50 protein-coding genes (1 of these 50 running past the window's edge) are annotated in these 56,827 nt (G+C 70.7%); 21 read left to right on the top strand and 29 right to left on the bottom strand.

Annotated elements, in window-relative coordinates:
* A protein-coding gene (locus QSK15_RS10825) for a Gfo/Idh/MocA family oxidoreductase (protein WP_285794032.1) crosses the window boundary here: on the top strand, positions 1–530 show its 3' end. The gene continues 532 nt to the left of window position 1, outside the view; the window shows 530 of its 1,062 coding nt (coding positions 533–1,062); its start codon lies beyond the left edge, outside the window; the stop codon is at positions 528–530.
* Positions 531–752: 222 nt separating this feature from the next.
* Positions 753–1,307, top strand: coding sequence for a DUF1062 domain-containing protein (locus QSK15_RS10820; RefSeq protein WP_285794031.1), 555 nt, complete (start codon positions 753–755; stop codon positions 1,305–1,307).
* 41 nt (positions 1,308–1,348) lie between these two features.
* Here the strand turns inward: QSK15_RS10820 and QSK15_RS10815 are convergent, their stop codons facing one another.
* The 4 genes from QSK15_RS10815 to QSK15_RS10800 all read right to left on the bottom strand — a co-directional run bounded on the left by QSK15_RS10815 (position 1,349) and on the right by QSK15_RS10800 (position 3,766).
* The gene (locus QSK15_RS10815; RefSeq protein WP_285794030.1) at positions 1,349–1,507 is read right to left on the bottom strand and encodes a hypothetical protein; all 159 of its coding nucleotides are present in this window, start codon (positions 1,505–1,507) and stop codon (positions 1,349–1,351) included.
* 141 nt (positions 1,508–1,648) lie between these two features.
* Positions 1,649–1,882: a winged helix-turn-helix domain-containing protein gene (locus QSK15_RS10810; protein WP_279518370.1), complete on the bottom strand. Its 234-nt coding sequence runs from the start codon at positions 1,880–1,882 to the stop codon at positions 1,649–1,651.
* Between the two features lie 288 nt (positions 1,883–2,170).
* Positions 2,171–2,392 carry a hypothetical protein gene (locus QSK15_RS10805; protein ID WP_030335934.1) on the bottom strand — a complete coding sequence of 74 codons (222 nt, stop codon included), beginning with the start codon at positions 2,390–2,392 and terminating at the stop codon, positions 2,171–2,173.
* Positions 2,393–2,677: 285 nt separating this feature from the next.
* A complete protein-coding gene (locus tag QSK15_RS10800) occupies positions 2,678–3,766 on the bottom strand; it encodes a PIN domain-containing protein (protein WP_285794029.1) in 1,089 nt (362 codons plus the stop codon).
* Between the two features lie 220 nt (positions 3,767–3,986).
* Between QSK15_RS10800 and QSK15_RS10795 the strand changes: the two genes are divergently transcribed.
* Positions 3,987–6,023, top strand: a complete 2,037-nt coding sequence (locus tag QSK15_RS10795; RefSeq protein ID WP_285794028.1) for a glycosyl hydrolase family 28-related protein — start codon at positions 3,987–3,989, stop codon at positions 6,021–6,023.
* Positions 6,024–6,080: 57 nt separating this feature from the next.
* Here the strand turns inward: QSK15_RS10795 and QSK15_RS10790 are convergent, their stop codons facing one another.
* From QSK15_RS10790 to QSK15_RS10775, 4 genes are all read right to left on the bottom strand, one after another.
* The gene (locus tag QSK15_RS10790) at positions 6,081–6,716 is read right to left on the bottom strand and encodes a CG0192-related protein (protein WP_285794027.1); all 636 of its coding nucleotides are present in this window, start codon (positions 6,714–6,716) and stop codon (positions 6,081–6,083) included.
* Positions 6,717–6,729: 13 nt separating this feature from the next.
* Entirely contained in the window at positions 6,730–7,821 is a 1,092-nt protein-coding gene (locus QSK15_RS10785; protein ID WP_285794026.1) for an SRPBCC domain-containing protein, read from the bottom strand.
* 67 nt (positions 7,822–7,888) lie between these two features.
* Positions 7,889–8,938 (bottom strand): NAD(P)H-dependent flavin oxidoreductase, encoded by a 1,050-nt coding sequence (locus QSK15_RS10780; RefSeq protein WP_285794025.1) that lies wholly within the window; start codon positions 8,936–8,938, stop codon positions 7,889–7,891.
* Positions 8,939–8,967: 29 nt separating this feature from the next.
* On the bottom strand, positions 8,968–10,068 hold the full coding sequence (locus QSK15_RS10775; RefSeq protein ID WP_285794024.1) for an SdiA-regulated/phytase-like domain-containing protein: 1,101 nt from the start codon (positions 10,066–10,068) through the stop codon (positions 8,968–8,970).
* A gap of 141 nt (positions 10,069–10,209) precedes the next feature.
* Here QSK15_RS10775 and QSK15_RS10770 point away from each other — a divergent pair, with 141 nt between their 5' ends.
* The gene (locus QSK15_RS10770; RefSeq protein WP_285794023.1) at positions 10,210–10,392 is read left to right on the top strand and encodes a hypothetical protein; all 183 of its coding nucleotides are present in this window, start codon (positions 10,210–10,212) and stop codon (positions 10,390–10,392) included.
* Positions 10,393–10,527: 135 nt separating this feature from the next.
* Positions 10,528–10,800: a hypothetical protein gene (locus QSK15_RS10765; protein WP_285794022.1), complete on the top strand. Its 273-nt coding sequence runs from the start codon at positions 10,528–10,530 to the stop codon at positions 10,798–10,800.
* A gap of 269 nt (positions 10,801–11,069) precedes the next feature.
* Here QSK15_RS10765 and QSK15_RS10760 read toward each other — a convergent pair whose 3' ends face one another.
* On the bottom strand, positions 11,070–12,338 hold the full coding sequence (locus QSK15_RS10760) for an Nramp family divalent metal transporter (protein ID WP_285794021.1): 1,269 nt from the start codon (positions 12,336–12,338) through the stop codon (positions 11,070–11,072).
* 225 nt (positions 12,339–12,563) lie between these two features.
* Here QSK15_RS10760 and QSK15_RS10755 point away from each other — a divergent pair, with 225 nt between their 5' ends.
* From QSK15_RS10755 to QSK15_RS10745, 3 genes are read left to right on the top strand one after another with little or no spacing between them, the layout of a single operon-like run.
* Positions 12,564–12,971 carry a GntR family transcriptional regulator gene (locus QSK15_RS10755; protein ID WP_030335957.1) on the top strand — a complete coding sequence of 136 codons (408 nt, stop codon included), beginning with the start codon at positions 12,564–12,566 and terminating at the stop codon, positions 12,969–12,971.
* Positions 12,972–12,991: 20 nt separating this feature from the next.
* A complete protein-coding gene (locus tag QSK15_RS10750) occupies positions 12,992–13,882 on the top strand; it encodes an ABC transporter ATP-binding protein (protein WP_285794020.1) in 891 nt (296 codons plus the stop codon).
* Positions 13,879–14,868 carry an ABC transporter permease gene (locus QSK15_RS10745; RefSeq protein WP_285794019.1) on the top strand — a complete coding sequence of 330 codons (990 nt, stop codon included), beginning with the start codon at positions 13,879–13,881 and terminating at the stop codon, positions 14,866–14,868. The genes QSK15_RS10750 and QSK15_RS10745 overlap by 4 nt, the downstream gene beginning before the upstream one ends.
* A 266-nt stretch (positions 14,869–15,134) precedes the next feature.
* Here the strand turns inward: QSK15_RS10745 and QSK15_RS10740 are convergent, their stop codons facing one another.
* The 7 genes from QSK15_RS10740 to QSK15_RS10710 all read right to left on the bottom strand — a co-directional run bounded on the left by QSK15_RS10740 (position 15,135) and on the right by QSK15_RS10710 (position 24,150).
* Positions 15,135–15,965 carry an ABC transporter permease gene (locus tag QSK15_RS10740; RefSeq protein ID WP_285794018.1) on the bottom strand — a complete coding sequence of 277 codons (831 nt, stop codon included), beginning with the start codon at positions 15,963–15,965 and terminating at the stop codon, positions 15,135–15,137.
* Positions 15,962–16,930 (bottom strand): ATP-binding cassette domain-containing protein, encoded by a 969-nt coding sequence (locus QSK15_RS10735; protein ID WP_285794017.1) that lies wholly within the window; start codon positions 16,928–16,930, stop codon positions 15,962–15,964. The genes QSK15_RS10740 and QSK15_RS10735 overlap by 4 nt, the downstream gene beginning before the upstream one ends.
* 140 nt (positions 16,931–17,070) lie before the next feature.
* The gene (locus QSK15_RS10730) at positions 17,071–18,333 is read right to left on the bottom strand and encodes an ROK family transcriptional regulator (protein WP_502889537.1); all 1,263 of its coding nucleotides are present in this window, start codon (positions 18,331–18,333) and stop codon (positions 17,071–17,073) included.
* A gap of 106 nt (positions 18,334–18,439) precedes the next feature.
* Complete coding sequence (locus tag QSK15_RS10725; protein WP_285794016.1) at positions 18,440–19,543, bottom strand: substrate-binding domain-containing protein; 1,104 nt, start codon at positions 19,541–19,543, stop codon at positions 18,440–18,442.
* A 51-nt stretch (positions 19,544–19,594) separates the two neighbouring features.
* A complete protein-coding gene (gene mmsB, locus QSK15_RS10720) occupies positions 19,595–20,893 on the bottom strand; it encodes a multiple monosaccharide ABC transporter permease (RefSeq protein ID WP_285794015.1) in 1,299 nt (432 codons plus the stop codon).
* The gene (gene mmsA / locus QSK15_RS10715) at positions 20,890–22,437 is read right to left on the bottom strand and encodes a multiple monosaccharide ABC transporter ATP-binding protein (protein ID WP_285794014.1); all 1,548 of its coding nucleotides are present in this window, start codon (positions 22,435–22,437) and stop codon (positions 20,890–20,892) included. The genes mmsB (QSK15_RS10720) and mmsA (QSK15_RS10715) overlap by 4 nt, the downstream gene beginning before the upstream one ends.
* 534 nt (positions 22,438–22,971) lie before the next feature.
* Positions 22,972–24,150 carry a glutathione-independent formaldehyde dehydrogenase gene (locus QSK15_RS10710; protein ID WP_285794013.1) on the bottom strand — a complete coding sequence of 393 codons (1,179 nt, stop codon included), beginning with the start codon at positions 24,148–24,150 and terminating at the stop codon, positions 22,972–22,974.
* 138 nt (positions 24,151–24,288) lie between these two features.
* Here QSK15_RS10710 and QSK15_RS10705 point away from each other — a divergent pair, with 138 nt between their 5' ends.
* Complete coding sequence (locus tag QSK15_RS10705; protein ID WP_285794012.1) at positions 24,289–24,873, top strand: TetR/AcrR family transcriptional regulator; 585 nt, start codon at positions 24,289–24,291, stop codon at positions 24,871–24,873.
* Entirely contained in the window at positions 24,870–25,703 is an 834-nt protein-coding gene (locus QSK15_RS10700) for an alpha/beta fold hydrolase (RefSeq protein WP_285794011.1), read from the top strand. The genes QSK15_RS10705 and QSK15_RS10700 overlap by 4 nt, the downstream gene beginning before the upstream one ends.
* Before the next feature lie 86 nt (positions 25,704–25,789).
* On the opposite strand, the gene QSK15_RS10695 is transcribed toward QSK15_RS10700, so the two are convergent.
* Positions 25,790–26,506: an SDR family NAD(P)-dependent oxidoreductase gene (locus QSK15_RS10695; protein ID WP_285794010.1), complete on the bottom strand. Its 717-nt coding sequence runs from the start codon at positions 26,504–26,506 to the stop codon at positions 25,790–25,792.
* Between the two features lie 68 nt (positions 26,507–26,574).
* Between QSK15_RS10695 and QSK15_RS10690 the strand changes: the two genes are divergently transcribed.
* The 3 genes from QSK15_RS10690 to QSK15_RS10680 all read left to right on the top strand — a co-directional run bounded on the left by QSK15_RS10690 (position 26,575) and on the right by QSK15_RS10680 (position 30,487).
* The gene (locus QSK15_RS10690) at positions 26,575–27,195 is read left to right on the top strand and encodes a TetR/AcrR family transcriptional regulator (protein ID WP_285794009.1); all 621 of its coding nucleotides are present in this window, start codon (positions 26,575–26,577) and stop codon (positions 27,193–27,195) included.
* Positions 27,196–27,309: 114 nt separating this feature from the next.
* Positions 27,310–29,037: an ABC transporter ATP-binding protein/permease gene (locus tag QSK15_RS10685; protein ID WP_285794008.1), complete on the top strand. Its 1,728-nt coding sequence runs from the start codon at positions 27,310–27,312 to the stop codon at positions 29,035–29,037.
* Positions 29,030–30,487 (top strand): aminotransferase class V-fold PLP-dependent enzyme, encoded by a 1,458-nt coding sequence (locus QSK15_RS10680; RefSeq protein WP_285794007.1) that lies wholly within the window; start codon positions 29,030–29,032, stop codon positions 30,485–30,487. The genes QSK15_RS10685 and QSK15_RS10680 overlap by 8 nt, the downstream gene beginning before the upstream one ends.
* Before the next feature lie 13 nt (positions 30,488–30,500).
* On the opposite strand, the gene QSK15_RS10675 is transcribed toward QSK15_RS10680, so the two are convergent.
* Positions 30,501–30,899: a hypothetical protein gene (locus QSK15_RS10675; protein ID WP_285794006.1), complete on the bottom strand. Its 399-nt coding sequence runs from the start codon at positions 30,897–30,899 to the stop codon at positions 30,501–30,503.
* A 379-nt stretch (positions 30,900–31,278) separates the two neighbouring features.
* Here QSK15_RS10675 and QSK15_RS10670 point away from each other — a divergent pair, with 379 nt between their 5' ends.
* The 4 genes from QSK15_RS10670 (at position 31,279) to QSK15_RS10655 (ending at position 35,454) form a co-directional block, all read left to right on the top strand.
* Positions 31,279–32,535: a family 16 glycosylhydrolase gene (locus tag QSK15_RS10670; RefSeq protein ID WP_285794005.1), complete on the top strand. Its 1,257-nt coding sequence runs from the start codon at positions 31,279–31,281 to the stop codon at positions 32,533–32,535.
* Between the two features lie 160 nt (positions 32,536–32,695).
* Positions 32,696–33,718 carry a DUF4331 family protein gene (locus QSK15_RS10665; RefSeq protein ID WP_285794004.1) on the top strand — a complete coding sequence of 341 codons (1,023 nt, stop codon included), beginning with the start codon at positions 32,696–32,698 and terminating at the stop codon, positions 33,716–33,718.
* A gap of 190 nt (positions 33,719–33,908) precedes the next feature.
* The gene (locus tag QSK15_RS10660) at positions 33,909–34,454 is read left to right on the top strand and encodes a hypothetical protein (protein WP_285794003.1); all 546 of its coding nucleotides are present in this window, start codon (positions 33,909–33,911) and stop codon (positions 34,452–34,454) included.
* 16 nt (positions 34,455–34,470) lie between these two features.
* Complete coding sequence (locus tag QSK15_RS10655) at positions 34,471–35,454, top strand: COG1361 family protein (RefSeq protein ID WP_285794002.1); 984 nt, start codon at positions 34,471–34,473, stop codon at positions 35,452–35,454.
* A gap of 100 nt (positions 35,455–35,554) precedes the next feature.
* On the opposite strand, the gene QSK15_RS10650 is transcribed toward QSK15_RS10655, so the two are convergent.
* From QSK15_RS10650 to QSK15_RS10640, 3 genes are all read right to left on the bottom strand, one after another.
* Positions 35,555–38,563 (bottom strand): fibronectin type III domain-containing protein, encoded by a 3,009-nt coding sequence (locus tag QSK15_RS10650; RefSeq protein ID WP_285794001.1) that lies wholly within the window; start codon positions 38,561–38,563, stop codon positions 35,555–35,557.
* A gap of 173 nt (positions 38,564–38,736) precedes the next feature.
* Positions 38,737–38,967 carry a DUF2188 domain-containing protein gene (locus tag QSK15_RS10645; RefSeq protein ID WP_285794000.1) on the bottom strand — a complete coding sequence of 77 codons (231 nt, stop codon included), beginning with the start codon at positions 38,965–38,967 and terminating at the stop codon, positions 38,737–38,739.
* A 72-nt stretch (positions 38,968–39,039) separates the two neighbouring features.
* On the bottom strand, positions 39,040–39,687 hold the full coding sequence (locus QSK15_RS10640; RefSeq protein ID WP_377620627.1) for a M23 family metallopeptidase: 648 nt from the start codon (positions 39,685–39,687) through the stop codon (positions 39,040–39,042).
* A gap of 120 nt (positions 39,688–39,807) precedes the next feature.
* On the opposite strand from QSK15_RS10640, the gene QSK15_RS10635 reads away from it, so the two are divergent.
* From QSK15_RS10635 to QSK15_RS10625, 3 genes are read left to right on the top strand one after another with little or no spacing between them, the layout of a single operon-like run.
* Positions 39,808–42,213 carry a PEP/pyruvate-binding domain-containing protein gene (locus QSK15_RS10635; protein WP_285793998.1) on the top strand — a complete coding sequence of 802 codons (2,406 nt, stop codon included), beginning with the start codon at positions 39,808–39,810 and terminating at the stop codon, positions 42,211–42,213.
* A gap of 29 nt (positions 42,214–42,242) precedes the next feature.
* Positions 42,243–42,908, top strand: a complete 666-nt coding sequence (locus tag QSK15_RS10630) for a hypothetical protein (protein WP_285793997.1) — start codon at positions 42,243–42,245, stop codon at positions 42,906–42,908.
* 52 nt (positions 42,909–42,960) lie between these two features.
* The gene (locus tag QSK15_RS10625) at positions 42,961–43,542 is read left to right on the top strand and encodes a TetR family transcriptional regulator (RefSeq protein ID WP_285793996.1); all 582 of its coding nucleotides are present in this window, start codon (positions 42,961–42,963) and stop codon (positions 43,540–43,542) included.
* Between the two features lie 23 nt (positions 43,543–43,565).
* Here the strand turns inward: QSK15_RS10625 and QSK15_RS10620 are convergent, their stop codons facing one another.
* The 4 genes from QSK15_RS10620 to QSK15_RS10605 form a co-directional block, all read right to left on the bottom strand.
* The gene (locus tag QSK15_RS10620; RefSeq protein WP_285793995.1) at positions 43,566–44,861 is read right to left on the bottom strand and encodes an N-acetylmuramoyl-L-alanine amidase; all 1,296 of its coding nucleotides are present in this window, start codon (positions 44,859–44,861) and stop codon (positions 43,566–43,568) included.
* 132 nt (positions 44,862–44,993) lie between these two features.
* A complete protein-coding gene (locus tag QSK15_RS10615) occupies positions 44,994–46,160 on the bottom strand; it encodes a peptidoglycan DD-metalloendopeptidase family protein (protein ID WP_285793994.1) in 1,167 nt (388 codons plus the stop codon).
* Positions 46,161–46,514: 354 nt separating this feature from the next.
* Positions 46,515–47,498 carry a TolB family protein gene (locus tag QSK15_RS10610; protein ID WP_285793993.1) on the bottom strand — a complete coding sequence of 328 codons (984 nt, stop codon included), beginning with the start codon at positions 47,496–47,498 and terminating at the stop codon, positions 46,515–46,517.
* Entirely contained in the window at positions 47,495–48,811 is a 1,317-nt protein-coding gene (locus tag QSK15_RS10605; RefSeq protein ID WP_502889535.1) for an MFS transporter, read from the bottom strand. Before QSK15_RS10605 ends, QSK15_RS10610 begins: the two co-directional genes overlap by 4 nt.
* A gap of 214 nt (positions 48,812–49,025) precedes the next feature.
* On the opposite strand from QSK15_RS10605, the gene QSK15_RS10600 reads away from it, so the two are divergent.
* Positions 49,026–50,405 (top strand): CBM96 family carbohydrate-binding protein, encoded by a 1,380-nt coding sequence (locus QSK15_RS10600; protein WP_285793991.1) that lies wholly within the window; start codon positions 49,026–49,028, stop codon positions 50,403–50,405.
* Between the two features lie 261 nt (positions 50,406–50,666).
* Here the strand turns inward: QSK15_RS10600 and mmsB (QSK15_RS10595) are convergent, their stop codons facing one another.
* The 4 genes from mmsB (QSK15_RS10595) to QSK15_RS10580 all read right to left on the bottom strand — a co-directional run bounded on the left by mmsB (QSK15_RS10595) (position 50,667) and on the right by QSK15_RS10580 (position 56,637).
* Entirely contained in the window at positions 50,667–51,917 is a 1,251-nt protein-coding gene (gene mmsB, locus QSK15_RS10595) for a multiple monosaccharide ABC transporter permease (RefSeq protein ID WP_285793990.1), read from the bottom strand.
* Positions 51,914–53,452: a multiple monosaccharide ABC transporter ATP-binding protein gene (gene mmsA, locus QSK15_RS10590; RefSeq protein WP_285793989.1), complete on the bottom strand. Its 1,539-nt coding sequence runs from the start codon at positions 53,450–53,452 to the stop codon at positions 51,914–51,916. Before mmsA (QSK15_RS10590) ends, mmsB (QSK15_RS10595) begins: the two co-directional genes overlap by 4 nt.
* An 83-nt stretch (positions 53,453–53,535) precedes the next feature.
* Positions 53,536–54,678, bottom strand: a complete 1,143-nt coding sequence (gene chvE / locus QSK15_RS10585; RefSeq protein WP_285793988.1) for a multiple monosaccharide ABC transporter substrate-binding protein — start codon at positions 54,676–54,678, stop codon at positions 53,536–53,538.
* Positions 54,679–54,990: 312 nt separating this feature from the next.
* Positions 54,991–56,637: a glycoside hydrolase family 27 protein gene (locus QSK15_RS10580; protein ID WP_285793987.1), complete on the bottom strand. Its 1,647-nt coding sequence runs from the start codon at positions 56,635–56,637 to the stop codon at positions 54,991–54,993.
* Positions 56,638–56,827: the final 190 nt, after the last annotated feature.

The raw sequence follows: 56,827 nt of genomic DNA, 5'->3' as shown, positions 1-56,827 counted from the left end.
GCGCCCTCTTCGACCTCGGTGCGCACCTCGTCGACCAGGCGGTGCAGCTCTTCGGCCGGGTCGACCGCGTCTACGCGGAGGTGGACCGTCGCCGCGCGGGCGCAGCCGTCGACGACGACGCCTTCGTGGCGTTGACCCACGCCAACGGGGTCCACTCGCACCTGTGGATGGGCGCGGTGACCGCTCAGCTCGGGCCGCGCCTGCGGGTGCTCGGCGACCGGGCCGGCTACACCAGCTACGGGCTGGACGTGCAGGAGGCGGCGCTGCACGACGGCGGCCGACCGGACCAGCCGGGCTGGGGCGAGGTCCCGCCGGAGCGCTACGGCCTGCTCGGTGTCGACGGTGACCTGCGGCCGGTGCCGACCGCGCCCGGCGCGTACCAGAGCTTTTACGCACAGGTTGCGGCGGCGCTGCGCGACGGCACACCGATGCCGGTGGACCCTCGGGACTCGGTCCACACGGTCGAGCTGATCGAGCTGGCGCACCGGTCGGCGGCCGAGGGCGTGGTGCTGCCGGTCCCGACCGTCTGACCGGTCCGCACGTCCCGCCATCTGGGCTGCTGAGGCGTACGCGGAAAACCGCTGGAGCGGCGCCGCCGTGCGCCGTTATCGTGCTGCGCAACCAGATCGTCTAGGCAAGGACGTGCCGTTGTACACCCTGTGAGACCTCCCGAGAGCTGATCTGTCGCGCGTCGCGCCTGTGCGCCGCGCTCCTTTTTGCTGCGGACTTCTCACTGAAACCGGTGTACCTCTGTGCTCAAAAGCTGGGCCGTCGTGCCCACCTGCCTGCCCATCATCAACCGCCGTTGCCACGGGTGCGCATCCCAACGCCTTCGGGCGAGCGGCAAGTTCCGGGTCAACGCCAACCACAAGCTCATCGATACCTGGCTGCTCGCGCTCTGCACCGAGTGCGGGGAGACGGCGAAGCTCACCGTCCTGGAACGGATGACCGTGCGCACCATCCCATCCGAACTGCTGGACCGGCTTCACGCCAACGATCCCGGCCTGACCGCCGAACTGCTTCAGGATCCGGACGTCCAGCACCGCAACCGGTTCGCCCTGGACTGGACCGGGGCCTGGCGTCTCGACACCGGCGGATCGGATCATCTGGACCTGGACCTGGACGTGATCGAGGTCGAGGTCCGCAACGCGGCGCGGATACCGGTCCGCCCGGCACGACTGATCGCTGAGGGTTCTGGTCTGCCGCGGGCCGAGATCGACCGACTCATCACCGAGGGAAAGGTGGTTTCGGCGGCCCGGTTGAGCAGCAGGCACTCCGGCGACTTCACCTTCACGCTCAAGCGCTGACCCGGCCTCGGGGCCTGTCCGGCAGGATGCCGGGCAGGCCCCTAGTCGGCGTTCTTCTCCGAGGGGGCGTCGTCCGGTGCCCGGGCGTCGTCGTCGGTCAGCGCGTCATCCGACGAGGTGGTGAGGTCGGCGAGCCGGCGCTCGGCCTCCCGGATCTCCTCGTCGAGCCTGGGGTTCTCCTCGTCGGGGCCCTGCGACATGGGCGACCTCCATCGGGCGCGACCGGCAGACCTCCGAGTACCCGACCTGCGGGCGGAGACACAGAGACCTACCGCCATTCCTTAATCAAGTGACGAGAAGTAGCTGAATCCGCCTGCCTGGACCCACTTCTCATCACTTGATCACAGAGATCCGAGGTCTTCGGCGACCCATAGACCACGGCCCTGAAGACCCACCACCAGGCCGCGTGTCTGAAGAACAATGATCGCGCGCTGGACCGTGGTCACACTGACGTCGTAAAGGTCCGATAGTTCGCTGTACGTGGGCAGACGCTCCCCTGCCGCGTACTCGCCGCTCTTGATCCGAGCGGCGAGATCCTCAGCCACCTCGCGGTATCCGCCGGTAGGTATGGGCATGTGAAGGTTCCTTCGTTCGGCACCTTCCATCGGATCACGCCGCCGACACGAGCTGGCGGCTGCCTCGAGTGCCAAGGCCGCGACAGCTGCTCGCAACTGGATTGGGCGTTGGCGCTTTTCGCAGACGTTGCTTCCGTCATGCTTCAGAAGCGGTGACTGTGAGCTGGACGTGGTCAGCGGGTGAACCGCGCAGCGATTGCGGCTGGACCAACGTACCGAGCGCCGGGCCGGTCGGCGGGCGCGCCGGGCTGGAACCCGGGAGCGTTGCCGACCCGGCCCGGTGCCGGATCAGCGCTGCTTCAGCTCGCGCCAGGATGGGTGGGTGCCGCGCCAGGCGTCGGCGAGGATGGCCGCCGAGGCCCGGCTGGGGCACTGCTGCACCCGCTCACGACCCGACGCCCCACCGATCTGGGCGCGGACCTCCCAACCCTGCCCGTCAGTACGGATGTACACGTCCCGGCGCCCGCGCGGGGTCGTGTCTCCGTTCCACCAGTGCTCCTCCACCTTCATTCGCCGACCGTATAGCAATTCCCGCGCCGAGGGTACGGCGCAGGTAGGACCGGACCGGGGCAAAGGCGACAATCCGGGCGCATTTCGGCCCAACCGTTGACGGTTCGAAACCATAACGGGCGGCGCTCCCCTCCTGAGTTGCGCATCAGGAGAACCCCACCCTGCCCCACCCCCGCAACTCCCACCACCCCGCGCTGTTGATCAAAAACTTTGCGTCACGAATCGCGCCCCGGATGACGCAAGCTTTTTGATCAACGCGGAAGGGCGGGGGTGGGAGGCGGAAGGTCAGGGGTGGGTTGTCAGGAGGTAGTCGTCGGCTTCGGGGCTCCAGCGGAGGTCCAGCACGCCGGCGGTGGCCGCGGCCTTGCAGAACTGCAGGAAGCTGCGGTAGCCGAGCTTCTTCTCGCTGAAGTCCGGGCGGGCCCGGCGTACCTGATTCTTCAGTCCGGACAGCGCCACCGGGTTGCCGCCGCTACCCAGGTCCGCCACGACGCCCCGGAGCAGGCCGAACGCCACCTCGCGGTCGCCGTGCTCGGGCAGCGAGACCTCGGGGTCACCCTTGGCCGGCCCCTCGGCCAACTCGATCACGTTGCGTTCGGCGAGGTGGCGCAGCAGCTCACCGAAGGTGCGGAAGCCGTAGTCGGACTCGCTGAAGGTCGGATCCTTGCGCAGCAGGGTGCGCTTGAGCCGGGACGCGGTGACCTCACCGTTGGCGCTGCCCTGTAGGCCGGCGACCGACTGGGCGACCTGCACGGCGAGCGTGTCCGCGTCCCGGTCGGGCTCCGCCTCCTGCGGTCGACGGTCCACCTCCTGCTCCTGCTCCGGCTCGGGCGGGCGCTGCTCCACGCCGGCCTGCCGGGTGGCGGGGCGCGCACGCCCACCCCGGGTCGGCGGGATGTCCACGCCCTCCAGCCGGTCGTAGTAGAGGAACTCGTCGCACGCCGGGGGCAGCAACCCCGAGGTGGACCCCTCGACCCCGACGCCGATGACCCGCTTGTTCAGCTCGCGCAGCTTGTGCACCAGCGGGGTGAAGTCGCTGTCACCGCTACAGATCACGAAGGTGGAGATGTAGTCGCGTTCGAACGCCAACTCGATCGCGTCGACCGCCATCTTGATGTCCGCGGCGTTCTTACGGGACGCGCCCATCCGTTGCGGGATCTCGATCAGCTCGACGTGGGAGCGGGTGAGCATCCGGCGGTCCTCGTCGAAGTAGGACCAGTCGGCGTATGCCCGTCGGACCACCACCCGGCCCCGTTCGGCCAGCGCGTCGGCGATCGGCCGGAAGTCGAAGGCCACGCCGCCGCGATGGTCACGCGCGCCCAACGCGAGGTTCTCGTAGTCGAGAAAGAGGGCGATCCGGTCTTCTTGATCCACGCGGATCAGCCTACGCCCGGTGTGAGCTGGTCGGGGCGGGCGACGCGCAACACCTCAACTCGACAACCGTCCATTTCTTGCGGCCCGATAGTCGCTTATTTTCGTTTCTCGATAGATGTCTTGCAGCGCCATGGTCGGTGCTGCATCATGACGATCAATGTCGGGCGTCGGGGGCGCCGGGCGGACCTCCACCACCACCACCCACTCAGGAGGGTCACCGATGTTTCGCAGCCTCACGCCGGCGCGGGGACGCCCCGGCCGGCCCGGCGGCACCGCCGTCGCGCTCGCGGCCGGTCTCGCCGTGCTGGTCGCCGGGCCCACCTCGGCCGCCGCCAGTCCACCCGGGGCCGCCGGCGCGCGGCCGGTGGTCACCCGGGCCGCCCTCGACCCGGCGCTGGTCGCCGGGCGCGGCGCGGACGTCGACTTCCTGGAGCAGGAAGCGGAGAACGCCCGCACCAACGGCGAGATCATCGGGCCGGACCGGGCCGCCTACACCCTGCCCGCGGAGGCCTCCGGCCGCCGGGCGGTCCGGCTCACCCCCGGGGAGTACGTGGAGTTCGTCCTGCCCAGCGCGGCGAACGGGATCACCGTGCGGTACAGCATCCCGGACGCGCCGCAGGGAGGTGGGATCACCGCACCGCTGCGGGTCGCGGTGAACGGCAAGCACCTGCGCACCATGACGTTGACCTCGCAGTACTCGTGGCTCTACAACCAGTACCCCTTCACCAACGACCCGCAGGCCGGTCTGCTGCACCCGGACTGGTGGATCACCGAGTGCCAGTGCGTACCGGCGGCCACCACGCCGTACCCGAGCATCAGCACACCGTTCCGGCCCACCCACTTCTACGACGAGCAGCGACTCCTGCTCGGGCGTACGTACCGGGCCGGCGACAAGATCCGGCTCACCGCGCCGCCCGGCAGCGCCGCCGCCTGGACGGTCATCGACCTGCTCGATTCCGAACTGGTCGCTCCGCCGCGTGTCCGGCTGCTCGCGGCGAACGTGCTCGCCTTCGGCGCCGACCCGACCGGCCGGCGGGACTCCGCCGACGCACTGGACCGGGCCATCGCCTTCGCCCGGCGCGCCCACCTCACCGTGTACATCCCGCCGGGCACCTACCAGGTCAACCGGCACGTCGTCGTCGACGACGTGACCATCGAGGGCGCCGGCAACTGGCACACCATCATCAAGGGCCGCGAGGTCGCCCTGCCGGCCCCCGCGCCGGACGGCTCGGTGCACACCGGAGTCGGGTTCTACGGTCGGGACGCCGCCGACGGCGGCAGCCGCAACGTGCACCTCTCGGGCTTCGCCATCGAGGGCGACGTGCGGGAGCGCATCGACACCGATCAGGTCAACGCGATCGGCGGGGCGATGAGCGACTCCACCATCGACGGGCTCTACCTGCACCACACCAAGGTGGGCATCTGGTTCGACGGCCCGATGCGCAACGTCCGGGTCACCAACACCATCATCGTCGACCAGATCGCCGACGCTCTCAACTTCCACACCGGGGTGACCGACTCCCTGGTCGCGCACAACTTCGTCCGCAACACCGGCGACGACGGCCTGGCGATGTGGTCGGAGAAGACGGCCAACGCGCGGAACACGTTCGACCACAACACCGTGCAGTCACCGACCCTGGCCAACGGCATCGCCATCTACGGCGGCACCGACACCACCGTCTCGCACAACCTCGTCGCCGACCCGGTACGTGAGGGCAGCGGCCTGCACGCCGGGTCCCGCTTCGGCGCGGAGCCGTTCACCGGGCACCTGCGGTTCACCGACAACACCACCGCCCGCGCCGGCACGTACGAGCTGAACTGGAACATCGGCCTGGGGGCGATCTGGCTCTTCGCCCTGGACCGCAGCATCGAGGCGCGCATCGAGGTGACCGGCGACGCGTACCTGGACAACACGTACAACGCGATCATGCTGGTCAGCGACTGGCCGGTGAAGGACCTCTACTCGATCTCCGACGTGCGGTTCCGGGACGTCCGGGTCGACGGCACCGGCACCTCGGTGGTCAGCGCCCGCACAGCCGGTTCCGCCTCGTTCGCCAACGTGGACGCCCGCAACGTCGGCGCGGTCGGCGTCAACAACTGCGGATCGTTCCACTTCACCGCGGCCGGCTCGGAGTTCACGGTGACCGACCTCGGCGGTAACGACGGCGGGTGGCTCGCACCGTGGCTGCTGCCCAACACCATCACCTGCGACGACCGGCCACCCGTGTCGCCGCCCCCGCCTCCCGCACGGTGGTGAACGCGGTGGGCGGTCCGGCATCCGGGCCGCCCACCGCACATTCGGGACGAAGGCGGGTCAGCGCACCCGGGCGTACGCCAGTGGCACGCTGGTCGGCTGACCGTCCCAGCTGCCGCTCAGCGTGGCACCGGTTGCCCCGGTGGCCCCGGCACCCGGTCGCCGGACGACCACCAACTCGACGGTGTCGGTGCTGATGACCGTGCTGTCCCCGTCGACGACCCGGCGCGGGGCGCCGACCAGGGACGGGTTGTCGCCGCCGGTCTCGCTGACCTCGATCGTCATCGTCGGCTCGCGTACCTCGCGCCGGCCGTCGACCTCGAAGTACTGCTCCGCCTGGCCGGCACCGGTGAGGATCGCGTGGGCGAGCGCCGCGGCGTACACCGGGTCGGCGCAGCCGTCGTACACCCAGCGTCGGCCGAGCGCCGAGTGCTCGGTCGTGCCGACCAGCCACTGCTCGGCGCCGTCGAGAGGGGTGGCGCGGTAGGTCAGGGGGACCTGGTGGACCGGCCCGTCTGCGGCGGCGACCAGCATCGTCTCGATGCCGACCTCGCCGGCCGGGTCGTCGAAGCGGTAGGCGCCTCGGCTCACCACCTCGACGCCCTTCGGTCCGGCGAACCATTGTCGGTCAGGCAGCCAGGCCGTCAGCAGGTCCAGCTTCGTGGGGTGCAGGGTCGCCCTGTGCAGTAGTGCCATGACGGCAGCCTAGTCAGAGGCCCGCGCACTGTTGCCCGCCGATCGTGCAGCTCTCCGGCTCCCGGGCCTTCGGCCGGCTGTCGCGGACGTCGAAGCTGATCGTCTGGGATCCCCCGGCCGCCACGGCGGTTCCGGTGAAGGTGATCACCCGCTTGTCCTGTCGCCAGTTCGCGCCGTCCACGTCGTCGACTGTGGTGCCCTCGGCGAGGGTGACCACCACCGCCCAGTCCGCCACCGGAGCGGCGCCGGGATTGCCGACCACGATCTCGCCGGTGTAGCCGAACAGCCGGCTGGAGTCGGTCTGGTAGCGCGCCGTCATGGGCGTCGGTGGTGGGGGTGGCGCAGCCGACTCGGTAGTGCGCGAGGGCTTCGCCGACGGGGTCCGGCTCAGTCGGGTGGTCGGCGACGCGGTGACCCGCGTGGGACGCGCCGAGGGGGTCGCCGAGGGTGCGACGGCGCTCCGGGCGGGGGTCACCGTCGGCGACGCGCTCGGGGCCGGTACGGGCGCGGCGACCGGCTCCGGGTCGGGCGGCAACGTCACCCAGGCCGCCGTCCCCGCCAGCAGCACCGCCCCGGCCACAACGGCGACCAGCGTGCGACGACGGCGGGGATTGCGGCCGGCCCTGCCGCGTACACCGAGCACCGGCAGTTCCGCTGTCATCCCACCATCGGCGCGGCGCAGGTCGACCTGCTGGAAGGCGAGCCAGTCGAGGATGGCCGGCAGCCGTACGGTGAGCGCCTGCCGCAACTGTTGCTCACGGGGCCCATGCTGCTCGCCGGACCACGCGCCGTGCGTGCTGACCTCCCGGAGCTCCAACCGGCAGCCCTGCTTGGTGGCGGTGACCGTGCAGGTCAGCTCGCTGAGCCGGCCGGCCTCGTCGCAGGACAGCACGAGGAGGTCCGGCTCCTGCCGCTCGGTCACCTCGACCTCGACGTTGGCGCCGAAGCCGGGCAGGCCGGCGGTGTGCAGCAGCAGCCGGTCCGGCACGCCCTCGACCGTCTCGGCCTCGGCGAACCACCGTCCGAGCAACTGCCGGTCGGTCAGCGCGAGCCAGACCCGCTCCGCCGGATGGGACAGGTCGACCTGCGCACCGATCTCGATCACGGCGAGACTCTAACCGGTTGCCCGTCGGGCCTGTCCCGCCCGCCCGAGCCGGTTGCCGGCGTCCTGATCAGCCCCAGCGAGCGGACCGTGCGACCACTGTGGCCAGCGCCGCCCGGGCGTCGGCACTCACCTCGGCGACCACCTGCGCCGCCGGCAGGTCCCGGGCCAGTGGGTGGGCCTGTCCGGCCCACAGGTTGGCTACCGACGCGTCCCCGTCGCGCCGGGCGGCGGCCAGCAGTGGGCGCGTCAGGTGGAGCACCTGGGGGTAACCGCGCGGTGCCACCGCGTCGTGTTGGCGCAGGAAGTCGTTGGCCACCCCACGGGCCCGCTTACCGGTGTACGACCGGGTCAACGCGGTCGGCGTGGCACCGGCCACCGCCGCCCGGTGCATCGGCGAACTGCCCGCCTCCGGGCAGCGCAGGAAGGCCGTGCCGAGTTGCGCGGCGGCGGCGCCGGCGGCCAGCACGGCGGCCACCGCGGGGCCGTCGACGAGGCCGCCCGCGGCCACCAGCGGCCGGTCACAGCTGGCGGCGGTCAGCCGGAGCAGCGGCAGCACCCCGTAGTCGTCGTCGTCCGGCAGGCCGCCACGATGCCCGCCGGCTTCGGTGCCCTGCACCACCACGGCGTCCACACCCAGGTCGGCGGCGGCGGTCGCGGCGTCCGGGCGGGTGACAGTGGCCCATACCTCGGTGCCCCGCTCGCGCAGGGCGGTCACCGCCGCCCGGTCGGGCAGACCGAACACGAAGGACACGACCGGGACCGGGTCCGCGAGCAGCGCGGCCAGCTTTTCCGGGTACGCGTCATCGCCTCCCGTCGGCTCGCCCAGGCTCACCCCGCGCTGCCCGGCCTGCGGGGCGAGCCGTTCGGCGTACGCCTGGATGGCCGCCTCGTCGACGCCGCCGGGGTCGGGCAGGAAGACGTTGACACCGAACGGCCGGTCGGTGCGGGCGCGGACCTCGGCGACGTCGGCGACCAACCGTTCGGTGTCGATCATTCCGGCGGCGAGGAAGCCCAGTCCACCCGCCGCGGACACGGCGGCCACGAGCGCGGGAGTGGACGGGCCGCCGGCCATCGGGGCGGCGATGATCGGGTGGCGCAACGTGGACAGGACGGACATCCTCCCATCCTGCCGCAGGCCCGGGCCGCTCACTGGCGCGCGGTGTGCCTGCGGCGCAGCACGCCGGCCAGCCCGAGCAGGAGCACCAGCGTCCCCGCTCCGGCCACCAGCGGCCACGTCCGCCCACCCGCGGCGCCGACCTCCCCGGCGGCCGGACGGACCGCCGTGGGCGACACCGGGCCGACGGACTCAGTGGGGGGCGTGGCGGTGGCCGTGGTGGCAGTGGCCGGATAGCGCAGGATCGTCGGACGGCTGGCGGGTTGGCCGGCGGACTCGGAGACGGTGAGCAACGACCGGCCGTCGCGACTGTAGGTGATCGATTCGCCCTGGGGCTCGTCCGGCAGCGGGGTGATCCGTGCGGTGCCGGTGGTCAACGCGCGGACCACGTCGCCGTCGGGCACGTCGTACTCGAAGGCGTCGGCGTAGCTGCGCAGCGCCACCCGCCGTCCGTCCGGGGCGGCCGCCGCGCCGGTGACCACCCCGCGCCCCAGGAAGGAGAACGGGTTGCTGGTCGTGGTGGTCGGCAGTGTCACCTGGCCCAGCGCGGTCAACGGCGTCGCCGCGTCCGCCCGCAGCGCGGTGGTCGGCGCGTACAGGAAGACGGTGCCACTGCCGCCCTTGGTGATGATCAGCGGTCGACCGGACGCGTCGAGCAGCAGCGCCTCGGCGTCGTGCGGACGGTCCGGGTAGGTCATCCGGTGCAGCACCGGTTGCTCCGCCCCCGGCGCGAGTCGCCACACCCCGACCGTCGACCGGGACCGGTCGTTGTCGCCGATGTCGGCGACCCAGACGGTGCCGTCCCGGCCGATGGCCAGGTCCTCCGTGTCCCGGGGCCGGGACGGGAAGGAGACGGTTCGCCGCACCGCGCACCGCTGGTCGAGGAAGAAGATCCGGCGGCGCGCCTCGTCGTCGGCCCCGTCGTTGATCACCACGTACCCGTCGTCGATGGCGACCATTCCGGAGATCTCGCGGAGCCGGTTGTCCCGCACCTCGCAGACGGGCGTGCCCGCCGCGCCCGCCGAGGCGGTGCCTGGCACCAGCGCCACCGCCGGCAGCAGCACGCCGGCGAGCAACACGGTCAGCGCGCGAGCACGCCGCCCCCAGGTCAACCGTCCGCGTACCCGCATCATCCACCCTCCTCGTCGCGGCCGGGAGCGGCCACCCGACCATCCTGGCCGATCCCGGCCAGCGGCGGCGGTCATCCGGGGGACGCGCCCGGCCCCTGGCCGATGTACTGTCGCTGCGCCCGATTCTGCAGCCGGAGGATGTCCATGACCGTGCGCGATACCAGGCCGGCCGGTTCGGGCGACGGCTGCTGCACCGCCTCGGCCGCCCGGCCGGGCCAGCCGACCGCATCGCTGCTCTTCCTGGTCGGCGCGGGGTGCGTGTTGCTGGCGCTGGGGCTGGCCGCCGGCGCCCGTGGGGGCACCACCGCCGAGGCGACGGCCGACTGACCGCCGTCGGACAGGTCACGGGCCTGACGCCGCAGCCCGTTCCCAACTCTTGAGCGGCATGGCGGCCTGAGTGCGGCGCTGGTGGGTAGGCAGCGGCCCGGCGGCATGTCGACACCCGCCGGGTGGGAGGCTCCGATGAGCACGTACCGGGATGAACAGGACGGCACGATCCCTCCTCCGGAGGCGGACGCCCTTGAGCAACGACAGGACGCGTTCGACGTCGGGCCGCCGGACCGGGTGTCGGGTGAGGTGGACCCGGAGGCGGCCGAGGCCGACCTGGCCGAGCAGGGCGCCTTTCCGGCGGGCACGCTCGAGGAGGTGACGTCGCTGCCGGCCGACGCCAACCCGGCGGACGCCCTCGAACAGCGCCAGGAGATTCCGGCCCGCGACGAGGGGCGTCGCACCTGACCACGATCGCTCCCGCCGGCCCGGCCGGCTCCGGCGGCGAAGGCGGGCAACCGCCACCACGGGGCTGACCACCCACGCGGGCCTGGCCCGACATAACTTCCAATGTGTGATGCCTGTGAGTCATCAATATGGCTCACAGGCATCACGCTCGTAGGGATGTCCGGGCCCAGGCTCGTTCCGAAGAGAACTCAGGGGCCGATGCACCATCTCTGGGGGCTCAGCCGGCGACGCTGACCAGCCGGCTCAGCCGGCGACGCCTACCAGCCGGCTCAGCCGGCGACGACCTGCCAGAGGAGGAACGCGTTGAGCGCGACCACCAGCACGGCCACCAGTGACGCGGCGGCGGTGGTGAGCGGGTGATTGACGAGGTTGCCCATCAGGTCACGGCGGCGGGTGAAGGCGACCACCGGGATCAGCGCGAACGGGATGCCGAAGCTGAGGATGACCTGGGACAGCACGAGCGCCCGGGTCGGGTCGAGGCCGATGGAGAGCACGGCCAGCGCGGGCAGCAGGGTGACCAGCCGACGCAGCAGCAGCGGGATCCGGCGCCGCAGGAAGCCCTGCATGATCACTTCTCCGGCGTAGGTGCCCACGCTCGTGGAGGCGAGCCCCGAGACCAGCAGGGCGACGGCGAAGCCGAACGCGGCGGCGGTCCCGATGCTCTGACCGAGTCCGGCGTGCACCCCCTCCAGGCTGTCCGCACCGCCCGGGCCACCGCCCCGGAAGCTGGCCGCGGCGATCAGCAGCATGGCGAGGTTGACCGCGCCGGCCGCGCTCAGGGCGAGCAGGACGTCGGTGCGCTGACCACGGAACAGGATCCGACGCTCGCCGTCGTCGGCGGCGGGAATGCGGTCACGGGTGAGCGCGGAGTGCACGTAGATGACGTGCGGCATCACTGTCGCGCCGAGGATGCCGGCGGCCAGCAGGACGCTGTCCGTGCCCTGCAGGCGCGGCACCAGACCGGCCATCGCCGAGCCGGGATCGGAGCCGGAGGCGAGCAGGTTGGCGGCGAAGGCCAGCACGATCACCCCGAGCAGGACGGCGATGGCGACCTCAAAGGCGCGGTAGCCGCGTGAGCGCAGCGCGAGCACGGCGAACGCGGCAGCGCCGATGATGATCCCGCCGGGCAGCAGGGGGATGCCGAAGAGCAGGTACAGGGCCACCGCCCCACCGATCACCTCGGCCAGGTCGGTGGCCATGGCGACCAGCTCGGCCTGCACCCACATCACCCGGTTCACCGGCCGGGGCAGGCGTTCCCGGCACAGCTCGGGCAGGCTGCGCCCGGTGGCCAGACCCAGCTTCGCGGTGAGGGTCTGCACCAGCATCGCCATCAGGTTGGCCACCACCACGACCCAGACCAGCAGATAGCCGTAGCGGGCACCGGCGGCGGAGTTGGTGGCGAAGTTGCCGGGATCGACGTAGGCGACGGCGGCGACGAACGCCGGGCCGAGCAGGATCAGCCGGCCGCGTACCCGGCCCCGGGCGCGAGCGGCCTGTAGTGGAGTCGTCCTCGACGTCGTCAGTTCGTTGGTGACCATCGAACCCCTCCCCGTCCACGCGGATCGCTGCCGGTCCCTTCCCATCGGGCTGGCCCGTCGGTGCCAACCGCTGGCCTGCCGGTGCCACCTGGACCGGCGCGGCACCCGCGAGCCGACAGTGCCGCGCGGGGTGAACATGCCGGGGCGGGCTTGACAGCTCACGGGGCAACGGTGAAGCTGTCTATTAGTCCTACTGTCGTAGGACAACAGGAAGGATCATCGCGAGTGATCGAGTTCGTACTGGACAGCCGGTCGAAGGTGAACACCTACATGCAGCTCGTGCAGCAGGTGAAACAGGCGCTGCGGGTCGGCCTGCTGACGCCGGGAGACCAGTTGCCGAAGGTCCGGGACGTCGCGCAATCCCTGGCGATCAACCCGAACACGGTGCTGAAGGCGTACCGGGAGTTGGAGATCGAGGGTCTGGTCGGCGGCCGGCCCGGGGTGGGCACCTTCGTCCAACGCACGCTGGCCGGGGCGTCCCTGCCCAATCAGGCCGAGTTGCGCGACGACCTGGTCGCCTGGCTGCACCGGGCGCAGGCCGCCGGCCTCACGGCCGAGGACGTCATCGCCCTGGTGGAGACGACGCTGCGCGCCACCCTCGCCGACGACGCCCCGCAGAAGGAGCCCGCGTGAACGCAACGAGAGGACAAGGGATGGACATGGTCTTGGAAGCAGACCGGCTCGGCAAGCGGTACGGCAGCACCTGGGCGTTGCGGGACTGCTCACTGCATCTGCCGGCCGGTCGGATCGCCGCGCTGGTCGGGCCCAACGGCGCGGGCAAGAGCACGCTGTTGCACCTGGCCGTCGGGCTGCTCAAGCCCACCGAGGGCGCGGTCCGGGTGTTCGGCCGGTCTCCCTATGGCGACACGGAAGGGCTGGCCGACATCGGCTTCGTCGCCCAGGACACCCCGCTGTACCGGGACTTCACGGCGTCCGAGCTGGTCATCGCCGGCGGCAAGCTGAACAAACGGTGGGACGCGGGGTTGGCCCGTAAGCGGCTGGCCCAGCTCGGCATACCGCCGGACAAGCCGGTCGGTAAGCTCTCCGGCGGTCAACGGGCCCAGGTCGCGCTCGCCCTGGCACTGGCCAAGCAGCCGCGTCTGCTGCTGCTCGACGAACCGGTCGCCAGCCTCGACCCGCTGGCCCGACGGGAGTTCCTCCAGTCGCTGATGGGCAGCGTCGCGGAGTCGGGCACCACCGTCCTGCTCTCCTCGCACCTGCTGGCCGACCTGGAACGCGTCTGCGACTACCTGATCGTGCTCAACGCCTCCCAGGTGCAGCTCACCGGCGCGGTCGACGACCTGGTCGCCGAGCACCGGCAGCTGGTCGGTCCCCGCCACGACGGCGGCGTCATCGGGGGCGTCACCGCCGTGATCCGGGCCAGCCACACCGACCGGCAGTCCACCCTGCTGGTCCGCACCGACGGGCCCGTCACCGATCCGGCGTGGACGATCCGCGAGGTCAGCCTGGAGGACGTCGTGTTGGCCTACCTGGCCGACGGCACCACGCAGACCAGTCACAGCGAGTGGGGGGTGGCAGCATGATCTGGTTGACCTGGCGGCAACACCGCAAGCAGGCGTTCTACACAATGTTGGGGCTCGCGGCGCTGGCCGCTCTGCTGGTGCCGATCGGCCTGTCGATGCGACACACCTTCGCCGACCTCGGGCTGACGGACTGCGTCCGCCAGCTCGCGGACGCCAACGTGGCGGCCGCCACCCGCGAGACCTGCGACGCGGGCTTCCGCCGATTCGGAAACCAGTACAGCGGCCTCAACCTGGTGGCCGTGCTGCTGATCACCCTGCCGGCACTGGTCGGCCTCTTCTGGGGCGCACCACTGGTCGCCCGCGAGGTGGAGCACGGCACGCACCGGTTCGTCTGGACCCAGGGCGTCGGCCGGACCCGCTGGGCCCTGGTGAAGTTCGGGCTGGTGGGCGGGGCCGTGCTGGTCCTCGCGGCGATTTACGGGCTGGGCATGTCATGGTGGGTCGACCCGCTCACCCAGGTCGCGGACGAGGGCCGGCTCGGCATGATCGTCTTTGACCTGCAGGGCATCGTCCCGATCGGTTACACCCTCTTCGCCGTCGCGCTCGGCGTCTTCGCCGGCACCGTGTGGAAGCGGATGCTACCCGCCATGGGCATCACGCTCGCCGGGTTCATTGGCGTACGGGCGGCGGTGGAGATACTGGCCCGGCCGCACTACCAGGCCGCCCGCACCAAGACCTTCCCGATCGAGACGGAAGGGCCACCGGAGATCAACCGAGGGGACTGGATCCTCACCCAGGGCGTCCGGAACCCCGACGGGACGATGATCGCGGAGGACACCCAGATCCAGTGCCCGCCGGGCGGAAAGGGGCCGAACGGTCGGGTCTGCGGGGCCGAGTTGGGCCTCGAACCGGGCGCGTACAACTGGCAGCTCTACCAGCCGGCGGACCGGTTCTGGCTGTTCCAGGGCATCGAGACCGGCGTCTTCGTCGCCCTGGCGCTGCTCCTGCTCTATCTCGCCGTCCGCCGGATTCGCCGGATCGCCTAGCCGGTTGACGGGTGCTCGTCGGGGCGGCGGGGGCCTCGGCGATCACCCGTCAGCGGGGAAGCTCCACGGTCAGCGCCAGCCAGGACGCGAGGTCGCGCACCTCGTCGTGCACGGCGGCGGTCACCTCGGGGGTGACGGGCACGTCCTCGTAAATGGCGTGCACGGTGAGCGTGCCGCGCCGGCGACAACAGCACCGTACGCCCGCTGAAGGCCTGCCCGAGCGCGGCCGGGTCCACCCGCTCCGCGGATGCCTCGGCGGCTCGTGCTCAGCCGGCCAGCCGCCGGTACCGGGCGACCGAGAGCGGCAGGAAGACGGCCACCAGGACGAGCGGCCAGAGCACCGCCAGCCACGGGTAGTGCTGGGCCGCCCAGGAGTCACCGCCCCAACCGGGGTTGCCGAACAGCTCGCGGGTCGCGCCGACGGTCGCCGACAGCGGGTTCCACGCGGCCACCGCACCGAGCCAGGCGGGCATTGTGGACGGTGCCACGAACGCGTTGGACAGGAAGCCGAGCGGAAACTCCAGGGTCTGCACGGCCACCACGGCGGTCTGCCCACGGGTGACCAGCCCGAGGAAGATGCCGACCCAGATCAGGGCGAAGCGCAGCAGCAGGATCAGTCCCACCGCCGCCAGCGTGGCAGCGGCCCCGCCGTGCGCCCGCCACCCGATTGCCAGACCGGTCAGCAGCAGGACTGCGAGGGTGACCAGCGCGAACAGCATGTCGGCCGCCGCCCTGGCCGCCAGCGGCGCCAGCGGGGAAACAGGCATCGATCGGAGCCGGTCGGTCACGCCGCGCTCCAGGTCCTCGGCGACGGCCATCGTGGTGAGGCTGATGCCGAACACCATGGTCATCACGAACATGCCGGGCATCAGGAACTCCCGGTAGCTGCCGCCGCCGGGCACCTGCAACGCGCCACCGAACAGGTAGGCGAACATCAGCACGATCAGGATGTTGAAGCCGAGCGAGGCGACCAGTGTGCCGGGGTCGCGTCGCCACCGGGCCAGGTTGCGCCAGATCAGGGTGCCGCTGTCGGCCAGGAGTGCGGGACGGCCGGGCGTCAGATCCACCGCCGGGGCCGGGGTGCTCACCACGCTCATGCCACCACCTCGGCGGTCGGTGCCCGGTCTCCGGTGAGGTGCAGGAACACGTCGTCCAGAGTCGGTCGGCGCAGCGCGACGTCCGCCACCGGGATGTTCACGGCGTCGAGCGCCCGCAACACGTCGACGAGCACACCGGCCCGGTGACCGGCCCGGACGCTCACCATCCGCCGGTCCACGTCGACAGTCGGTTCGTCGTCGACCGCCCGGCGTACCTCGGCGACGGCGACGGCGAGGTCGGTCGGCGCCGCGACGACCACCTCGATCCGGTCGCCGCCGAGCCGGGTCTTCAGGTCGTCCGGCGTACCCTCGGCGATCACCCGGCCGGCCTCGACCACCGAGATCCGGTCGGCGAGTTGGTCGGCCTCGTCCAGGTGCTGGGTGGTGAGCAGCACTGTGGTGCCGGTTCGCACCAACTCCCGGACCGACTCCCACACCTCGTTACGCCCGCGCGGGTCCAGCCCGGTGGTGGGCTCGTCGAGGAAGAGGACCGCGGGGGCCAGGATCATGCCGGCCGCCAGGTCGAGCCGTCGGCGCATCCCTCCCGAGTACGTGCTGACCGGCTGCTCGGTGGCGTCGGCGAGACCGAAGCGTTCCAGCAGCTCGACCGCACGCTGTCGGGCCCGGCGGCGACCGAGGTGAAACAGCCGGCCGAACAGCACCAGGTTCTGCCGACCGCTGAGCGCCTCGTCGAGCGCGGGATGCTGCCCCACCAGACCGATGCGGTAGCGCACCTGGTCGGGCTGGCTCGTCACGTCGAACCCGGCGACCTCGGCACGGCCCTCGTCCAGCCGCAGCAGGGTGGACAGGATCCGTACCGAGGTGGTCTTGCCGGCGCCGTTCGGGCCGAGCAGACCGCACACCGTTCCCTGCGGCACCCGCAGGTCGAAGCCGTCCAGCGCGTACCGGTCCCGGTACCGCTTGCGCAGCCCCTGGGCCGCTATCGCGTCGCCTCTTGTCGTCACAGCGCTCCCTCACGACGTTGCCAACACCACTACCGTACAACATACGGTAGGTCGTACGGGAGTGGTGGATCGTCGGAGCCCCACCAGCACAGCGAGGGAGGTGAGAGGGGAGCCCGCCGGAGCCGGCGGGCACTTCGCGGCTAGCCGGGCTCGTTGGTCCCGACCTGGCCCGCGACGCCCACGTTCAGCGGGTCGGCCAGGAGTTTGTCGAACGCCAACTCGGCGGCACCGATCAGGACCGCGTCGCGCCCGAGGGCCGCCGCGCGCAACCGCAGGTGCTCACGGGAGGCCGGCAATGGCATGGCGGCCAGGCGGTCCCGGACCACGTCCGCCCCGGCGGTGAAGATGTCGCGCAGCGCGCCGCCGAACACCACGACGTCCGGGTTGACCACGTTGACCAGGTTCGCCACGCCGAAGCCGAGCCAGTCCGCCACCTGCTCGACCGCCGCGCGGGCGGTCGGGTCGCCGTCCGCCGCCGCCCGCAGCACCTCGGCCACCGCGGCGCGGTCGCTCGGGTCACGGCCCGCGTGGCGCAACAGCGCGGCTTCGGAGATCTCGGTTTCCCAGCAGCCGCGTGAACCGCAGCCGCAGGGCAGGCCGTTGGGGTTGACCACCATGTGGCCGACCTTGCCACTGTGACCCCGGTGCCCGACCACCAGTCGGCCACCGATGATGATGCCGGCGCTGATACCCAGGTCGCCGTGCAGGTAGATGACGTCGTCGGCGCCGACCGCGACGCCGCGCACGTGCTCGGCCAGGCCGGCGATGTCGGCCAGGTCGCCGGCCACGAAACCGGGGCCGGCGCTGAACTCCGCCCCCAGCGCGACGCCGAGCGTCTCGTCCATGCTGGCGATCCGGATCCTGCCGTCCGGGTCGCGGGTGGTGTCGGTGACCCCGGCGGCGCCGCCGACCAGCAGCGCGTCGCCCACCACGGCGCGTTCCATGTCCCGGACCAGGTCCGCGAGAGGTCCGACGGCGTCGATCGCCGACATGCCGCTGGGTCGAGGGAGTTCCCGCCGATCGAGGATCTGCCCGCCGAGGCCGACCCGGGCGGCACGCAGCCGGTCGGCGTCGATGCTCAACGCGTGGGCGTAGACCCGGTCGGAGCGGGGACTGACCACCAGTGAGGGGCGACCGGCGCGGCGGGTGATGGCCGGCGCCTCCTCGGTCACCAGGCCGCTGGTGACCAGGTCGGCCGCGAGGGCACCGATGGTGCTTCGGTTGAGCCCGAGCCGGCTGGTCAGCTCGGCGCGGGACGTCGGTCCGTGCAGGTGGACGTAGCGCAGCACAGCGCCGAGGTTCTGCCGCCGGATCTCCTCCTGGCTGGCGCCGGGGAGCGACGGCAGCGGGGATTCAGCGTTACGGCCGACGCCGGCTGGCCTGGACCGTACTGGTGCCGCCACGGTCAGACCTCCTTCCGGGTCGATGCCGGTTGGTGCGGGGTGCAGGGACGACGATGGGTCCCGGTACAGGAGACCCGGGACCCATCGGCGTTACCACCTGTCGTGATTACTTGGTGAGCGGCGCGAGCTTCGGGTCGTTGGCGTACGCCTCAGCCGCGTTCGCCTTGGTGACGGCGACCGGCGGGAGCAGGTACGTGTCGACGACCTTGCTGCCGTTGTTGTAGGACTTGGTGTCGTTCACCTGCGGGGCGTTCCCGGCCTGGAGAGCCTTGACCATGTTGATGGTCTCCTTCACCAGGTTGCGGGTGTCCTTGTTGATCGTCATGTACTGCTCGCCCTTGACGATCGACTTGACCGACTCGACCTCGGAGTCCTGACCGGTGACCACCGGGACCGGCTTGCCAGCACCCTTGACCGAGGTGATGATCGCGCGAGCCAGGGTGTCGTTCGGGGAGAGGACGCCGTCCAGCTCCTTGTTGCCGTAGGTCGAGGTCAGCAGCTGGTCCATGCGGGCCTGCGCACCCTCGGCCTTCCAGCCCTGGATGGCGGTCTGCTTGACGTCCTTCTGACCCGAGGCGACAACGACGTTGCCCTTGTCGATCTCCGGCTTGAGCACGTCCATCGCGCCGTTGAAGAAGACACCGGCGTTGTTGTCGTCCGGCGAACCGGAGAACAGCTCGATGTTGTACGGGCCGTTCGGCTTCTTGGCCTTCATGCCGTCCAGCAGGGCCTGGCCCTGGAGCTGGCCGACCTTGAAGTTGTCGAACGCGACGTAGTAGTCGAGGTCCGGCGTGTTGGTGATGAGCCGGTCGTACGCGATGACCTTGGCACCGGCGGCGTGCGCGGCGGCGACCTGGGTCGACAGCTGCGCGGCGTCGGTCGCGCCGATGACGATGACCTTCGCGCCCTTGGTGGTCATGGCGGTGATCTGGGCCTGCTGGTCGGCGACCGTGGTCGACGCGCCGGCGTACTGCACGTCAGCCTGGAAACCGGCCTCCTTGAGACCGTTGCTGAACAGGTCACCGGCGAGGACCCAGTTCTCCGAGGTCTTGGCCGGGAGGGCCACGCCGATCAGGGAGTTGGCCGCGAAGCCCTTGGCGGCCTCGCCGCCGGAGCCGGAGTCGCCGTCGCGGCCGGAGCCGCAGCCGGCCAGGGCCAGCATGGCCGCGGCGCTGATGGCCACCACCGACGTGCCGAAGAATTTACGCATGGTGAGGACTTGCCTTTCTTGATGTGAGACGGGTGGAGAGGTCGGTGGCCGTCAGCCGGACACCGCTGCCTTGGCGGGCTCGCGCTCCGCGTCCGGCGGTGAGGCGGGTGGGGCGGAGTCCTCGCGACGGAACGGTCGCATCAGGCTCCCGATGATGGAGAAGCGCCCCTGGCTCTTGTTGTAGACGTCGATCGCGACGGCCAGCAGCAGGACCAGGCCCTTGATGATCTGCACCCGGTCGGTGCCGACGCCCATCAGCTGCAGGCCGTTGTTGAGCACGGCCATCACGAGACCGCCGACGATCGAGCCGCTGATGGTGCCGATGCCACCGGAGACCGCAGCGCCACCGATGAAGACCGCCGCGATGGCGTCCAGCTCCCAGCCGTTGCCGTCCTGCGGCCCGGAGGCCGCCGAACGGGCCACGAAGATCATGCCGGCCAGGGCGGCCAGGACGGACATGTTCATCATGACGAAGAAGTTGACCCGCTTGAGCTTCACGCCGGACAGCTCGGCCGCCCGGGAGTTGCCGCCCACCGCGTAGATGTGCCGGCCACCGGCCGTGTTGCGGGTGTAGAAGGAGTACGCGATGACCAGCAGCACCAGGATGATGCCGGAGATCGGGAAGCTGGTGCCGACGCGACCGCTGGCGAAGCGCAGCGCCGCGAAGGCGATCACGCCGACCATGACGGCCATCCGCAGGATGGAGATCCACATGGGGGCCGGGTCGGCGTCCATTGCCCGACGGGTCTTGCGCGCCTGGAGTTCCCGCCACACCACGGCTACCGCCGCGGCCAGGCCCAGCAGCAACGTCGCGTTGTTGTAGCCGGTGTTCGGCCCGAACTCGGGCAGGAAGCCGGAGCCGATCTCGCGGAAGCCCTCCGGCACCGGGATCGTGTTGGCGTTACCGATGTACTGGTTGCCACCGCGGAAGAGCAGCATCCCGGCCAGAGTGACGATGAACGCCGGAACTCCGATGTACGCCACCCAGAAGCCCTGCCAGGCACCGATGACCGCGCCGATGGCGAGGCCGAACACGATGGCGGCGGGCCAGGGCAGGTCCCACTCGGTCATCGACTTGGCGACCAGGATGCCCGCGAAGGCCGCGACCGAGCCGACCGAGAGGTCGATGTGCCCGGCGACGATCACCATGAGCATGCCGATGGCCAGGATCAGAATGTACGAGTTCTGCTGGAACAGCGCGATCAGGTTGTCCGACCGCAGGGTGAGGCCGTCGGTCAGGATCTGGAACAGGACGACGATCGCCACCAGGGTGAAGATCATCCCGAACTGACGGGCGTTGGAGGTGGTACCTCCGAACAGGTTCTTCTGAAGGTCCTTGATGCGGCTCATCGGGTGGCCAACTTCTTCGTCGAGGTCATCTGCTTCATGAGGGTCTCCGGGGTGGCGTCCGCCCGGGCGATCTCACCCGTGATGGCGCCTTCGAACACGGTGTAGATGCGGTCGCAGAGCCCGATCAGCTCAGGCAGCTCCGAGGAGATGACGACGACGCCCTTCCCCTGGTCGGCGAGCCGCTGGATGATGCCGTAGATCTCGTACTTGGCGCCCACGTCGATGCCGCGGGTCGGCTCGTCGAGGATCAGCAGGTCCGGGTCGGTGAACATCCACTTCGCCAGAACGACCTTCTGCTGGTTGCCGCCGGAGAGCTTGGAGACGCTCTCGTCGACAGTCGGGGCCTTGGTCCGCAACTCCTTGCGGTACGCCTCGGCCGCCTGGTACTCCTCGACCTCGTTCAGGACGCCGTGGTGCGAGATCTTGGCCAGCTTGGCGGCCACCGTCGACGTCTTGATGTCGTCGAGCAGGTTGAGGCCGATCGCCTTGCGGTCCTCGCTGACGTACGCGAGCCCGTTGTCGATCGCGTCCGCGACCGACTTCAGCACGATCTCCTTGCCGTCTTTGATGATCGTGCCGGACTCGTACACGCCGTAGGAGCGGCCGAAGACGCTCATCGCCAGCTCCGTGCGGCCCGCGCCCATGAGTCCGGCGAAGCCGACGATCTCGCCGCGGCGCACCACGAAGCTCTCGTTCTTGCAGACCTGCCGATCGGCGGAGATCGGGTGCCGGACGTTCCAGTTGCGGACCTCGAAGAAGACGTCGCCGATCTTCGGGGTGTGGTCCGGGAACCGGCTGCTCAGCTCGCGGCCGACCATGCCGCGCACAATCCGGTCCTCGTCGACCCCGTCGGCCTTGACGTCCAGGGTCTCCACGGTCCGGCCGTCACGCAGGATGGTGATCTGGTCGGAGATCGCCTCGATCTCGTTGAGCTTGTGCGAGATCATGATCGAGGTGATGCCACGCGAGCGGAAGCCGCGCAGCAGGTCCAGCAGGTGCCGGGAGTCGGCCTCGTTCAGCGCGGCCGTCGGCTCGTCCAGGATGAGCAGCTTCACGTCCTTGGCGAACGCCTTGGCGATCTCCACGAGCTGCTGCTTGCCGACACCGATGTCCTTGACCAGGGTGTCCGGGTCTTCCTCAAGGCCGACCCGGGCCATCAGGTCCAGCGCCATCCGGTTCGCGGCCTTCCAGTCGATCGCGCCCCGCTTACGCGGTTCGTTGCCGAGGAAGATGTTCTCGGCGATCGACATGCCCGGGATGAGCGCGAGCTCCTGGTGGATGATCACGATTCCGGCGCTCTCGCTGGCCCGGATGTCGGAGAAGCGGGCCTCCGAACCCTGGTAGACGATCTGGCCGTCGTAGGTGCCGTGGGGGTAGACCCCGCTGAGAACCTTCATCAGCGTGGACTTGCCCGCACCGTTCTCACCGCAGATGGCATGGATCTCGCCGGCGCGAACCACCAGGTTGACGTCGGAGAGGGCCTTGACTCCGGGGAACTCCTTGGTGATGGAACGCATCTCAAGGAGGATCGGCACGTCGCTCATCGCTCGTACCACCTCGCCAACGTCATCGGTTGCCTCCGGAAGGTTGAACCTTCACTTGGTTTTGTTGTTGACGGCAACGTATTGCGGCCGACGGGCCATCCGCAAGGCGAGAGCCTGTTGAAAAAGTAACAATCCGGCAATATAGACGTAGCACAGTATTCGCCCGTCACAGCCACCTCAGCAGCCCCTCCGGGCACCTTCGCCTGCCGGTGGCAACGTTGTCAAATGGAGCGGGGCGGCGCTATCGACTCCTGCCACCCTCCCCAGGCCCGCCACCAGGCACGATCCCGCCACGCGCCCGAACAGGGCAGCGGGCGACGCGCGCGCCAGCATTGAATGATCGTGATTGAGCCGCGGCACCTTCGACGCCCCCAGGGCGACACGACAGGCGCCTGCCACCGGTGTGACCCACGCCTCTGCGCGCTGGCCGAATCGACGATGATCGCCTCGTCAGGCCCCCGACCAGGAAGCAGACTGTTCCTCAACGTCCCTTAAGGGCGAATCGGGGCGCTCGACCGCTGCCACGCCCGCCCGTCAGGACGGGCGCAGCACGGCCTTGATCACCCCGTCTTCCCGGCGGTCGAAGCGGCGGTACAACTCCGGGGCGTCGGCGAGGGTGCCGTGCTGGGTGACGATCATGCTGGGCCGCGCTCGACCGGCGACGACCAGGTCGCGCAGCAGTGTGGTGTACCGGCGGTCGTGGGTGCGACCGAACCGGACCGCGACCCCCTTGGCGAACAGCGCTCCCCACGGCGCGACCAGGTTCTCCTGGCCGTCAGCGCCGGGGGCGGGGTGCGGGTCCCGGTCCGGGTAGACACCGGCTACCGCGATCGCGCCGGTGGCGTTGACCAGCCGGACGGCGTCGGTGATGACCTGGTTCGGACACTCCCGGTCCGGGTGCTCCCGGTCGCGGGCCTGGAACCCGACCGCGTCGATGACCTTGTCGACCCCACCCAACTTCTCCTCGCCGAGCGGCAACCCGGCCCGGGCCCGGTCGGCGCGGATCTGCTCGACCGGGTCGCCCCGGCGGAAGTCGATGGGCACCGCACCGACCTCGCCGGCCTTGTCGAGGCGGGCGTCGACGCCGTCGACGGAGTACACCACCCGGGCGCCGCGCAGCAGTGCCGAGTAGGCGCCGAGCAGACCGATGGTGCCGGCGCCGAAGACCGCCACGGTGTCACCCGGCTCGACCTCGGCGAGGGTGGCGGCGGCGTGCCAGCCGGTGACGAACGCGTCGGCGAGCAGCACGAAGTCGTCCTCGTACGCGTCCCCCGGCTCGCCGGGCAGGGGCACGCAGTTGGCGTCGGCCCACGGCACGCGCAGCAGGTCGGCCTGCGCACCCCGGTACGGACCCATCCCCGCGTACCCGTACGCCGCGCCCGGCCCCTCGGCCCGGGCCCGCAGACACGCCGCCGAGAGCCCACGGGCACACATCACACACGTTCCGCAGAACAGGTGCGTGGGGACCACCACCCGGGTGCCCGGCCGCACGGTCTGCACCGCCGCGCCCACCTCCTGCACGACGCCCAACGGTTCGTGACCGAGCACCAGACCCGGCTCGGCGCTGGTCCGTCCGTCGTACATGTGCAGGTCGGTGCCGCACAGGGCGGTGGAGGTGATCCGCACGAGCGCGTCGGTCTGCGCCTCCAGTGTCGCGTCGGGCACCTCGCGCACCTCGACCGTGCGGACGTCGGCGTACACGACGGCTCTCATCACGGATCTCCTGTTCGGCGCTGGGCCCGGCGGTCTTCCCCCGGCTGCGTCGTTCATGCCGGGCCGGCCCCACGGGGCGCACCGCTGGTGCTATCTTAGGGTCATTAAGTTTCCGCTTAACGAGGCAAAGGTTTCGGTATGCCACGGCAGGGTCTGACCAGCGCGCGCGTCTCGGCCGCCGCTGCCGAGCTGGCGGACGCGGTCGGCCTGTCCCGGTTGACCGTCGCGGCCGTCGCCCGACATTTCGGGGTCTCCGACGCCGCCCTGTACGTCCACGTCCGCAGCCGCGACGCGCTGATCGAGCACGTCGCAGTGCGGGCGGCGGCCACGTTCGCCGACGCGCTCGCGCTCGCGGTGGCGGGGCGGGCCGGCTACCAGGCCCTCATCGGGTTCGCCGACGCCTGGCGCGCCTTCGCCGTGACGCACCCCGGGCAGTACGCGGCGACCCAGCTCCAGCTGCCGCCCGAGGTCGGCACCCGGTCGGCGGGGCACCTGCGCCTGATCGAGCTGAGCTACGCGATGCTGCGCGGATACGGGCTCGACGAACCGGCACTGACCGACGCGATGCGGTTCGTCCGCAGCACCTTCCACGGCTTCACCAGCCTCGAAACGGTCGACGGTTTCGGGCATCCCCGCAGCGTCGACGCGTCGTGGCAGTCGATCCTCGACGCGGTGCACACCACATTGAGCAACTGGCCGACCAACACCCGGGAGCAGCAGTGAACAGCCACGACCAGTCGATCGAGTCGACCGACGGGACCCGCCTGGTGGTACGACGCCTGGGCGTCGGGGACCCCGTCGTCCTGGTGCACGGCTCGGGTGGCGGGCTGCACTCCTGGGCCGCCGTCGCGGAGCACCTCGCCCACGACCACGAGGTGTGGCTGCCGGCCCGGCGCGGCTACGGTCCCAGTGACGTCCCGGCCGGCACCAAGTCCTTCCGGGACGAGACCGCCGACCTGATCGCCGTCATCGAGACCGCCCGCCAGTCCTCGGGCCGACCGGTCCATCTCGTCGGGGCCTCCTACGGAGCGACAGCGGCGCTGCACACCGCCCTGGCCGATCCGCGCCCCGTCCGCTCGCTGGCCGTCTTCGAGCCGCCGCTCTTCGCGGCCGGGGCGGAGATCGCGCCGCCGCTCGACCGGTACCGTGCCGCCTTCGAACGCGACGACGCCGCCGCAATGGCCGCGGCCCTGAACGACGTGACCCGGGTTCCGGCCGAGATCGTCGCCGCGATCGCCGCCAGCGCGGGCGACCGGGTGCCCGACCCGGTCGAGGCGCGCCGCTCGGCGGTCGGCTGGCTGCACGACCTGGAGGCTCTCGCGCAGGACAGCACGGACATCAGCCGGTGGTCCTCGATCGCCGTACCGACTCTCCTGCTGGCCGGCGCGGACACCTGGGAGCCGATGCCCACCACGATGGCCACCCTCGCGGCGACGATCCCGGCGGCCCGCTACCTTGTCTGGCAAGGTCAGTCGCACTTCGTGACGATGACGGCGCCCACCCTGGTCGCCGACGCGCTGCGGCAGTTCTTCGCCGAGGCCCCGCCGGTCTGACAACACCCGCCCGCGTGGCGGCGGCCGGTGGTGCACCGACCGCCGCCACGGATCTGCCGTCGGTTCATCCCCTCTCGGGGTCGGAGTCAGTGACCAGCGTTCTGGCCGCCGTCGACGTGCAGGATCTCGCCGGTGACGAACGGGGCGGACTCCAGGTAGAGGACGGCGTCGACCACATCGCCGGTCTCGCCCATCCGGCCGACCGGGTGCAGGCCCGCGAGCGTCTGGTGCGTCTCGACCGGATGCATCGGGGTCTTGATGATGCCGGGCGCGACAGCGTTGACCCGTACGCCGCGCGTCGCGTACTCGATGGCCAGCGACTTGGTGGCCGAGCTGAGGCCGCCCTTGGTCAGGGACGCCAGCGCCGACGGGACGTTCGAGTTGGGCTGGTCGACGAAGCTGGTGGTGATGCTGACGATGTGCCCGGAGCCGCCGGCCAGCAGGTGCGGCAGCACGCGTCGGGTGAGGTGGAAGAAGCCCGCGAGGTTGACCCCGGTGACCAGGTCGAACTCCTCGTCGGTGTAGTCGGTGAACGGCTTGGCGACGAAGACACCGGCGTTGTTCACCAGTGTGTCGATCCGCCCGAAGTGCTCCAGGGCGGCACGCACCACCCGCTGCGCGGTGTCGGCCTCGGCGATGTCACCGCGGACCGTGACGACCTGCGGGTCGTCGGACGTGCTGATCGAGCGGGAGGTCGCCACCACGCCGTACCCGAGCTTGCGGTAGGCGTCCACGAGGTCGGCGCCGATGCCCTGGGAGGCGCCGGTGATCACCACGACCTTTTGTCCCTGACTGCTGTTCATGAGGAAACCATTCCTACTAGACGACTGGTCTACTAAAAGCTAGCCGACCGGTCGTGTATCGTCGAGGCATGGGTCGGACCAGTGACGCGAAGAACAAGATCCTCAAAGCGGCGGCCGCGCTGATCGAGCAGCGTGGCTACACCGCGCTCGGTGTGGCCGAGATCTGCGCGGCAGCCGGCGTGCCGAAGGGCAGCTTCTACTACTTCTTCGAGTCCAAGCAGGTGCTCGCCCTGGCCGTCATCGACGAGCACTGGGTCACCCAGCGCCGCCAGTGGGAGCAGTTGCTCGGCAGTGACCGCGACCCGCTGCGGCGACTCCAGGACCTGTTCGAGGCCACCGAGGAGGTCCAGCGCGTCGGGCAGCAGGAAGCCGGCGTGGTCGCAGGCTGCCTGTTCGGCAACCTCGCCCTCGAGCTCAGCAACCAGGCCGAGGAGATCCGCGGCCGGCTCCAGGAGATCTTCGAGGAGCAGATCGGCCTCATCGAGCAGGTCGTCGTCGAGGCGCAGCAGCGCGGCCTGGCCGGTCCGGCGGTCGACAGCCGGGAGGCGGCCCGATCGATCGTCGCGCAGATCGAGGGGCGGGTCCTCCTCGCGAAGCTGCTCAACGACCCGACCCAGCTCGAGACGCTGTGGCGCAACTGCCTGGATCTCCTCCAGGTGCCGGCGCAGGCGCGGACCACCATCGGCTGACCGGACAACGGTCACTGACCGTCCACTCCGGGCACACACTGCGCGGCCACTCAGTAGCATCGACGAGTCACGATTTTTAGGCGGACCACTCCCCGACCGGATCGAGCACTCGCCATGACCACCGAGCAGACCACCTCTCCCCCGCGAGCCGGTGTCGGCATCGCCGCTCACGGGGTGGGCCAGAGCGTCCGAGGCGGCCGCCGGATCCTGGCCGACATCTCCCTGAGCATCGCGCCGGGCGAGCTGGTCGCGATCGTCGGCGCCAGTGGCGCCGGAAAGACCACCCTGCTGGAGATCCTCGCCGGGGTGCAGCGGCCAGCAGCGGGCACCGTGACGTACGACGGCACCGCCGCGACCGGCGCCATCGGGGTGGTGCCGCAGGACGACATCATCCACCGCGAGCTGCCAGTGGCCCGCACCCTGCGGTACGCCGCCCGACTACGCCTCCCCTCCGCCGCCGAACCGGAGGAAATCAGTGACCGGGTCGCACAGGTGCTCGCCGAGCTGCGACTCACCGACCGGGCCGGCACGCCGGTCGGCCTGCTCAGCGGCGGTGAACGCAAGCGCGCCAGCATCGCCGTCGAGTTGCTCACCCGACCCGGCGTGTTCTTCCTGGACGAACCCACCTCCGGACTGGACCCGGCGACCGCCGTGGAGCTGCTCCGGGTGCTCCGCGCGCTCGCCGACACGGGAGCCACTGTCGTGCTGAGCACTCACCAGGTCACCGACGTGGACCACTGCGACCGGGTCGTCGTACTGACCCGTCAGGGCCGGCTGGCCTTCACCGGCACCCCGGCCGCCGCCCGGGAGTTCTTCGGCCTGCGGTCCCTCGTCGAGCTACACCTCCGACTCGACGACACCCGACCCGCCGAGTGGCCCGACCGCTTCGCCGGTCAGCGCAACGCCGAACAGCCGGCCCGAAGCACCGCCGAACAGCCGGCCCGGAGCACCGCGGAACAGCCGGCCCGGAGCACCGCGGATGACGGCGTCACCGTGCCGCCGCCCCGGCGTGCCGGCCGGCTGCGCCAGTGGGCGGTCCTCACCGCGCGCAACGCGGAGATCGTCGCCCGCAACAGGCTGACGCTGGCGATCCTGCTCGGCTCGCCGCTGATGGTGCTCGGCATGTTCGCGCTGCTGTTCCGACCGGGGGCGTTCGAGCCGAGCAGACCGAGCCCGACGGTGACCGTGATGATCCTGTTCTGGATCGCGTTCGGCGGCTTCTTCTTTGGGCTGACCTACGGGCTCCTCCAGATCTGCACCGAGCTACCGATCCTGCGCCGGGAGCGGCTGGCCGGTGTCCGGCTGGCCCCGTACCTGTTGGCGAAGGTCGCGGTGCTGCTACCGCTGCTGGCCCTGGTGGACCTGGCGCTGCTCGGGGTGCTGCGCGGCATGGACCGGCTCCCGCCGGTCGGCGGCGCCGACTTCGCCGCCCTGTACGCGACCCTGCTGCTCTCCTCGGCGGCGGCGCTCGCGCTCGGCCTGCTCTGCTCGGCGGCCGTGTCCGACGCGGCCCAGGCGACGCTCATGCTGCCGATGCTCTGCTTCCCGCAGGTGCTGTTCGTCGGCGCGATCCTGCCGGTGCCGGCCATGGCCGTCGGCGGACAGTGGCTCAGCTACGCGATGTCGAACCGGTGGGCATTCGAGGGCCTGGGGCACACCGCCGGGGTGGAGCGGCTCTGGCGCGACGGCGGCTCCCCGCTCGGCCCGCCGCTGCTGGCCACGTACGGCGACAGCTTCTCCCGACCGGTGTGGGTCGACTGGCTGGTGCTCGGCGGCTTCGTGCTGCTCTTCCTGGGCGCGGCCTGGGCGGTGCTCGTCCGGAGGGACTTCCGTCGTGCGTAGTGAGCCGTTCCCGCACACCTCCCCCACCGCGCTGCCGGGATACGCCGCCACCGGCCGGATCGACGAGCTGCGCGCCACCGAGTACCGACACCTGGACGCCGACGGGCGGGTGTACCTCGACTACGCCGGAGCCGGGGTGACGGCCCAGTCCCAGGTGCGCGCCCACCACGATCGGCTGCTCGCCGGCCTGTACAGCAACCCGCACTCGGAGAACCCCACCAGCGCGGCGGCCGGCTCGCTGGTGGAGTCGGCGCGACGCGCGGTGCTCGACTTCTTCCGCGCCGACCCGGCCGAGTACGCGGTCGTCTTCACCCCGAACGCCAGCGGCGCCTGCCGGCTGGTCGGCGAGGCGTACGACTTCGGCCGGGCCGCGCCACTGGTGCTGACCTGGGACAACCACAACTCGGTCAACGGCATCCGCGAATACGCCCGGTCGGCCCGAGGGTCCGTGCGTTACGTGCCACTGGACGGGCCGGAGCTGCGGGTCGCCGAGTCGGACCTGGTCGCGGCGCTCGACGCCGGCCGGGGCCGCCTGGCCCGTCGGTCCGGTCGGCGCGGGCTGTTCGCCTATCCGGCGCAGAGCAACTTCTCCGGCGTGCAGCACCCGCTGGGTTGGGTGGAGCTGGCCCACCAGCGGGGCTACGACGTGCTGCTCGATGCTGCCGCCTTCGCGGCGACGAACCGGCTGGACCTCAGCGTGGTGCGGCCGGACTTCGTGTGCCTGAGCTGGTACAAGCTCTTCGGCTACCCCACCGGCGTCGGCGCGTTGCTGGCCCGCCGTTCGGCGCTGGCCCGGTTGCGCCGGCCGTGGTTCGCCGGCGGCACGATCCGGGCGGTGAGTGTGCAGGGTGACTGGCACCGGCCGATGGACGACGAGTCGGCGTTCGAGGACGGCACGCTCAACTTCCTGAGCATTCCGGACGTGGAGTTCGGCTTGCGCTGGCTCGACTCGATCGGCGTGGACCTCGTCCACTCCCGGGTCGGCCTGCTCACCGCCTGGCTGCTGGAGCGGCTGGCCACCCTGCGGCACGACAGCGGCGGGCCGCTGGTGGAGGTGTACGGGCCGACGACGGGTGCGGGGCGCGGTGGCACTGTGACGTTCAACCTCCGCCACCCGGACGGCACAGTGGTCGACGAACGGCTCGTGGCGCGGGAGGCGGCAGCTGCCGGCTTCTCCCTGCGTACCGGTTGTTTCTGCAATCCTGGCGCGGGCGAGGGCGCGTTCGGGATCAGCCGGGCCGCCACGCGCCAGCGGCTGTTGGCGGGGGTCGACACGATCGACCAGTACCTCGCGGCGCTGCGGCTGCCGACGGGCGGCGCGGTCCGCGTCTCGTTCGGACTGGCGTCCACGGCGACCGACGCGGAACGCTTCGTCGCCTTCGTCCAGTCGACCTACCTCAACCGTGAGGCCGGTGCCGAGTCACCACTGCCACCTCGGCTGCGCTGTTGACCTGGCCGGCCGGTCAGCCGACCTGGGCCACCGGTGCCGGGCGGTGCTTGATCTCCTCCATGAACGGGAACCGGGCGGTCAGCTCGGCGATCGTCAGGCCGGCCCGCCAGGCCGCGGCCACGTGGGCGACCTGCACGAGGTCCATGACGTCACCGCGCGCGAGGACCTCTCCCGAGACCCGAAGGTCGATCATGAAGTATCGGGCCTGCGATCCCAGGCCCACGCAGACCACGCCCTCGTCGGAGTGCAGCTCGGCGCAGGTGAACCGGGCCCGCCCCTGCTCCGGCGCGGTCACCCGGCCGACATCGAGCCCGTGCCGGGCAGCGGTGTCGATGAGCGCGGGGGCCAGGCCACCCCGCTCGACCAGGTCCGGGTAAAGGCGCACACCCAGCGCCGTCGACGCCTCGCTCATGACTGACTCCCACTTCCTTGTGACAGAGACCAGCAGCGCGCAGGTTACGGAAACGTTTCCGGCACGCCTCGCCATCCTGTCGCGGGTGGACGCCCCACGGCAATAGGAAGGGTCGATTCGACCGCTATCGAGTAACAGTCGGCCGCCGCCGAACTCCGTCGACGGTTCAGCGCCGTCCATCTCGGAGGCATCGATCGACCGCCCGTCGACGACCCCGGTCCGGCGCTTTGCCGCTCACTGGTCAGCATCGGGCGGTAACGGACGGTCGTGGTATTGGAAACACTATTGACAGAAAGCCATGATATCGACATGCTTCGCTTTAGAGAGCGCTCTCTATCCTGGTCAACCGCCTCCACCACCCCACGCTGAGGAGCCTCCCGTGTTCACAGCCCGGCCCAGCCTCCGCTTCCGCCCCCTCGTACTCCTGGCGGTCGCCCTCGTCGCGACCACGACGGCGCTCGTCCTCCCGGCGCACCCCGACCGGGCCGAGGCCGCCATCGGCCCCATCACCTGGCAGGACGAGTTCAACTCCCCCGCCGGCACCCCCGTCGACCAGAACAAGTGGCGGTTCGACATCGGCGGCGGCGGCTGGGGCAACAACGAGCGGCAGTACTACACGAACAGCACCAGCAACGCCGTCCACGACGGCCAGGGCAACCTGGTCATCACCGCCCGTCGGGACAACCCCGCCAACTACCAGTGCCACTACGGGCGCTGCGAGTACACCTCGGCGCGGTTGCTGACGGCGGCCACCTTCACCCAGACGTACGGGCGCTTCGAGGCCCGGATCAAGATCCCGCGCGGCCAGGGCATCTGGCCGGCCTTCTGGATGCTCGGCACCGGCGGCGGGTGGCCCGACGCTGGCGAGATCGACGTCATGGAGAACATCGGCCGGGAGCCGAACACCGTCTACGGCACCGTGCACGGGCCCGGCTACTCCGGGGGCGGCGGCATCACGGGCAGCCGCACCCTCGGCGCGCCGCTCGCCGACACCTTCCACACCTACCGGGTGGACTGGGAACCGAACGTGATCACGTGGTACATCGACGGCGTGCAGTACCACCGGGTCGATCCCGCTCGACTCGGCGGCAACCGCTGGGTGTTCGACCACCCCTTCTTCATGATCCTCAACGTGGCGGTCGGTGGTAACTGGCCCGGCTACCCGGACGGCTCGACCCAGTTCCCGCAGCAGATGCTCGTCGACTACGTCCGGGTGTCCAGCTACACCTCGGGCGGGGGCGACCCGGCTCCCGGCACCAGCCGGATCCGGGGTGCGCAGAGCGGTCGTTGCATCGACATCCCCGGCGCCAACCCGGTGGAGGGCGCCAAACTCCAGATCTGGGACTGCAACACCACGGCGGCCCAGAGCTGGACCTTCGCCTCCGACGGAACCATCCGCGCGATGGGCAAGTGCATGGACCCGGCCTGGGCCGGCACCGCCAACGGCACCGAGGTCAACCTGGTCAGCTGCAACGGCAACAGCGCCCAGCGCTTCACCCTCAACGCCGCTGGCGACCTGGTCAACCTGAACGCCAACAAGTGCGTGGACGTACGGGAGGCCAACCCCAACAACGGCGGCAAGCTGCACCTGTGGGACTGCCTCGGCGCGACCAACCAGAAGTGGTCTCGCATCTGACCACCCACTCACCGGTGGGCCGTCCGAGCGCAGCTCGGGCGGCCCACCGGTGAGTGCCCGCGTATCTCGGCAGACCGATTGGCTCGATGAACGTAGCGGCCAGGCTTACGCCCTCTATGTTCGGATTAATCCACAATCTGGCAGTTCCGGGAGTGAGCTCATGTCGCACCACCTCGATACGCCCCTCGCCGCCCAGGGCGGCCAGCTGTACATCGACGACCTGTTCGTCTTCAACGGCGACCGCGCCACTGTCTTCGTGATGGACGTCAACAGTTCGGTGACCAAGGCGGACATCAAGCGCGGCTTCCACGCCGAGGCGCGCTACGAGATCAAGATTCACATCAACGGCGCCGAGGTGGAGGACCTGACCTACCGGTTCGCGTTTGGCGAACCGGACGGCGACGCCCGGCAGACCCTCCAGTTGTACGAGCTCACCGGGGCCGACGCCCGCGACGACGCCGCGATGGGCACCCCCATCGCCGAGGGGCGGACCGGCGAGGTGACGGCCGGCGGCAACGTGCGGATCTGGGCCGGGAGGATCACCGACCCCTTCTTCATCGATCTCGACGAACTCGCCACCATCAACGGCGCGGTCAAGAACGGATCACCGGTGGACCGTTCCGCGTGGCGGGCCGACCAGGCCAAAAACAGCTTCGCCGGCACCACCGTCGAGTCGATCGTCCTCGAGGTCTCCCATGACGAGCCACTGCTGCGCGAGGGCACCGAGATCGGCGTGTGGTGTCGCACCCTGCTGGCCACCGACGCCGGCGGATGGCGCCAGATCAACCGCGCCGGCCACCCCATGATGTGGCCCATCTTCTGGCCCCACGACACCGACTTCTCCGACCCCGCCAACTTCCGGCACCCCGGCAACGACCTCGCCGAAGGCGGCGAGGAGATCGCGAACGCGGTCGCCGGGGTCGTCAAGGCGAACGGCACGGCGCCGGACCCACAGGCGTACGGCTGGAGCGTCGCCCGGCAGCTCTACCCCGACCTGCTGTCGTACACGGTCGGCACGGCAGCGAACTTCGGCTTCGCGGGCCGCAACGGCCGAGGCCTGGCCGACAACGCGCCCGAGGTGATGTTCTCCCTGGTTCTCAACACCGCAACCACCTCCGGCCTCACCTCGGAGGTCACCAAGGCCGCCCGTTCCGCCACGTTCCCGTACGTGGTTCCGGCCTGAGGTTGCTCGCGGGGCCCGGCGGCCAGCAGGGCGCCGGGCCCTTGTCGTGCGGGGTGCCCACCATCGCCGGGACCGAACACGATCATCGACCGACGGCCGGGTGACGTTCGTGCCGTTCCGGCCATTATGGGCGTTTTGCGTAGTTAGTCTCGGAAGCGCTTCCCAGGTTCTCTAGGACGAAGGAGACTCGATGCGCAGAAAGATTCTCGCGGGCCTGGCCGGCGTTGCCGCCGTCGCCGCGCTCGCCGGGCCCGCCGCCGCGGACACCACGGGCAACACGGTCGTCACCCTCACCGTCGACGCCGCCGGTGGTCTGTCGATCACGGTGCCGGCGACGGCGAACATCGGGAACGGCGTGGAGGGCACGACCATCTCCGGTCAACTCGGCCCGGTCACCGTGCTGGACCAACGCGGGTCGCTCACCCCCAACTGGACCGCCAACGTCATCTCCACCGACTTCACCACCGGCGGCGGCAGCTCCGGCGAGACGATCCCGAACATCAACGTCCTGTACTGGTCCGGCAACGCAACGGCGACCGCCGGCGGCGGCACCTTCACACCGGGCCAGCCGACCGCCGCCGACGCGGTGATCATCAACGTGCCCCGGACGGCGATGACCCACACCGGCGGCACCGGCAACAACTTCGCCACCTGGAACCCCACCCTGGTGGTCAACGTGCCCGTCGGCACCGTCCAGGGTGTCTACACCGGGACGGTGACACATTCGGTGTTCTGAGCCGCTCGGCCGGCTGGTGCTGCTGGCCTCGGTCGCCCTCGTGGCGCTCGGGGTTTCGGCGGCACCGGCCGTTGCCGTGCGGGAGCAGCGACACGATCCGGCCGAGGAGGCCGCGATCAGCATCCGGATGCTGGACATCCCGGCGAGTCGGGTGCAGGATCCCCGCGCCCGGGTCTACATCGTGGACCACCTGAAGCCCGGGGCGACGATCAACCGCCGGGTCGAGGTACAGAACACCTCAACCGAGACGCAGAAGATCGAGTTCTATGCCGGCGCCGCGTCGGTCGAGAACAACGCCTTCACCGTGCCCGAGGGGCGCACCGGCAACGAACTCAGCGGGTGGATCCGGCTGAGGACCGCCGCGATGCGGCTGGACCCGGGCGAGCGACGACCGGTCCAGGTCGAGATCACCGTGCCGGAGAAGGCCTCGAAGGGCGAGCGGTACGCCGCGATCTGGGCGCAGGTCACCAGCGCGGCGGACGTTGCCGGCAACGTCACCCAGATCCACCGGGTGGGCATCCGGGTCTACCTCGACGTCGGTCCCGGTGGTGAGCCGCCAACGGACTTCCGGATCGAGGGGTTGGCCGCGGAGCCCGGCACCGGCGAGTTCCCGGTCGTCACCGCGAAGGTCACCAACACCGGTGAACGCGCGCTGGACATGACCGGCACCCTGTCGCTGACCAGGACCGCGGTCCAGGCCGGACCGTTCAAGGTGACCAACGGGGTGACGATCCTGCCCGGCCAGAGCGGTCAGGTTCGGATCGAGGTCAACCAGACGCTTCCCGCGGGGACCTGGGACGTGCACGCGACGCTCGCCAGCGGCACTGTGCAGCGCACCGCGACCGGGAAGATCGTCCTTCCCGTCGCCGCGCCGATGACGGTCTCGGCCTCCAGCGCGCCGAGTTGGCTCGTCTACCTGGTCGGCGGGATCGCCCTGCTGGTGCTGGGCACCTTTGGTGGTTGGTATCTCGTCCGCAGGCACCGGACCCGGTTGGCCTGACGCCCGCAGCACCGCAGAGACTGCCCGGCCGTTCCCTCCGAACGGCCGGGCAGCGGCGTTCCGCCGAGGCGGAGGCGGACAGCCAGCGGAGCGACCCGCCCTAGATGACGGAGTGGGTCACGACCGCCACGTAGTCGCCGACCACCACCCCGGACGGGATGGCCACCCACAGGGTGGGGTTCCAGGTGGCGGCGTTCGGGCCCCCCGCCTGGCCGGACCACCCGGCGGCGGTGCGCGGGGTGCTCAGCGACGCCCCGGGCTGCGGCACGAAGGTTCCGATCCCGGTGCTGGCCAGGGCGGGCCCGGAGGCGTACGTGATGTTGCTGGTGGGGATGGTCTCGCCGCCCGAGCCGGAACCCGTGGTGAAACTCGTGCTGGAGACGACGCTGACCCAGTTTCCGGAGAACGGGCCCCGGTCGTCGGTGACGGTCACCGGACCGAGTTGGCCTGAGACGCCGGTCGTGCCCGAGGTGACGGTGCCGAGTGCGGAGACCGCCGGGACGCTGATGGAGAGCCCGCCGAGCGGGGTGATGACCAGGTCGACCGGTCGGGTCGCGAACTGGTCGAACGAGTCGGTCACCCGCACGGTGAACGGGAAGGTCCCGGCCTCGGTGGGCGTGCCGGAGAGCAGGCCGCTGACCGGGTCGAGGGTCAGCCCGGCCGGCAGGCTCCCGGCGCTGACCGCCCAGGTGAACGGGCCGGTGCCTCCGGTGACGGTCAGCTGGTACTGGTACGGGTCGTACGCCTTGCCGGGTGGGGGCGGCGGGAAGGTCAGCGTCGGCGGCGCGTTGACGGTCACCGACCCGGAGGCGGCCGACTGTGGACCGGTTCCGGCGGCATTCGTCGCGGCCACCCGGAAGGTGTACGAGGCACCGGCGGTCAGCCCGGTGACGATCTGGGTCGTGGCGGTGCCGGTGAAAACCCGGGAGGTCTGCGCCACGGCACCGAGGTAGGGCGTCACCGTGTAACCGGTGATCGGCGACCCCCCGTTGGCCGGGGCCGTCCAGCTCACCGTGGCAGCGTTGGTGCCCGCGGTGGCCGAGGTGTTCGTCGGGGCCGCGGGCACCGTGTACGGGACCACCGCCGCCGAGGGTGGGCTGGCCGCACCGGTGCCGTAGGCGTTCACCGCCGCCACCCGGAAGGTGTACGACGCGCCGACGGTCAGCCCGGTCAGGGTGCGGCTGGTGGTGGAGGCGTCGAAGGTGACTGTCGGTTGGGTGACGCCGTCCCGGATGGGGGTGATCAGGTAACTGGTGATCGGGCTGCCGTTGTTCGCCGGCGCGGTCCAACTCACGGTGGCGCTGGCGCCACCCGCGACAGCGGTCGGCGTGGTCGGCGTGCCGGGCGCGGACGCGTAGACGTAGCTCGCCGATCCGGCGGAGCCTCGGGTGACGACGCTGACCGTGACCGTCGCCGGGCTGGACCGGGCGGGCATGGCGGAGATGCCGAGGGTGCCGTCGGGGTTCACGGTGAAGCAGCCGGCGGCCGGGCCGGAGGTGCACGGCACCAGCAGCACCGACGTGCCGGCCTGCTGCTCGGCGGCCGTACCGATGGTGATCGCTGTCGCTCCGGTGAGGTTGCTGCCGCCGACGGTGACCGGGATGCCCCCGGAGACCGTGCTCTGCGCGGGGGTGACGGTGACGCCGCTCGGTGCGGTGGCCGGCGCGACCGGGGTGGTGCCGGTGGCGAGACCCGGGTTCGCGTCGATCGACGACGAGGTCGCCACCGTCGCGGTCTGGATCTGCGCCAGCGTCACGCCGGTGCCGGTGACGGTCGCGGCGACCGTGATGGGCGGCAGGAAGGTTCCGCCGGCGAACGGGCCGTTGCTGTTGGTGCAGGTGACGCTCTGCCCGGAGGGTGCGGCGCAGACCCAACCGGAGCCGAACGCGCCGCGCGGGACGACACCGGCGGGGAGTGTCTGGGTGACCGAGATCGGTGCGGTCTCGGTGGCTCCGGCGTCGACTCCCGCGGTGATCGAGTAGGTCACCGGGTCACCGGGCTGCGGGGTCGCACCGACCGCGCTGGTCTGCGCCACGTTCAGGTCGGGTACCGGGTTGAAGCTGACCGCCCGGGCGTCGTCGACCTCGTGGAAGTCGGTGACCGAGCCGGTCGAGCCCACCCAGCCGAAGGCGAGCTGCCGAGGGTAGCCGTTGGCGTTCAGCCAGGTCGGCGACGGGTACAGGCTGGGCGACACGACCGGGAGCGCGCCCTCCAGGATTCGCGCCTGCCCGCCGACCGGGGTGAATCTGACCCGGTACTGGCCGGCGGGAGTGGTGATGCCGGTGTCGGTGGTGTACGACGACGAAGTGGTGTTGACGACGACCTCGACCGGCACCACCGACGCCGCCCGGGTGCTGGCCCGCAGCGGCAGCGCAGGAGCCGAGGTGCTCCCGGCGGTGCTGTTCAGCGCGCAGTAGCCGACCCCGTTGCGGCCCGGTCCGCGGACCACCACCTGGCCGGGGACCCGCCCGTTGGTGGTCGAGATGTACGGCGGGTTCGTGCAGCCGGTGCCCTGGTACGTGCTGTTGCTGAAGTTGCCGAAGACGTCCAGGCCGATGCCCAGGTAGCCGTTGGAGAGTCCCGCCGACACGCCGTTGAAGGCCGCCGAGTAGCCCAGCGAGCCGCCCGACGGGCCGAGGGTGGACGGGGACCTCGGGTTGGCCGGGTCGACGGCGGCCAGCGCGAAGGCGAGACCGTCCGCGCCCGGGCTGCTGCCGCCGTACTGGTAGGTGTTGAAGGTCAGGTGCAGGCCCTGCGAGGTGGGCACGCTCACCGCGCTGAACACCCCACCCTGCCGGTTGACCGTGGCGGGGGTGAGGCGCAGTTTTCCCGTACCCTGCGGATCGGTGGAGGTGGTGCAACTCAGCAGCGGGCCGGTGGTGGAGTTGCCGGCCGCGCTCAGGCAGGCGGCGTTGGTGGACCCGGTGCCGGGCACGCCTGGCAGCGACACCGCGCCGATGCCGTTCGCGGTGTTCTGGTGAAAGGGCTGGTCGAACAGGACGGAACCGGCCGCCGACGCCGGAAGTGGTCCGACCACGAGCACCCCGGCGAGCACGACGATGACCAGCGCCCCGGCGCTCGACGGACCACGCCGGTTCCACAACGACATGCCGACTCCCAGCTTTCACTTCAGCACCGATTCGGACTATAGCCCCCAAAACACCCACAATTTCGATACTCGGATAACCGCGGCAGGCCGACGACCGCCAGCGGACACGGACCGACCCCCGCCGGCACTGCTGCCGAGGGGGTCGGTCCGTGCAGGATTCGGGACGAGGGCGGTCAGCCCTCGATGTCGCGGGGGTCACGGCTGCGGGGGTAGGTGTTCTTCTCCCCGATCGTGCCGTCCTGCTTCTTGACCACGTGTTCGACGCCCCGGTCGGCCGCCATGTCGCGGCCCTGGGCCTGCGCGTCGGCCTTCACGTCATGCGTGCTGCTGGCCCGCTCGTTGCCCTCCGGCTTGTTCTTCCACTGCCCGTCCTCGTGGTACGTCTCAACGTCACCCTTGACCATGGCCGGCTCCTTACTGGGTCCGAACTGTTCCCCGAATCAGTGCCCCGAGAGGCACCGGGCAAACCGCCGTCCTCAGGAGACGGCCGGGCAGTTGTTGCTCACCCGCCGCAGGATCTGTTCGCGTTCGTCGGTGGTGATGCCCGACGGCTCGCCGTCGAAGTGCGTCTCGACCTTCTCCCAGCCGCGACGCTGCTCGTAGTGCAGGTGCGGCGCGCCGGAGTTGCCGGTGCTGCCCAGCTTCCCGATCTGTTCGCCCTGGGCGACCTTCTGACCCACCTCGACCAGTGGCGGTTCGAGCAGGTGCAGGTACTGCGTCTCCCACTTGCCGCCATGGTCGATCTTCACCCAGTAGCCGCCGCCGCGCCCCCGCGGGCCGTCCGGGTTCTCCGGGTTGCGACCACCCAGCGACCCGTTGATGCCCGCCACGGTGACAGTTCCGGCATAGGACGCGAGCACCGGCCGCCCCCACGTCTCGCCCTCGACGGGGAAGAAGTCGACGTCGTAGTCGTCATGGCCGGGATAGGTGCTGAGCTGCCACGTCTCTCCGCAGGCCACCGGCATCTGGAAGAGCGGACGCGGCCCGGCCGGTCGCAGCATCGGCACCGCCACCACCGCGATGCCCAGGACGGCCGCCACCGCGACGAGCGCGAGGAGGACGCGGATGGCACGGCGTCGCGGGCGGCGGTGGGTACGGGCTCTGGCGGGGCGGCCGGTCGTCACCGGCCCGAGCATGGCAGATCCCGGCAACGCCACGACGCCGGGTCGGTGACATTGCAGTCGAATCGTGAAAGAGGTACGGTCGTATTCAATGCAGTCGTATTGCAACGAGAGTGGGACCCCATGTACGTGATCCCGTTGTCCGAGGCGACCACCGACCTGCTCGACCTGGTGGGCGGCAAGGCCGCCGGGTTGGGCGAGCTGATCCGGCGCGGCGAACGGGTCCCCGAGGGCTTCTGCGTCACCACCGACGCACACCGACTCGGCGCGGTGCCCGCCGCCGAGGTCGTCGCCGCGTACCAGCGGCTCGGCGCGGGCCCGGTGGCGGTACGCTCCAGCGCCACCGCTGAAGACCTCCCCGACGCGAGCTTCGCCGGGCAGCAGGACACCGTGCTCGACGTCGTCGGCGGCCCCGAGCTGATCGCCGCCATCGAGAAGTGCTGGGCCTCGCTGCACAGCGACCGGGCGACCGCCTACCGCGACGCCCGGCAGATCGACAACCGGCGGGTACGGATGGCCGTCGTGGTGCAACGCATGATCACGCCCACTGTGGCCGGGGTGCTGTTCACCGCGAACCCGCTGACCGGCCGGCGCGACGAGATGGCTGTCGACGCGGCCCCCGGTCTCGGCACGGCGGTGGTGGACGGCGCGGCGACGGTGGACCACTACGTCCTCGACGGCGTCAGCCGAGCCGACACCGGCTGCCTCACCTCCGCACACCTGGCCGACCTGCGCGCCACCGGCGAGCGGTTGCAGGCCCACTTCGGTTGCCCGCAGGACATCGAGTGGGCGATCGACGCGCACGACGTCCAGTGGCTCCTGCAGTCCCGGCCGATCACCACACTGTTTCCGCCCCCGCCGGCCACCGACAAGCCCCTCCCCCGGGTCTACCTGGAGTTCGGTCACGTCCAGGGCATGCTGCGACCGGTCACCCCGATGGGCATGGCGACCCTGCGGACGCAGATCACCGCCATGCTGGCCGCGCTCGGGGTGCGGGTGGAGATCGTGGACATCGGTGGGCGGCTCTACGGCGACCTGACCGACCTGGCCCGGGACAGGTCGTCCCGCAAACGGCTGGTCAAGCTCATGGCTGTCGACTTCGGGCCGCGCGCCCAGGCGGTGATGCAGCACGTGCTGGACGACCCCCGCTTCGCCCCGACCAACGGCGGCCCCCGCCGGGGCGGGGCGCCGAGCGCGGCCTCGCTGCGGACGGCCCGGCGTGCGGTGGTCGGGATCCTGCGGGCGCTGGCCCGCCCCGACACCGCACGGATTCGGATGTTCGAGGCGATCGAGCAGTTGAGAACCCGATCGACAGCCCCCGCCGACCTGCGGACCGCCGCCGACCGGCTGCGCTTCGTCCAGGCGTCGCAGGACGCCGACGACGGCGCCGACGCGATCATGTGGCCGATCGTCGCGGGAATGCTGGCCGCCGCACTGCCGGCCGCGCTGCTCAAGGGCCTCGCGGGGCCGGACGAGATCCACACAGTGCTGGGCGGCATGCCGCACAACGTCACCATCGAGATGGACCTGGCGCTGTGGCGGCTGGCCCAGGGCGCGGGCGAGCACCGCCGACTCCTCCTCGACACCCCGCCTGCCGAGCTGGCCACGCGCTACCTGCGCGGAACCCTGCCCGACATCGGCATGGCCGCCTTCCTGGAAACCTACGGCCACCGGGGCGTCGCCGAAGTCGACCTCGGCGTGCCGCGCTGGGAAGAGGACCCCGCTCCGGTCTTCGCCGCTGTCGCCAACTACCTGCGGGTCACCGATCCAGGGCAGGGCCCCGATGAACGTTTCCGACGAGCCGCCGCCACAGCGGAGACAGCGTTGGCGGAGCTGATCGGGCGAGCGCGCCGTCGGCGGCCGGTACGCGGCGCCATCGCCGGTTTTCTCCTGCGCCGGGCGCGGTCGTTGGCCGGTCTGCGCGAGGCCGGCAAGTTCGCCGGGTTGTACCCACTGCGCGAGACCCGCCGGCAACTGCTGCTCATCGGCGCCGACCTGCACGGCACCGGGTTGCTGGAGCAACCCGACGACATCATGTTCCTGACCCTCGACGAGGCGCACGCCGCCATACACCAGGGCGTCGACCCGCGAGCGACAGTCACCTCCCGGCGGGCCGTGCACCGCCGGGAGCTACGCCGCAGGACGGTGCCGGTGGCGCTGCTCTCCGACGGCACCGACGTCGAGGCGGCCCTGCCCGCGACGGCGGCCGGCGACGGGACACTCACCGGCGTGGGGGCGTCGGCGGGTCGGGTGACCGGCCCCGCGCGGGTCGTCCACGACCCGGGCACCGCCCACGTCGAGCCCGGCGACGTCCTGGTGGCCGCGACCACGGACCCCGGGTGGACCCCGCTGTTCCTCACCGCCGCGGCGCTGGTCACCGAGACCGGCGCGATCATGGCGCACGGCCCGACGGTGGCCCGCGAGTACGGCATTCCCGCCGTCATCTGCGTGCCGGACGCCACCCGGACGATCACCACGGGGCAACTCGTCACTGTCGACGGCGGCGCCGGCACCGTCACGGTGCACTGACCGTCCACCCCCTACCGAGAAGGACGACGATGAGTGACACCACGGCGTCGACCAGGGCCCGGGTGGGCCCGCTGCTGCGTCGCGCGGCCGAGGCCGAAGCCGCGACGTGGCGCAGCCTCTACGTGTGGGCGCGGCGGCGCGCGTTGCCGCTGCGGCCCGGCGACGAGCCGTTCGGCTACCTCGGTGTGGTCAAGCCGATCCTGGGCATCTTCATCGGGTTGTCGGTCGTCGAGATCCCGATCTTCGATGTCGTCGTCACCCACGTGGTGCCCTGGCGGCCCGCCCGCTGGATCGTGCTCGGCCTCGGCGTCTGGGGTCTGCTCTGGATGATCGGGCTGTACGCCGGCATGACCATCCACCCCCACGTCGTGGGCGACAGCGGCCTGCGGGTGCGGCTCAACTCGGGCATCGACATCTTCATCCCGTGGACCGACGTCGAGGCGCTGCGCAAGCGGTACCGCTCGCTGCCGTCGAGCAGGTCGGTGCAGGTCGAGCAGGACGGCGACCGCCGGGTGGTGTCCATCGCCGTCGGCAGCCAGACGAGCGTCGACGTCCTGCTGCGCCGGCCGCTGACCTTCGACCTACCGCGGGGCGGGTCCGCGCCGGTGAACGAGCTGCGACTGTACGCCGACGACCCCGACGGCCTCCTGCGCAGCGCCCGGGGCACCCCCACCAGCGGCACCGTCAGCCGGTAACCACCGCCGCTGGCGGGGTGCCCGGGTCAACCACTGTGAAACGATCGAGGCCATGCCGAAGAAGGTCGACCACCAGGAGCGACGGACCCTCATCGCGGACGCGTTGATGCGGGTCGCCGCGGCTCAGGGGCTGGAAGCGGTCAGCCTCCGACACGTGGCCGCCGCGGCCGGCGTGTCCGCCGGCATGGTCCAGCACTACTTCCGGACCAAGGACGAGATGATGGCGTTCGCGTTGAGCGTGGTCCGTGAGCGCAGCCAGATCCGGGTCACCGAGGCGGTGGCGCGGCTGGGTGAGAATCCACCGCCTCGGCTGCTGCTGCGGACCCTCCTCGCCGCGTTGCTGCCCCTGGACGAGCACACCCGCGACGACGGTCGGGTGGCGCTGGCGTTCCTCGCGTACACGGCGGTGCGTCCGGCCGCCGCGACCGGCCTGCGGGAGGGCACCCGGCAGCTCACCGAGTTCATCGCCGGCCTCCTGCCCGACCGGCACGACGCCGCCGCCGCGGCCGGTCTGCTGGCGCTGATGGAAGGGCTGGGTGTCTACCTGCTCGGCGGGCAGTACACCGCCGAGCAGGCGCTGGGCGCGCTGGACGCCCAGCTGGACCTGCTCTTCGGCGCGTCGTCGGCCGCCTGAGCGGCAGCGGTCGAACCGGACCGTCAGCAGCGCGGCACGTTCGGGATGTACCCGTCGTAGCCGGTCAGCACGTAGGCGTCGGAGACGTAGCGGTTGGTGCCGATCCGGTTCCAGACGGCCGTCGTGCCGTACGGGCCAGTGACAGTGCTGCCGACGGCCTGACAGTAGACGGCGACGGTGGCGCCGTCGGCGACCGAGCCGACGACCGGATAGCTGGCACCGGGGCCGGAGCGGACGTTCAGGGTGCTCGCGCTGGTGCTCACCGTGCCGGAACCGACGCCGGTGATGCCGTTGACCAACTGCAGGTAGTAGGTCCAGTTCCAGTTCGGGCCCGGGTCGGTGTGCGTCGCGCCGGGCACCTCGTTGTGCCCGATGATGTGCGCCCGGTCCTTCGGGATGCCGTACCTGGTGGCGAGGCTGCGGGTGAGTGCGGCGGACGCGCGGTACATCGCGTCGGTGAGCCAGGCGGGATTGTCGACGTACCCCTCGTGCTCGATGCCGATCGACTGGGTGTTGTAGGTCCAGTTTCCGGCGTGCCAGGCGATGTCCTTCTCCCGCACCGACTGCGTGACGGCCCCGTCGGAGGAGCGGAAGGTGTAGTGCGCGCTGGCCTGCGCGGCCGGGTTCTGGAACCAGCCGACGGTGCCGGAGTACGAGCCCTGCGCGGTGTGGATGACGATGCGGGTGACCGGGTGGCTGCCCGGGCGACTGGCCACCGTGTAGTTGCTGGTACTGGCCGGTGCCCAGACGGCCGGCCCGTAGTCGGTGCTGAGCGTGCCGACCCCGCCGGCGCGTTCCAGGCCGTCCCGGCGCGGCGCGACCGGTCGGCCCGGCACCGTCTCGCCGCGCCCGGTGAACCCGGCCCGCAGCAGGTCGTAGACGCTGTCCGCGTAGCGCCGCGCCACCGACGGGTCGTGCGCGCCGCCGTAGCGGGCCAGCACCGGGTGCCAGGCGTTCACGTCGTCGCGGTCCGCGGCGGTGCGGCCGGCCTGATCGGCGTACGCGCGCAGCACGGCTGCGGCTCCGAGGACGTTCGCCACGGGGTCGGTCCCCAGCGCGGCCGGACTGAGCCGGGTGAGCGCGGCGGCCTCGTCCAGCGTGTGCACCTCGGGGTTGCTCGTCAGGTGCGTCAGCCCGTACCCGCCGGCCGCGCTCGGTGCGCCACCGTGCATGTCCAGCCGCGACTCGGCGTACGCGAGCGCCACCAGCAGGTCGCGCGGAACGTCGTAGCGGGCTGCGGCGGTGTCGAACGCGACGGCGAGCGGGGCGGCCGGCGCTGGTGTCCCGCCGGGGTCGGCGGCGGCGGGGGTGGCACCCACGACGAAACCCGGTCAGAGTAGTCGTCAGGGCGATCAGGAAGCGGCTTCGGTGGGAGGTTCGAGCGGACATCGGCACTCCTCGCGGTGACGGAGGTGGGCGGCGCGGGGCCGCCCACCTCGGGGGCGGGCTCGTCAGCACCAGCCGTTGACCGGACCGTTCACGCCTGTCGACAGGTAGGCGTCGGACACCCAACTGCCGTCGCTCAACCGGTTCCAGAGCGCCGTGGTGCCGTACCGGCCGGTGTGCGAGGTGCCGTTGGCGGAGCAGGAGATGGTGACGGTGGCGCCGTCGGCCACCGAGCCGAGCGAGCCGTAGCCGGTCCCCGGCCCGGCCCGGCGGGTGAGCGCACCGCCGCCGTTCGCGTCGACGACTCCCTGGTTGAAGCCGAGCGCGCCGTAGTTGTAGAGGCCACCGCCGGCACCTGCGAAGGCCGACCCGTGCCGCGCCCCGCCCTGGTAGGCGGCGGCCCCGTTCGCCAGCACCCACTTGCCGATGTCGTGCCCGGCGATCGGCACGTACGCGCTGTTCTGCCGGAGCCCGAAGTGGACGTGCCGGCCGTAGGCGGCGCCGCCGCAGGTGACGTCGGTTCCGGTGTTACCCAGGACGGCGCCCTGGCCGACGCTGGCGCCGTTGACGGAGATGCTGTTCCACAGGTGGTAGTAGTCGGTCGAGTAGCCCCGGTCGTGGATCACCCGGATCCACCCCGTACACATCGTGTAGGCCGCGCCGGCCCGGGCGGCGCGGACCACCTGGTCGCCGCCGGCCAGGTCGACCGAGCTGTACGGCGACTCGGTTCCACCCCAGCCGTGCGGGCCGCTGGTGAGCGTCCACGTCTGACCCACGCCGAACGGCAGGGCCATCCCGGTCCGGTAGTCGCCGCCCGCGTACATCGGGCTCGGGGTGGTGGTGAGCACGTCCCTCTCCTGTGCGGTCGTCAGTGGCGACTCGGAGGCCAGGGTGCCGAAGGCGGCCTCGCCGTCGAAGGCGATCCGCCACCCGGCGGGCTCGGACCGGGCGATGAAGATCGACCCGGTCGGGTGGGCGTCCTCCTGCCGGGGCGCGAGGGCGACGGCGGTGCCGAACGCCCACCGGCCGCTGGTCCGGCTGACGGTGATCCGGGTTTCCGGTCGCGCGCCGGCCGCGGACAGTTCGGCGGAACCGAGCAGCTTGGCGGTCACCGCGTCGGTGAGCGCCGGGGTGACGGCCGCGGCGGCGGCGCTGGGCGCTGCCCCGATCAGGCTCGTGACCATCAACAGGGCCGCGGCTGTGCCGCCGACCAGTCGTCGACCGTGTCTCATCGTGGCCTCACTTTCGGATGGGTTCGCGGGCGTCGGGTTCCGCCACGGGTGCCTCCCGCCGGGTGACAATCGAGAGACAACCATCAATGTTGACGACGATTGTCATGTAGCAAATCATCGAAGTCAACGGACCGATCGAAGGTTTTCTACATCCCTGGATTCGCGCCCGCGCTGGCCTCGGCAGGGCTGCGCGCCGCACCACCCCCGAACGAGAATTGCGCGATGCGGTGGGGCGTGGCACTGTGCGCGACGCCGGTCCGGTCGCGACGGGGTGACCAGCGTGGGCGGTGAACCTGACCAGGCCGTCTGAACGGCCCCGGTCGGCTCGGCGGGCCGTGCCGCCAGCGGTCGCCGTCAGGTGAGCGGCGACGGTGACTCGGCACCGGGGATCGTCAGCACCGGCGTACCCGACCCGTCCGCCGGGACGCTCCACACGTCGGGCTGGCCGTCGTCCCGGCGCAGCGTGTAGGCAAGCTTTCCGCTGTCCAGCCAGGCCGCCTGGTCGTCGACGCTGCGGGTCTCCGCGGTCGCGGTGACCCGCATGCTCGACAGGTCGAGAACCGACAACCGCCAGCCCTTCGCCGGGTCGGCGTCGACCGCCTCCTTGAACGCGAGCCGGGTGCCGTCCGGTGACAGCGACGGGCACTCAACGTTCTCCTTGAGCGTCTCGACGGTGCGGGCGGCGACGTCACCACGGACGAGGTACCGCCGACCCCCGGTGGACATGGTCGCGTAGAAACGGTTGTCGTCGGCGGTGAAGGTGACGCCCCAGTAGTTGACGTCCGGGTTGCGGTGGCGGCGGCCGTCCTTCGTGATCGCGAACTCTTCGAGCGACGCCACAGTGGCGCCGGTGACGGTGTCGAGGATCCCGGTGCGCGTGGAGAAGCCACTGGAGGTGTACGAGTCACCGCCGACGAACGTGGTCCAGGAGACCATCCGGCCGGAGGCCGAGACCCGGGCCCGGTTCGGCAGACCGGGCACACCGACCGCCCGGGTCTGGCGCAGCTCCGCGTCGAGCACGACAACCTGGTACGACCACGCCGTCTCCGGCTTCAGGCAGACCCCGGTGCCGGCCGCGGCGTACACCCGCAGGCATTCCAGACCGCCGACCGTGCGCGGCGCGGCGGGGTCGTTCGCGGCGACGGTGGAGACGTGCCGGTCGGTGATCGCCAGCAGGCGCGGCCCGGGTGCCAGGCTGACCGCCTGCTCACCGCCGACGGGCGGCGGTGTCCGGGGAGCCTGCGCGGCCGTGGCGGCGTAGCCGGCCGCCACCGTGCCCAGCAGCACGGCCGAGGCGACCACCACGCCGAGTTTCGCTCGGGTCGACATCGCGGTCATCGGAGCACCTTCCGGGTGGTGGGTCGGGACGGGGAGGTCAGCAGGAGCAGCGTGCCGACCAGGACGCCGGCGACGGCCACCGCCGCCGCGCGGATCGCGTGCGCCGGTCCCCACGCCTGCCAGGCCAGACCGAACAGCACTGAGGAGACGAGGTACGCCAGGGCCTGCCCGGTCTGCACCAGCGCGATTCCGGTGGTGCGCAGTCGCGCCGGCAGCACCGGCCCGGCGAGCGCGATGAGCACACCGTCGGTGGCCGCGTAGAACGCGCCGTACAGCGTCAGCGCCAGGGCGATCAGTGGCCAGCCGTCGACCGGGCCGGCCAGCAGCAGGTACGTCGCACCGAGGGCGGTGTAGCCGCCGATCACCACGGGCAGGCGACCGACCCGGTCGGCGAGCGCGCCGAGCGGGGCCGCGAGCACCAGGTAGGCCAGGCTGGTCCCCACCGCGAGCAGCGGAAACCAGCGCAGACCGAGGTCCATCCGGCGTTGCAGCAGCAGGTAGACGAAACCGTCCCCGATGGTGGCCAGGCCGAGCATCGCGGCGGCCAGCACCAACCGCCGGGCAGGCCCGCCGCGCAGCAGGCCGAACGCCTCGCGGACGGACACCTTCGGGTCGTTCGACCCCTCCGCCGCCGGGCCGTCCGCCGTTTCGCCGTCCGCTGTCGGACCGGTGGGCCGTTCCCGGACGAAGAGCACCAGCACCACGACGGCCAGTGCGGCGACGCAGAAGCTGGTGACGAAGACCGCGTCGTACGACTGCCCGACGACCAGCAGCACCGCGAACGCGGCGAGCGGCCCGAGGAACGCGCCGAAGCTGTCCATCGCCCGATGCACCCCGAATGCCCGACCCAGTGCCTCGGGCGGGGTGGAGAGGGTGATCAGGGCGTCGCGTGGCGCGCTGCGCACCCCCTTGCCGAGCCGGTCGACGGCGATGACGGCACCGATCGCCGGGATCGACCGGCCGGCGAGCAGCAGTCCGAGTTTCGCCACCGCCGAGAGCGCGTACCCGAGGCCGGCGATCAGTTTGCGCCGCCGGAACCGGTCGGCGGCGAACCCGCCGACGACCCGCAACAGTGCGGTGGCGCCGGTGTGGACGCCGTCCAGCACGCCGAAGGCCACCGGGCTGAGGTTCAGGCCCAGCACCAGGTAGAGGGGCAGGACCGCGGCCACCATCTCGGCCGACACGTCGGTGATCAGGCTGACCGTGCCGAGCGCGATGACGTTGCCGCTCACCATCGCGAACCGGCCACGTCGGTGCCCCGGTTCCGGCGGGTCGGCTACGGGTCGGGAGACGGTCGACAGGTACACGCGCATCTCCCCGGATCGACGGCTGACGGGCAGCCATCGTCCGCACTCGGTGCGGTGGGCACAACGGACCGTCGGTGGCATCCGGGCGAGGACCGGGTGAACGGCTTTCCAACAGCGAGGTGTTCGCCTGCCAGGACGCGGTGTTCATCCGCCCGTCGCCCGCCGGCTCATCGACCTACCTACATTCCTTGCGCTCTTCCCACGAGGTAAGGAGTCCTGGATGGACATTCGATTCCCCCGTCCGTCGGTGACGCTGGGGTTGGTCACGGTGATCGTCGCCGCGACCGCCGCCGTCGTCGTGACCGGCGCCGGCGCGGCGTCGGCGGCGAGCGTGACCTTCACGCCGGTCGCCGACACCTACGTCCAGAGCGACACGGCCACCACCAACTACGGCACGTCCACTCAGGTCGTGGTCGACAACTCGCCGGTGCGGCGCTCGTTCCTGCGCTTCACCGTGAGCGGTGTCAGCGGCACGGTGACCGCCGCCAAGCTGCGACTGCGCACGATCAGCGGCAACAGCGGCAGCGACGCCGGCGGCACGTTCCGCCGGATGTCCAACACCACCTGGTCGGAGACCGGCACCACCTGGAACAACCAACCGGCCATCGACGGGGCCACGCTCGGCACGATCGGCGCGGTCAGCGGCAACACCTGGTACGAGGTCGATGTCACGGCCGCGGTCACCGGCAACGGTACGTACAGTTTCGGCGCCACCTCGACCAGCGGCGACGGCGCCTACTACGACACCCGCGAGAGTGGCGCCGACGCCCCGCAGCTGGTGGTCACCACCGGGACCACCACGCCGCCCCCGTCGGGCGACCCGGTCTTCGTCGGCGCCGGCGACATCGCCGACTCGGGCTCCGGCGACAGCGCCACGGCGGCGCTGCTCGACACCATCCCGGGAACCGTCTTCACCACCGGCGACAACGTCTACGACAGTGGGACGGCGTCGCAGTTCAACAGCTACTACGAGCCCACCTGGGGTCGGCACAAGTCCCGTACCCGCCCGTCGCCGGGCAACCACGACTACAACACGTCGGGCGCGACCGGCTACTACAACTACTTCGGTACGTCCGCCGGCCCAAGCGGTCGCGGCTACTACTCGTACGACCTCGGCAACTGGCACATCGTGTCGCTGAACTCGAACATCAGCATGTCGGCCGGCTCGGCGCAGGAGCAGTGGTTGCGTGCCGACCTGGCCGCCAGCGGCAAGCCGTGCACGCTCGCGTACTGGCACCACCCGCTGTTCACGTCCAGCTCCAATCACGCGCCGTCGACGTCGACGCGTCCGCTGTACCAGGCCCTCTACGACTACAACGCCGACGTCGTGGTGTGGGGGCACAACCACGTGTACGAGCGGTTCGCCCCGATGAACCCGGCCGGTGCCGCCGACTCGAGTCGAGGGCTGCGCAGCTTCGTCGCCGGGATGGGCGGTGCCGGCCACTACGGCTTCGGCACCATCCAGCCCAACAGCGAGGCGCGCAACAGCTCGGCGTGGGGTCTGCTGAAGTTCACCCTGCACTCCAACAGCTACGACTGGCAGTTCGTCCCGGTGGCCGGCCAGACCTACACCGACACCGGCACCACCTCCTGCCACTGACCGCGCGATCCCGCTGCGCCGTCAGCGGCGCAGCGGGGCCCTCGCTCCCCTGGCCGATGGAGCCCGCTCGATCGCGGCGACCCGCGCGGTTCCACGCCGAGATCTTGGACAGTTTCCGTTCCGGCTGAACGGAAACTGTCCAAGATCTACGAAAATCGCCACGTCCCCGTCCAGGGCGACACGCGACGAACGGCACGCGACCAGACGACGTGTGCCCCCGCCCGGAACGCGGGCAGGGGCACACGGGCGTACGGCCGGGCGTCAGCGGGACGTGCCGGCGCGACGCTTGTTGTAGACGTCGAAGGCGACCGCGACGAGCAGGACGAGGCCCTTCACCACGGACTGGGTCGACTGGTCGATGCCCATGAGCTGCATGCCGTTGCTCATCACCGCCATGATCAAACCACCGACCATCGCGCCCACCACGGTGCCCACGCCGCCGGTGACCGCCGCGCCGCCGATGAAGGCCGCGGCGATCGCGTCCAGCTCGAACATGTTGCCCGCGGCGGGCTGGGCGCCGTTGGACCGCGACGAGTAGATGACGCCGGCCACCGCCGCCAGGAAGCCCATGTTGACGAACATCCAGAAGTTGACGGTGCGGACCTTCACCCCGGACAGCGCCGCCGCCGACAGGTTGCCGCCGATCGCGTAGACCTGGCGGCCGAAGACCGTACGCCGGGTGAGCAGGCCGTAGACCAGCACCAGGACCGCCAGGATGATCAGCACGATCGGCAGCCCTCGGGCGTGCGCCAACTGCCAGGCGAAGTACATGAGGACCGCGCCGACCAGCACGACCCGGGCGACGAACAGCGGGAACGACTCGACCGGCTGCTGGTAGCGGATCCGCGCCACGCGGGTGCGGAAGCCGCTGACGGCGTAGCCGGCCACGGCGATGGCACCGATCAGCAACGTGAAGGCGTCGAAGCCCTCGCCGCCGAGCAGGCCGTTGAGGAAGCCCGCCGCGACCTGCTGGTACTCGGAGGGGAACGGCGACAGCGAGATGTTGTCGAGCACCCGCAGGGTGAGACCCCGGAACAGCAGCATGCCGGCCAGGGTCACGATGAAGGCCGGAATGCCGGCGTACGCCACCCAGAACCCGTGCCAGGCGCCGACCGCGACACCGACGATGAGCGCCGCCACGACGCCGATCCACCAGGGGTGGCCCTGCTGGATCACCAGGACGGCGGAGACCGCTCCGGTGAGCGCGACGACCGATCCGACCGACAGGTCGATGTGCCCGCCGATGATCAGGATGACCATGCCGATCGCGAGGACCAGGATGTACGAGTACTGAAGGACGATGTTGGTGATGTTGCCGGGGCTCAGCAACACCCCGTCGGTCAGGACCGCGAAGAGCGCGACGATGACGACCAGGGCGACGTAGATGCCGCTCTGCCGCAGGTTGTTCAACACCAGCGCCCGCAGGTCGTTCGTCCCGCTGTGCAGGGCTGCGGTGGGTGTGCTGTCCGGGGGCGTGGGGCGCTCCGTCGAAGGGGTCTTGATGCTGGTCATCCGACGAGCTCCTTGTCCTTGGTCATCAGCTCCATGAGGCTCTCCTGAGTCGCCTCGGCCACCGGCATCTCGCCGGTGATCCGGCCGGCGGCGAGGGTGTAGATGCGGTCGCACATTCCGAGCAGCTCCGGAAGCTCGGAGGAGATGACGATCACCGCCTTACCGGCCGCCACCAGCCGGTTGATGATCGTGTAGATCTCGTACTTGGCGCCGACGTCGATACCGCGGGTCGGTTCGTCGAGGATCAACACGTCCGGGTCGGTGAACAGCCACTTCGACAGCACCACCTTCTGCTGGTTGCCGCCGGAGAGCTTGCCGACCACCGCCATGACGCTCGGCGTACGGATGTTCATCTCCTTGCGGCTCGTCTCGGCAACCTTGATCTCCTCGTTGCCGTTCACCCAGCCCAGGCGGGACAGCCGGTCCAACGCGGCGGCGGACACGTTGCGCCGCACGTCGTCGATGAGGTTGAGCCCGTAGCGCTTGCGGTCCTCCGTGACGTAGGCGATGCCGTTGTCGATCGCCTCGGCGACCGTACGGGCCTGCACCTCCTTCCCGTGGACGAAGAGCCGGCCCCGGATGTCGCGCCCGTAGGACCGGCCGAACACGCTCATCGCCAGCTCGGTGCGACCGGCTCCCATGAGGCCCGCGATGCCGACGACCTCACCGGCGCGTACGGACAGGCCGACGCCCTCGACGACCATCCGGTCCTGGACCGGGTGTCGCACCGTCCAGTCCTCGATGCGCAGGACCTCTTCGCCGGGGGACGACTCGCGGTCGGGGTAGAAGCTGTCCAGGTCGCGCCCGACCATGCCCCGGATGATCCGCTGCTGGTTCACGTCGTCGGACGTCATGTCGAGGGTCTCCACCGCGCGCCCGTCGCGGATCACCGTGGTGGAGTCGGCGATGGCGGTGATCTCGTTGAGCTTGTGCGAGATCATGATGCAGGTGATGCCCTGCTCCTTGAGGGCCCGCAGCAGGTCGAGCAGGTGCGCCGAGTCGATGTCGTTGAGCGCGGCCGTCGGCTCGTCCAGGATGAGCAGGCGCACCTTCTTCGACAGCGCCTTGGCGATCTCCACCAGCTGCTGCTTGCCGACGCCGAGCTGGATGACCGGGGTGACCGGGTTCTCGTGCAGCCCGACGGATGCCAGCAGCTTCGCCGCTTCGGCGTTGGCGAAGTTCCAGTCGATGAGCCCGCTGCGGCCACGCCGCTCGTTGCCGAGGAAGATGTTCTCCGCGATCGACAGGTACGGCACCAGGGCGAGCTCCTGGTGGATGATGACGATGCCGTTGGCCTCGCTGTCGCGGATGCCGCGGAACTGCATCGGCTTGCCGTCGAAGAGAATCTCGCCGTCGTACGAGCCGGACGGGTAGACGCCGGACAGCACCTTCATCAGGGTGGACTTGCCGGCGCCGTTCTCACCGCAGATGGCGTGGATCTCGCCGCGGCGCACTGCGAGGGTGACGTCCTCCAGCGCGGTCACGCCGGGGAAGGTCTTGGTGATGCGACGCATCTCGAGGATGGTGTCGTCCATGGTCACTGTCCTCCGTCAGGTCTGGACGCGGTACACGCCCAGGCGTCGGGCCCGGCGGATGACCGCCGGGCCCGACGAGTGGCTTACTTCTTGGCCTGACCGGCGGCGACCTCTTCCGCCGTCCAGTAGCCGGAGTCGATCAGCGTCGCCTTGATGTCGTCCTTGTAGACGGTCGCGATCGGGAGCAGGTACGCCGGGACGACCTTGACACCGTTGTTGTACGTCTCGGTGTCGTTGGCCTGCGGCTGCTTCTTCTGCAGGAACGCCTCGGCCGCGTTCACGGCCTGCTCGGCCAGCAGTCGGGTGTCCTTGAAGACCGTCGAGCTCTGCACGCCGTCGTTGATCAGCTTGATCGAGGCGATCTCCGCGTCCTGGCCGGTCACGACCGGGAGCTTCTTCGCGCCCTTGCCGTAGCCGGCGTTCTGCAGGGCGGTGATGATGCCCCGGGAGATGCCGTCGTACGGCGACAGCACCCCGTCGACCTTCGAGCCGTCGTTGTAGCTGGAGGTGAGCAGGTTCTCCATCCGCTTCTGCGCGGTCTCCTGCTGCCAGCGCAGGATGGCGACCTGCTCGGGGGTGGTCTGCTTGGACTTGACGACCAGCGTCCCGTCCTCGATGAACGGCTTCAGGGTGTCCATCGCGCCGCCGAAGAAGTACTGGGTGTTGTTGTCATCCAGCGACCCGGCGAAGAGCTCGACGTTCAGCGGCCCCTTGGCCGTGCCCTTCGAGCCGTCCTTGTTGAGCAGGCCGAGACCGACGAGCAGCGCGGTGCCCTGGGCGACGCCGACCTTGTAGTTGTCGAAGCTGACGTAGAAGTCGACGTCCTTGCTGCCGCGGATCAGCCGGTCGTAGGAGATGACCGGGATCTTCGCGGCTGCGGCGGCCTGCAGCTGGCTGCTGAGCGCCGTACCGTCGATCGCCGCGAGGATGAGGACGTCCGCGCCCTGGGTGATCATCTGGTCGACCTGCTGCGACTGCGTGGGGATGTCGTCGCCGGCGTACTGGAGGTCGACCTTGTAACCCTTGGCCTCGAGCTTCGACTTCACCGCGTTGCCGTCGGCGATCCACCGCTCCGAGGTCTGGGTCGGCATCGACACACCGATGGTCAGATCACTGGGCTTCTCGTCGCCGGTCTTCTCACCGCTGCCCGCACCCCCGCCGCTGCATGCCGCCAAGCTCAGCGCCAGTGCCGCGCCGCCGAGAGCGACCAGGAATTTCCTGCCCACCGGCTTCTCCTCTCAGGACTCCCCCGCCGACTGCCCGGGGCCAACTGTCATCTTTCGGGTAGTGTTAGCGCTCACAAACATTGCGTCAACACCTGATCCGAAATACCGGTGTCACGGTCTCGTAACGGAGCATCCAGGCGAGCCTAGCCATACGACCGATCAGCCGGAAGGGCAGGACGCGACAACTCAGCGTGGTCGTCCACGGCACCGACAGACCGGTGCCCGCGGTCGACGTCTGCCGTCCGCGGGCACCAGCACTACCGTCGGATCAGGTGGGTCGCCGCGACCTTGTCGGCCGGCGGACCCGATCGGCTACCGCTGCGACCACCGCTGGTTCGCCGCACCGGTGCAGGTCCAGAGGATCACTGTGGTGCCGTTGGCGGTGGCGTTGTTGTTGACGTCCAGGCAGAGCCCCGACTGCACGGCGCTGATCGTGCCGTTGGCGTTGACCGCCCACTGCTGGTTGGCCCCGCCGTTGCAGTCCCAGATCTGCACCTTGACGCCAGCCGTGGCGTTGAGGGGCGCGTCCAGGCACTTGCCGAGGGCCTGCAGGGTCTGACCGCTGCGGGTCCAGCGCTGGTTGGCGGCACCGTTGCAGTCCCAGATGACCGGCTGGGTGCCGTTGGTCGTGTTGCTGTTCGGCACGTCGAGGCAGCGCCCGGAGGCCGCGCTGGCATACGCGCTCGACGTGGTCGGCGGCGGCGTCGTCGTGCCGCCACCGCTGACCCGGTACACCACGGTGCCGTGCGCCGGGACGCTGGCGCTGATGGTCCCGTTGCTGGAGCTGGTGCCGCCGGTCCACGCGTCCACCAGCGTGAACGACGAGCCGGACTTGCCGATGGCCGCGGCGGTGGTCGAGATCGTCGTCGTCGAGCCGCCCTGGTTGAACAGGGCGACGGCGACGTCACCGTTGGCGAGCCGCTTGGCCAGCACCCGACGCGTGCCGTCGAACGACACCTGCGTCCCCTGCAACCCGAGCGAGTCCTGGTTGATGGCGATCAGGTTGGCGTTCTTGAGGATGGTCTGCGTCGCGGCGTTCATGTTCCGCACGTCGTTGCCGGCGATCAGCGGAGACGCCATGATCGCCCACATCGCGAAGTGGCTGCGCATCTCCGTGTCATTCATGCCACCCCGGCCGACCTCCATCATGTCGGGGTCGTTGAACCCACCCGGCCTCGCGTACGACGCCAGCGGAACGGTCACGTTGATGATGTTCTGGATGCCCATCGGGTAGCCGTTGGTCTGGCCGGTGTCCCACGCGTTGGTGATGTCCTCGGTGGTGCGCCACATGTTGGCCACGTCGCCCCAGTTGCGCTGCGGGCCGGTCTTGGCGTGGATGCTGTTGGGGTTGATGCTGTAGACGATCGGCCGGCCGGTGGCGGCCAGCGCGTCACGCATCTTGGCGAAGGTGGCCACCTGGTCGTTGATGCTGCCCTCCGGCGAGCACCAGTCGTACTTGAGGAAGTCGACGCCCCAGGCGGCGAACTGGCGCGCGTCCTGTACCTCGTGACCACGGCTGCCGGTCGCGCCCGGGTAGGAGCCGAAGTACTGCGCGCAGGTCTTGTCGACCGGCACCTGGTAGAGGCCGAACTTCAGGTTCCGGGCGTGCAGGTAGTCGCCGAGCGCCTTCATCCCGCTGGGGAACCGGCCGGGGTCGCCCTGGATGTTGCCGGAGGAGTCCCGGTTGGGATTGAACCAACAGTCGTCGACGACGACGTAGTTGTAGCCCAGGTCCCGCATACCGCTGCTGACGATCGCGTCCGCCGTCTGCCGGATCAGCGCCTCGTTGATGTTGCAGCCGAACGAGTTCCACGAATTCCACCCCATGGGGGGAGTGCGCGCCACGCCGTTGTCCAGTGCCTGCGCCGTCGGGGCGCGAAGGCCGACCAGTGCGCCGGCGATCAGTATTCCGGCGGCCAGTACGCTCCCCCAGCGACGACCTCGGGTAGTGCGGTTCATCGAGCCTCCTTGTCGGTGGCGCCCGGCCGTGACTACGATCTCCGGTTGGTGCGCCGATAGTTGTGCGCCAATTTTTGTTAGCGTTAACAGAGACGCCCATCATGTTACGGCGACATTTCACGAGGTTCAATACCTTCACGATGTCGTATCGCCCGAGGTCGATTGACTACACTGCGCGACGCATCGAGAC

Source organism: Micromonospora sp. NBRC 107095, assembly GCF_030269705.1.
GTDB classification, from domain to species: domain Bacteria; phylum Actinomycetota; class Actinomycetes; order Mycobacteriales; family Micromonosporaceae; genus Micromonospora; species Micromonospora parva.
The sequence above is the reverse complement of the archived record's forward strand: the minus strand, read 5'-3'. Positions and strand labels throughout refer to the sequence as shown.

Coding starts and splice junctions, on each gene's coding strand:
- QSK15_RS10815 (WP_285794030.1), bottom strand. CDS start 1,507: ATGTCGCAGGGCCCCGACGAGGAGAACCCCAGGCTCGACGAGGAGATC.
- QSK15_RS10810 (WP_279518370.1), bottom strand. CDS start 1,882: ATGCCCATACCTACCGGCGGATACCGCGAGGTGGCTGAGGATCTCGCC.
- QSK15_RS10805 (WP_030335934.1), bottom strand. CDS start 2,392: ATGAAGGTGGAGGAGCACTGGTGGAACGGAGACACGACCCCGCGCGGG.
- QSK15_RS10795 (WP_285794028.1), top strand. CDS start 3,987: ATGTTTCGCAGCCTCACGCCGGCGCGGGGACGCCCCGGCCGGCCCGGC.
- QSK15_RS10790 (WP_285794027.1), bottom strand. CDS start 6,716: ATGGCACTACTGCACAGGGCGACCCTGCACCCCACGAAGCTGGACCTG.
- QSK15_RS10780 (WP_285794025.1), bottom strand. CDS start 8,938: ATGTCCGTCCTGTCCACGTTGCGCCACCCGATCATCGCCGCCCCGATG.
- QSK15_RS10775 (WP_285794024.1), bottom strand. CDS start 10,068: ATGATGCGGGTACGCGGACGGTTGACCTGGGGGCGGCGTGCTCGCGCG.
- QSK15_RS10770 (WP_285794023.1), top strand. CDS start 10,210: ATGACCGTGCGCGATACCAGGCCGGCCGGTTCGGGCGACGGCTGCTGC.
- QSK15_RS10765 (WP_285794022.1), top strand. CDS start 10,528: ATGAGCACGTACCGGGATGAACAGGACGGCACGATCCCTCCTCCGGAG.
- QSK15_RS10760 (WP_285794021.1), bottom strand. CDS start 12,338: ATGGTCACCAACGAACTGACGACGTCGAGGACGACTCCACTACAGGCC.
- QSK15_RS10750 (WP_285794020.1), top strand. CDS start 12,992: ATGGACATGGTCTTGGAAGCAGACCGGCTCGGCAAGCGGTACGGCAGC.
- QSK15_RS10745 (WP_285794019.1), top strand. CDS start 13,879: ATGATCTGGTTGACCTGGCGGCAACACCGCAAGCAGGCGTTCTACACA.
- QSK15_RS10740 (WP_285794018.1), bottom strand. CDS start 15,965: ATGAGCGTGGTGAGCACCCCGGCCCCGGCGGTGGATCTGACGCCCGGC.
- QSK15_RS10725 (WP_285794016.1), bottom strand. CDS start 19,543: ATGCGTAAATTCTTCGGCACGTCGGTGGTGGCCATCAGCGCCGCGGCC.
- mmsB (WP_285794015.1), bottom strand. CDS start 20,893: ATGAGCCGCATCAAGGACCTTCAGAAGAACCTGTTCGGAGGTACCACC.
- mmsA (WP_285794014.1), bottom strand. CDS start 22,437: ATGAGCGACGTGCCGATCCTCCTTGAGATGCGTTCCATCACCAAGGAG.
- QSK15_RS10710 (WP_285794013.1), bottom strand. CDS start 24,150: ATGAGAGCCGTCGTGTACGCCGACGTCCGCACGGTCGAGGTGCGCGAG.
- QSK15_RS10705 (WP_285794012.1), top strand. CDS start 24,289: ATGCCACGGCAGGGTCTGACCAGCGCGCGCGTCTCGGCCGCCGCTGCC.
- QSK15_RS10695 (WP_285794010.1), bottom strand. CDS start 26,506: ATGAACAGCAGTCAGGGACAAAAGGTCGTGGTGATCACCGGCGCCTCC.
- QSK15_RS10690 (WP_285794009.1), top strand. CDS start 26,575: ATGGGTCGGACCAGTGACGCGAAGAACAAGATCCTCAAAGCGGCGGCC.
- QSK15_RS10685 (WP_285794008.1), top strand. CDS start 27,310: ATGACCACCGAGCAGACCACCTCTCCCCCGCGAGCCGGTGTCGGCATC.
- QSK15_RS10675 (WP_285794006.1), bottom strand. CDS start 30,899: ATGAGCGAGGCGTCGACGGCGCTGGGTGTGCGCCTTTACCCGGACCTG.
- QSK15_RS10665 (WP_285794004.1), top strand. CDS start 32,696: ATGTCGCACCACCTCGATACGCCCCTCGCCGCCCAGGGCGGCCAGCTG.
- QSK15_RS10660 (WP_285794003.1), top strand. CDS start 33,909: ATGCGCAGAAAGATTCTCGCGGGCCTGGCCGGCGTTGCCGCCGTCGCC.
- QSK15_RS10650 (WP_285794001.1), bottom strand. CDS start 38,563: ATGTCGTTGTGGAACCGGCGTGGTCCGTCGAGCGCCGGGGCGCTGGTC.
- QSK15_RS10645 (WP_285794000.1), bottom strand. CDS start 38,967: ATGGTCAAGGGTGACGTTGAGACGTACCACGAGGACGGGCAGTGGAAG.
- QSK15_RS10635 (WP_285793998.1), top strand. CDS start 39,808: ATGTACGTGATCCCGTTGTCCGAGGCGACCACCGACCTGCTCGACCTG.
- QSK15_RS10630 (WP_285793997.1), top strand. CDS start 42,243: ATGAGTGACACCACGGCGTCGACCAGGGCCCGGGTGGGCCCGCTGCTG.
- QSK15_RS10625 (WP_285793996.1), top strand. CDS start 42,961: ATGCCGAAGAAGGTCGACCACCAGGAGCGACGGACCCTCATCGCGGAC.
- QSK15_RS10615 (WP_285793994.1), bottom strand. CDS start 46,160: ATGAGACACGGTCGACGACTGGTCGGCGGCACAGCCGCGGCCCTGTTG.
- QSK15_RS10610 (WP_285793993.1), bottom strand. CDS start 47,498: ATGACCGCGATGTCGACCCGAGCGAAACTCGGCGTGGTGGTCGCCTCG.
- QSK15_RS10605 (WP_502889535.1), bottom strand. CDS start 48,811: ATGCGCGTGTACCTGTCGACCGTCTCCCGACCCGTAGCCGACCCGCCG.
- QSK15_RS10600 (WP_285793991.1), top strand. CDS start 49,026: ATGGACATTCGATTCCCCCGTCCGTCGGTGACGCTGGGGTTGGTCACG.
- mmsB (WP_285793990.1), bottom strand. CDS start 51,917: ATGACCAGCATCAAGACCCCTTCGACGGAGCGCCCCACGCCCCCGGAC.
- mmsA (WP_285793989.1), bottom strand. CDS start 53,452: ATGGACGACACCATCCTCGAGATGCGTCGCATCACCAAGACCTTCCCC.
- QSK15_RS10580 (WP_285793987.1), bottom strand. CDS start 56,637: ATGAACCGCACTACCCGAGGTCGTCGCTGGGGGAGCGTACTGGCCGCC.